Origin of the sequence: Halorubrum alkaliphilum, from assembly GCF_017873815.1 — an archaeon.
Classification (GTDB): domain Archaea; phylum Halobacteriota; class Halobacteria; order Halobacteriales; family Haloferacaceae; genus Halorubrum; species Halorubrum alkaliphilum.
This window is the reverse complement of the sequence record NZ_JAGGKQ010000006.1, coordinates 55887-113557: the sequence shown is the minus strand read 5'-3', so window position 1 is coordinate 113557 and position 57671 is coordinate 55887. Positions and strand designations below refer to the sequence as shown.

General features: G+C 66.3%; 50 protein-coding genes, 1 tRNA gene, 1 other RNA gene and 1 pseudogene (2 of these 53 cut by a window edge). 26 read left to right on the top strand and 27 right to left on the bottom strand.

Annotated features, from left to right (window positions below; genetic code table 11):
• The 3 genes from J2751_RS06220 to J2751_RS06210 form a co-directional block, all read right to left on the bottom strand.
• Window positions 1-29: the beginning of a phosphate ABC transporter permease gene (locus J2751_RS06220; RefSeq protein ID WP_209484226.1), read on the bottom strand. Its footprint begins 646 nt before the window's first position; only the first 29 of its 675 coding nucleotides appear in the window; it begins with the start codon at window positions 27-29; its stop codon lies beyond the left edge, outside the window.
• A 128-nt stretch (window positions 30-157) separates the two neighbouring features.
• On the bottom strand, window positions 158-436 hold the full coding sequence (locus J2751_RS06215) for a zinc ribbon domain-containing protein (RefSeq protein WP_209484224.1): 279 nt from the start codon (window positions 434-436) through the stop codon (window positions 158-160).
• Window positions 437-469: 33 nt separating this feature from the next.
• The gene (locus J2751_RS06210; RefSeq protein WP_209484223.1) at window positions 470-2320 is read right to left on the bottom strand and encodes a PAS domain-containing protein; all 1851 of its coding nucleotides are present in this window, start codon (window positions 2318-2320) and stop codon (window positions 470-472) included.
• An 865-nt stretch (window positions 2321-3185) separates the two neighbouring features.
• Here J2751_RS06210 and J2751_RS06205 point away from each other — a divergent pair.
• The 3 genes from J2751_RS06205 (at window position 3186) to J2751_RS06195 (ending at window position 6247) form a co-directional block, all read left to right on the top strand.
• Entirely contained in the window at window positions 3186-4613 is a 1428-nt protein-coding gene (locus tag J2751_RS06205) for a DNA polymerase Y family protein (RefSeq protein WP_209484221.1), read from the top strand.
• An 80-nt stretch (window positions 4614-4693) separates the two neighbouring features.
• Entirely contained in the window at window positions 4694-5251 is a 558-nt protein-coding gene (locus tag J2751_RS06200) for an NUDIX hydrolase (RefSeq protein ID WP_209484219.1), read from the top strand.
• Window positions 5252-5341: 90 nt separating this feature from the next.
• Window positions 5342-6247 carry a CPBP family intramembrane glutamic endopeptidase gene (locus J2751_RS06195; protein ID WP_209484217.1) on the top strand — a complete coding sequence of 302 codons (906 nt, stop codon included), beginning with the start codon at window positions 5342-5344 and terminating at the stop codon, window positions 6245-6247.
• A gap of 764 nt (window positions 6248-7011) precedes the next feature.
• Here the strand turns inward: J2751_RS06195 and rnpB are convergent.
• Window positions 7012-7326, bottom strand: an RNA gene (rnpB, locus tag J2751_RS06190) — RNase P RNA component.
• A 208-nt stretch (window positions 7327-7534) separates the two neighbouring features.
• On the opposite strand from rnpB, the gene J2751_RS06185 reads away from it, so the two are divergent.
• The gene (locus J2751_RS06185; protein ID WP_209484215.1) at window positions 7535-8137 is read left to right on the top strand and encodes a TIGR00296 family protein; all 603 of its coding nucleotides are present in this window, start codon (window positions 7535-7537) and stop codon (window positions 8135-8137) included.
• Window positions 8138-8187: 50 nt separating this feature from the next.
• Here J2751_RS06185 and J2751_RS06180 read toward each other — a convergent pair whose 3' ends face one another.
• Together J2751_RS06180 and J2751_RS06175 are read right to left on the bottom strand one after the other, a co-directional pair.
• A complete protein-coding gene (locus J2751_RS06180) occupies window positions 8188-9354 on the bottom strand; it encodes a nicotinate phosphoribosyltransferase (protein ID WP_209484213.1) in 1167 nt (388 codons plus the stop codon).
• Between the two features lie 79 nt (window positions 9355-9433).
• The gene (locus J2751_RS06175) at window positions 9434-11131 is read right to left on the bottom strand and encodes an Hvo_1808 family surface protein (RefSeq protein ID WP_209484212.1); all 1698 of its coding nucleotides are present in this window, start codon (window positions 11129-11131) and stop codon (window positions 9434-9436) included.
• Window positions 11132-11212: 81 nt separating this feature from the next.
• On the opposite strand from J2751_RS06175, the gene J2751_RS06170 reads away from it, so the two are divergent.
• Window positions 11213-11791, top strand: a complete 579-nt coding sequence (locus J2751_RS06170; protein ID WP_209484210.1) for a cysteine hydrolase family protein — start codon at window positions 11213-11215, stop codon at window positions 11789-11791.
• 133 nt (window positions 11792-11924) lie between these two features.
• Complete coding sequence (locus J2751_RS06165; protein WP_209484208.1) at window positions 11925-12506, top strand: hypothetical protein; 582 nt, start codon at window positions 11925-11927, stop codon at window positions 12504-12506.
• A 36-nt stretch (window positions 12507-12542) separates the two neighbouring features.
• Here the strand turns inward: J2751_RS06165 and J2751_RS06160 are convergent, their stop codons facing one another.
• Entirely contained in the window at window positions 12543-13646 is a 1104-nt protein-coding gene (locus J2751_RS06160) for a twin-arginine translocase subunit TatC (RefSeq protein ID WP_209484206.1), read from the bottom strand.
• Between the two features lie 147 nt (window positions 13647-13793).
• Here J2751_RS06160 and tatC point away from each other — a divergent pair, with 147 nt between their 5' ends.
• Both tatC and uvrA read left to right on the top strand, forming a co-directional pair.
• On the top strand, window positions 13794-16028 hold the full coding sequence (gene tatC / locus J2751_RS06155) for a twin-arginine translocase subunit TatC (protein WP_209484204.1): 2235 nt from the start codon (window positions 13794-13796) through the stop codon (window positions 16026-16028).
• Between the two features lie 141 nt (window positions 16029-16169).
• Window positions 16170-19121 carry an excinuclease ABC subunit UvrA gene (gene uvrA / locus J2751_RS06150; RefSeq protein WP_209484202.1) on the top strand — a complete coding sequence of 984 codons (2952 nt, stop codon included), beginning with the start codon at window positions 16170-16172 and terminating at the stop codon, window positions 19119-19121.
• Between the two features lie 52 nt (window positions 19122-19173).
• Here uvrA and J2751_RS06145 read toward each other — a convergent pair whose 3' ends face one another.
• The gene (locus tag J2751_RS06145; RefSeq protein ID WP_209484200.1) at window positions 19174-19557 is read right to left on the bottom strand and encodes a RidA family protein; all 384 of its coding nucleotides are present in this window, start codon (window positions 19555-19557) and stop codon (window positions 19174-19176) included.
• A 132-nt stretch (window positions 19558-19689) separates the two neighbouring features.
• Here J2751_RS06145 and J2751_RS06140 point away from each other — a divergent pair, with 132 nt between their 5' ends.
• Window positions 19690-20949, top strand: coding sequence for a magnesium transporter (locus J2751_RS06140; RefSeq protein ID WP_209484198.1), 1260 nt, complete (start codon window positions 19690-19692; stop codon window positions 20947-20949).
• Window positions 20950-20983: 34 nt separating this feature from the next.
• On the opposite strand, the gene J2751_RS06135 is transcribed toward J2751_RS06140, so the two are convergent.
• The gene (locus J2751_RS06135) at window positions 20984-22996 is read right to left on the bottom strand and encodes a MutS-related protein (protein WP_209484196.1); all 2013 of its coding nucleotides are present in this window, start codon (window positions 22994-22996) and stop codon (window positions 20984-20986) included.
• Between the two features lie 109 nt (window positions 22997-23105).
• Here J2751_RS06135 and larE point away from each other — a divergent pair, with 109 nt between their 5' ends.
• From larE to pyrE, 12 genes are all read left to right on the top strand, one after another.
• The gene (larE, locus tag J2751_RS06130; RefSeq protein WP_209484194.1) at window positions 23106-24116 is read left to right on the top strand and encodes an ATP-dependent sacrificial sulfur transferase LarE; all 1011 of its coding nucleotides are present in this window, start codon (window positions 23106-23108) and stop codon (window positions 24114-24116) included.
• Between the two features lie 96 nt (window positions 24117-24212).
• Window positions 24213-24416: a hypothetical protein gene (locus J2751_RS06125; protein ID WP_209484192.1), complete on the top strand. Its 204-nt coding sequence runs from the start codon at window positions 24213-24215 to the stop codon at window positions 24414-24416.
• 16 nt (window positions 24417-24432) lie between these two features.
• Entirely contained in the window at window positions 24433-24555 is a 123-nt protein-coding gene (locus J2751_RS15700) for a hypothetical protein (protein ID WP_280900826.1), read from the top strand.
• Window positions 24556-24620: 65 nt separating this feature from the next.
• The gene (locus J2751_RS15515; RefSeq protein ID WP_321168617.1) at window positions 24621-24866 is read left to right on the top strand and encodes a glutaredoxin family protein; all 246 of its coding nucleotides are present in this window, start codon (window positions 24621-24623) and stop codon (window positions 24864-24866) included.
• A gap of 82 nt (window positions 24867-24948) precedes the next feature.
• Entirely contained in the window at window positions 24949-26421 is a 1473-nt protein-coding gene (locus J2751_RS06115) for an ATPase domain-containing protein (protein WP_209484188.1), read from the top strand.
• Window positions 26422-26634: 213 nt separating this feature from the next.
• A complete protein-coding gene (locus J2751_RS06110; RefSeq protein WP_209484186.1) occupies window positions 26635-28482 on the top strand; it encodes a PAS domain-containing sensor histidine kinase in 1848 nt (615 codons plus the stop codon).
• 93 nt (window positions 28483-28575) lie between these two features.
• On the top strand, window positions 28576-29790 hold the full coding sequence (locus J2751_RS06105) for an alanyl-tRNA editing protein (RefSeq protein ID WP_209484184.1): 1215 nt from the start codon (window positions 28576-28578) through the stop codon (window positions 29788-29790).
• A 64-nt stretch (window positions 29791-29854) separates the two neighbouring features.
• Window positions 29855-31015, top strand: a complete 1161-nt coding sequence (locus J2751_RS06100) for an acyl-CoA dehydrogenase family protein (protein WP_209484183.1) — start codon at window positions 29855-29857, stop codon at window positions 31013-31015.
• Window positions 31012-31647, top strand: coding sequence for an HAD family hydrolase (locus J2751_RS06095; RefSeq protein ID WP_209484181.1), 636 nt, complete (start codon window positions 31012-31014; stop codon window positions 31645-31647). The genes J2751_RS06100 and J2751_RS06095 overlap by 4 nt, the downstream gene beginning before the upstream one ends.
• Window positions 31648-31782: 135 nt before the next feature.
• On the top strand, window positions 31783-32748 hold the full coding sequence (kdgK1, locus tag J2751_RS06090; protein WP_209484295.1) for a bifunctional 2-dehydro-3-deoxygluconokinase/2-dehydro-3-deoxygalactonokinase: 966 nt from the start codon (window positions 31783-31785) through the stop codon (window positions 32746-32748).
• Between the two features lie 233 nt (window positions 32749-32981).
• On the top strand, window positions 32982-36308 hold the full coding sequence (locus J2751_RS06085) for a PAS domain-containing protein (RefSeq protein WP_209484179.1): 3327 nt from the start codon (window positions 32982-32984) through the stop codon (window positions 36306-36308).
• An 89-nt stretch (window positions 36309-36397) separates the two neighbouring features.
• Window positions 36398-36949 carry an orotate phosphoribosyltransferase gene (gene pyrE / locus J2751_RS06080; RefSeq protein ID WP_209484177.1) on the top strand — a complete coding sequence of 184 codons (552 nt, stop codon included), beginning with the start codon at window positions 36398-36400 and terminating at the stop codon, window positions 36947-36949.
• A 2-nt stretch (window positions 36950-36951) separates the two neighbouring features.
• Here the strand turns inward: pyrE and J2751_RS06075 are convergent, their stop codons facing one another.
• Window positions 36952-37914 carry an AAA family ATPase gene (locus tag J2751_RS06075; protein ID WP_209484175.1) on the bottom strand — a complete coding sequence of 321 codons (963 nt, stop codon included), beginning with the start codon at window positions 37912-37914 and terminating at the stop codon, window positions 36952-36954.
• 109 nt (window positions 37915-38023) lie between these two features.
• On the opposite strand from J2751_RS06075, the gene J2751_RS06070 reads away from it, so the two are divergent.
• The 3 genes from J2751_RS06070 (at window position 38024) to J2751_RS06060 (ending at window position 38766) form a co-directional block, all read left to right on the top strand.
• Window positions 38024-38108 (top strand) — tRNA-Ser (locus tag J2751_RS06070).
• A gap of 11 nt (window positions 38109-38119) precedes the next feature.
• Window positions 38120-38341 (top strand): hypothetical protein, encoded by a 222-nt coding sequence (locus J2751_RS06065; protein WP_209484173.1) that lies wholly within the window; start codon window positions 38120-38122, stop codon window positions 38339-38341.
• Window positions 38342-38403: 62 nt separating this feature from the next.
• A complete protein-coding gene (locus J2751_RS06060) occupies window positions 38404-38766 on the top strand; it encodes a group I truncated hemoglobin (protein WP_209484171.1) in 363 nt (120 codons plus the stop codon).
• Between the two features lie 11 nt (window positions 38767-38777).
• Here J2751_RS06060 and J2751_RS06055 read toward each other — a convergent pair whose 3' ends face one another.
• From J2751_RS06055 to J2751_RS06000, 12 genes are all read right to left on the bottom strand, one after another.
• Window positions 38778-39089, bottom strand: coding sequence for a hypothetical protein (locus J2751_RS06055; RefSeq protein ID WP_209484169.1), 312 nt, complete (start codon window positions 39087-39089; stop codon window positions 38778-38780).
• A gap of 521 nt (window positions 39090-39610) precedes the next feature.
• The gene (gene htpX / locus J2751_RS06050) at window positions 39611-40480 is read right to left on the bottom strand and encodes a zinc metalloprotease HtpX (RefSeq protein WP_209484167.1); all 870 of its coding nucleotides are present in this window, start codon (window positions 40478-40480) and stop codon (window positions 39611-39613) included.
• Between the two features lie 64 nt (window positions 40481-40544).
• Complete coding sequence (gene flaJ / locus J2751_RS06045; RefSeq protein WP_209484165.1) at window positions 40545-42281, bottom strand: archaellar assembly protein FlaJ; 1737 nt, start codon at window positions 42279-42281, stop codon at window positions 40545-40547.
• Between the two features lie 5 nt (window positions 42282-42286).
• Window positions 42287-43960 carry a type II/IV secretion system ATPase subunit gene (locus J2751_RS06040; protein WP_209484163.1) on the bottom strand — a complete coding sequence of 558 codons (1674 nt, stop codon included), beginning with the start codon at window positions 43958-43960 and terminating at the stop codon, window positions 42287-42289.
• A gap of 76 nt (window positions 43961-44036) precedes the next feature.
• Complete coding sequence (locus tag J2751_RS06035) at window positions 44037-44789, bottom strand: ATPase domain-containing protein (RefSeq protein ID WP_209484161.1); 753 nt, start codon at window positions 44787-44789, stop codon at window positions 44037-44039.
• Between the two features lie 2 nt (window positions 44790-44791).
• Window positions 44792-45301, bottom strand: a complete 510-nt coding sequence (locus tag J2751_RS06030; protein ID WP_209484159.1) for a flagellar protein G — start codon at window positions 45299-45301, stop codon at window positions 44792-44794.
• A 1-nt stretch (window position 45302) separates the two neighbouring features.
• Window positions 45303-45791 carry a flagellin gene (locus J2751_RS06025; protein ID WP_209484157.1) on the bottom strand — a complete coding sequence of 163 codons (489 nt, stop codon included), beginning with the start codon at window positions 45789-45791 and terminating at the stop codon, window positions 45303-45305.
• On the bottom strand, window positions 45781-47646 hold the full coding sequence (locus tag J2751_RS06020) for a FlaD/FlaE family flagellar protein (RefSeq protein ID WP_209484155.1): 1866 nt from the start codon (window positions 47644-47646) through the stop codon (window positions 45781-45783). The genes J2751_RS06025 and J2751_RS06020 overlap by 11 nt, the downstream gene beginning before the upstream one ends.
• Before the next feature lie 103 nt (window positions 47647-47749).
• Window positions 47750-48268, bottom strand: coding sequence for a chemotaxis protein CheD (locus tag J2751_RS06015; protein WP_209484153.1), 519 nt, complete (start codon window positions 48266-48268; stop codon window positions 47750-47752).
• Complete coding sequence (locus tag J2751_RS06010; protein ID WP_209484151.1) at window positions 48265-49467, bottom strand: chemotaxis protein CheC; 1203 nt, start codon at window positions 49465-49467, stop codon at window positions 48265-48267. The genes J2751_RS06015 and J2751_RS06010 overlap by 4 nt, the downstream gene beginning before the upstream one ends.
• On the bottom strand, window positions 49467-49823 hold the full coding sequence (gene cheY, locus J2751_RS06005; RefSeq protein ID WP_209484149.1) for a chemotaxis protein CheY: 357 nt from the start codon (window positions 49821-49823) through the stop codon (window positions 49467-49469). The genes J2751_RS06010 and cheY overlap by 1 nt, the downstream gene beginning before the upstream one ends.
• Before the next feature lie 117 nt (window positions 49824-49940).
• Window positions 49941-52217, bottom strand: coding sequence for a BGTF surface domain-containing protein (locus J2751_RS06000; protein ID WP_209484147.1), 2277 nt, complete (start codon window positions 52215-52217; stop codon window positions 49941-49943).
• Window positions 52218-52519: 302 nt separating this feature from the next.
• Between J2751_RS06000 and J2751_RS05995 the strand changes: the two genes are divergently transcribed.
• The gene (locus J2751_RS05995; RefSeq protein ID WP_209484145.1) at window positions 52520-52990 is read left to right on the top strand and encodes a zinc ribbon domain-containing protein; all 471 of its coding nucleotides are present in this window, start codon (window positions 52520-52522) and stop codon (window positions 52988-52990) included.
• Window positions 52991-53075: 85 nt separating this feature from the next.
• Here J2751_RS05995 and J2751_RS05990 read toward each other — a convergent pair whose 3' ends face one another.
• From J2751_RS05990 to J2751_RS05970, 5 genes and pseudogenes are all read right to left on the bottom strand, one after another.
• On the bottom strand, window positions 53076-53807 hold the full coding sequence (locus tag J2751_RS05990) for a DUF7500 family protein (RefSeq protein ID WP_209484143.1): 732 nt from the start codon (window positions 53805-53807) through the stop codon (window positions 53076-53078).
• 901 nt (window positions 53808-54708) lie between these two features.
• Window positions 54709-55161 (bottom strand): annotated as a pseudogene (locus J2751_RS15865) (archaellin/type IV pilin N-terminal domain-containing protein); the annotation flags it as partial.
• Between the two features lie 2 nt (window positions 55162-55163).
• Window positions 55164-55772: an archaellin/type IV pilin N-terminal domain-containing protein gene (locus J2751_RS05980; protein ID WP_209484141.1), complete on the bottom strand. Its 609-nt coding sequence runs from the start codon at window positions 55770-55772 to the stop codon at window positions 55164-55166.
• Window positions 55773-56036: 264 nt separating this feature from the next.
• A complete protein-coding gene (locus tag J2751_RS05975) occupies window positions 56037-56735 on the bottom strand; it encodes an SHOCT domain-containing protein (protein ID WP_209484139.1) in 699 nt (232 codons plus the stop codon).
• A gap of 112 nt (window positions 56736-56847) precedes the next feature.
• Entirely contained in the window at window positions 56848-57186 is a 339-nt protein-coding gene (locus tag J2751_RS05970; protein ID WP_209484137.1) for a hypothetical protein, read from the bottom strand.
• A 181-nt stretch (window positions 57187-57367) separates the two neighbouring features.
• Between J2751_RS05970 and J2751_RS05965 the strand changes: the two genes are divergently transcribed.
• Window positions 57368-57671 carry the 5' portion of a helix-turn-helix domain-containing protein gene (locus J2751_RS05965; protein WP_209484136.1) on the top strand. Its footprint extends 32 nt past the window's final position, so 304 of the gene's 336 nt are visible here — the first part of the coding sequence; its start codon is at window positions 57368-57370; the stop codon falls past the right edge of the window.

The following is a 57671-nucleotide window of genomic DNA, read 5'->3' as shown; positions in this document are numbered from 1 at the left end:
ACGACTCCGGCGTCGAGTGGTGTTACCATACGGTCACGTGTGAGGTGGTCCGTCTTAAAAGGTCACGACGCGGGTCGGGCGGGCGGATCCGGGAGTCCCGGATACCCCGCCACGAAACTCTCGGATCTCCGGCCGCTGGACCTCCGGAGCCGTCGATTCATCGGCCCCGACGGCCGGCCCGTCGGTCGATATGGCGCGTGTAACCGCCGACCCCGAGCCCGAACCCGACGACGAGAAGCATGAAGCCGGCAAGCCGGGTGGTTCCGAGCGTCATCAACGCGAGGATAGCGCCGAAGACGAACGCGAACACGCCGGCGACGACGGTGGCGACGTCCAAGAGCGGGGAGGGCTGTACCGCATCACAGTGGGGGCAGACGCGGGTGTCGTCGGGGATCGGTTCCCGGCACTCGACACAGCGGACGCGATCACGGGGCACGGCGGTCGTTCGTTCCTCGGAGACTTATATACTTCAGTCGATGGCGAGCCGAGGTCTGTCGACGCCGCGGATCTCGAATCGCGCACCACCCGTTTCGGAGTCGGTCGCGTGAACCGTCCAGCCGTGCGCGTTGGCAATCTCCTTGACGATCGCCAGTCCGAAACCGGTTCCCGATTCCGCCCCGCTCTCTCCGGGCTCGAACAGCCCGTCGCGTATCCCGTCCGGGATCCCGGGGCCGTCGTCGGCGAGGTAGAACCCGTCCTCGAGGTCGCCGATCCGGACGGTGACGCTGGGGGCGGACTCCGTCGAAACGGTCGAACCGTCGAGCGAGCCGGCGGCTGTTTCGGGGGCGGTCTCGGTCGACCCGTGTTCGATGCTGTTGTGTATCAGGTTCTCGAAGAGGTTCCGAAGTCTCGATGGATCCGCGGAGACGGATCGTTCGGCGGTGATATCGAGAGCGGCGTCACCCGTGTCGACCGCCTCCCAGCTCTCGGTCGCGACCTCGGCGACGGACACCGGTTCGGTCTCTCCGACGCTCCGTCCCTCGCGCGCAAGCGCCAGCGTGTGCTCGACGATAGTCTCCATTCGACCGAGCGCGTCGCTTGCGGCGTCGAGGTGGTCGTTTCCGGTCTCCGTGCGAGCGAGGTCGACGCGCCCCTGAGCGACGTTGAGCGGGTTCCGGAGGTCGTGAGAGACGATCCCCGCGAACTCGTCGAGGCGTTCGTTCTGCCGTCGAAGTGCCTCCTCGCGCTCTTTAAATTCCGTGACATCCTCCTGGAACCCGACCCAGCCGGTGGCAGGACCGTCATCGTCCTCGCGGATCGGGGCGACGCTGACACGGTTCCAGAACGGGGTCCCGTCTTTCCGATAGTTCAGCAGTTCGACGCTGGTCGACTCCTCGGCTTCAATCGCGTCCCGAAGCTCGCTGATCGCCGCTTCGTCGGTCTCGGGTCCTTGGAGGAACCGACAGTTGACTCCGACAGCCTCCTCGCGGTCGTAGCCGGTCATCTCAACGAACCGGTCGTTGACGTACGTCATCGGGTTGTCCGGCTGTTCCGGATCGGTGATCGTGATTCCTACCGGTGCCTCGTCCAGGGCCCGCTGTTTCGTTTCCAACTCGTCACGTCGGGCCGCCTCCTCGGAGACATCACGGAGGATCCCGACGCTGCCCTCGAACTCCTCGCCCTCGTAGGGCAACACGGCCATGTGGTCGCGACACGGGATCGGATCGCCCTCCTTCGGGTGGATATCGACAGGGAACCGCTGGACGTCCGGGCCGTCACTCGAGAGTATCGTGCCGAGTCGGTTTTCCGCCTCGATGACCGCGTCCCGGTCTTTCATCAGTCCCGGCTTGCTACCGATGATCTCCTCGCGGTCGTAGCCGGTCAGCTCCGCGAACGCCTCGTTGACGTACTCGAAGGTCCCAGTTTCGTCGACGACGTAGATGGGATAGCCGAGCGCCGTAAGCACCGTCGAATAGCGGTTCGCCGCCTGCTTGGTCTGGTACTCGTCGGCCGCCTGCTCGACTCGGTTGGCAAGCCGTTGGAGCTGTTCAGGACCCCCTTTCTGGAAGTAGCCGGTGACACCCGCGTTGAGCGCCCTGCTCGCGATCTCCTCGCTTCCCTTCCCGGTGTACAGCACGAACGGGACGTGTTGATGATCCTCGCGGACCGCCTCGAAGAACTCGAGTCCGTTCATGCCCGGCATATCGTAGTCGCTAACGAGACAGTCGAAGGACGATTCCGCAAGCCGGTCCAGCGCCGCGCTTGGCTCCGTCACGGTCGTCACCGAGACGGACTCCAACTCGCGATCGAAGTACGCCTCGGCCAGATCCAGTACCGAGGGGTCGTCGTCGACGTGTAACACGTCGATCCGTTCGCTCATGGTCGATGTACGACATCAGGCGGTAAACCGGTATCGTCCCGAGTATCAGACGTGGATCCGCCGTCACCGAACACGGGACGTCTCGGCACCGACGTGGCCCGTCGTCACGCGCGAGTTGCGTCCTGACGGCTGTTTATACGTCGTTGCTGGCGGGTCGGTGGCGAATACCTCCAACGCCCCAGCCGATCGCTTATAAGGGGTTGACTACGGATCGACGGTGACGACCTCCAACGCCCCAGCCGTGAGGCGGGCGCACGTTCGCTGCGGTCCTCACTCGGTCACTTCGCTCCCTCGTTGCGGTCCTTGCGTCATCATCAGAACGCGCCGCGTCCTGACTGGCTCACGAGAGCTCCGCTCTCGTGAACATCTGTGACTGCCTCACGGCAGCGAGGCGGTCCGCGCCTCGGGCAGCCGGACGTAGTCCCGCGACTGCCCCTTTGAGTCCCGCCCCGACCCACGGCCGCACCGCACCTCACGCCTCCCCAACCTCGCCGGAACGGCGCTTACAAGCGCCGTTCCGGGCTCCAGCGAGAATCGAAGATTCTCTGGCAGCCGGCGCGGAGCGCCGGCGACCTCGCGCCGGCGGTGAGCGCCGCGCCGCGGCGCTCACCGGGGCGCGCCGACCGCACCGGCCGTGTATAAACGTACACTGCCGCCGCTCGTTCCGTTTTTAATTACGATCTCGTCGCCGCCGATCTGAGCGATTCACTCTCGATATCCGTCGCCACCACGTTCGTACGGATCGGATCGGGACGTATCACCTATAAGCATTCGACGGAGTCGACGACACCGGAACCGCGTTGGCAGGTCCACTTCCACCGCGCGTGGCGCGCTCTTAAGGGCGCGGAGCGCGGATCGGCGACCGATGGACGGCGGGACGCTCCCCGGAACCGACACGGAGGGGGTTGACGAGCCCGATCGGGTCGTGTTCCACGTGGACATGGACTGCTTTTACGCGTCCTGTGAGCGGCTGCGCGACCCCGAACTCCGTGGAGAGCCACTGGTCGTCGGGATGGGCTACGAGCCCGGAGACACCGTCGGCGCGGTCGCGACCGCGAGCTACGAGGCCCGCGAGTTCGGCGTCGAGAGCGCGATGCCCATCTCCGAGGCGCTCGAACGACTCCCGAGACGCGGGACCGCCGACGCGACTGCCGGGGAGGAGGTCGGCGAGACCGGCTACTACCGTCCCGTCGACCTCGATTTTTATAAGGAGGTTGCGGGCGATGTCAAGGATGTTCTCCACGACTGCGCGGACGTCGTCCGCGAGGTGAGCATCGACGAGGCGTACCTCGATGTCACCGACCGAACCGCGTGGGACGCCGCGGGTACGGGTTCCGGACCGGAGGCGACGACCGAGGCGGTCGACGGGCTCCCGCCGAGCACCGCGGCCGGCCCCGCCGCGGCGCGAACGCTCGCCGAGGGGTACGCCAGACACGTCAAAGAACGGATCGAGCGGGAGGCCGGCGTGCCCGCCAGCGTCGGCGTCGCGCCGAACATGTCGGCCGCGAAGGTCGCGAGCGACGCCGATAAACCCGACGGGCTGGTTGTTGTGCCGCCCGGAACGGTGGCGTCGTTCCTCGCGCCGTTGCCGACGGCGGCGCTTCACGGCGTCGGGCCAGTGACGGAGCGCGCGCTCGCGGATCTTGGGATCGAAACCGCGGGCGACGTGGCGGCGGCAGACCCGGAGACGCTGGCGGCGGAACTCGGCGACCGCGGGCGTGAGCTCTCGCGACGCGCCCGCGGCGAGGACGACCGCGAGGTCACGCCGCGGGGACTCCCCAAGAGCCTCTCACGGGAGTCGTCGCTGCCGGCGACCGCGGACGAGGCGGAGAAGCGAGAGACCGTCGCGGCATTGGCCGCGGACGTGGCACGCCGGGCCCGCGAGCGGGGCTGTCTCTACCGCACCATCGGGATCAAGGCGGTCGAGCCCCCGTTCGACGTCAACACCCGGGCGCGGAGCCTCCCCGGCCCGGTCGACGATCCCGATCTGGTCGAATCCGTCGCACTCGACCTGCTCGATGAGTTCGACGACGACCGCGTCCGGAAGCTCGGTGTCCGCGTCTCGAAGCTCGATTTCGCCGAGAGCGACCAGGCGACGCTGGCCGGGTTTGAGGCCGGTGAGGACGGTGATAGAGGCGGTACGCGGAGGGAACACCCCGCGAGCCGCAACGACGTGGGAGCGCAGATCACCGACTGGATCGGCGGGGAGCCGCGGACCGACGACGATGAGCCCGCCCCGGATCCGGCGGAACAGGACGACGAGGGACAGGCCTCGCTCGGCGACTGGTCGTAGTCGCGTCGGGGCGCGGCACCGCCGGACAGGACTGTTCGAACGAGACAGCGCTTTTAGGTCGCTGCCCACGGAGAGGAAGTATGGACGATCTGGCGTGGGAGACGCTCGGTACCGAAATTGATTACCGCTGTCCCGGCTTCGACGTGCGCCGTGACGAGGTCCGCTTCCCGGACGGCGACACCGACGGCTTCCACTACGTCGACGAGCCGCCCGCGGTCGTGGTGCTGCCGTTGACGCCCGACGGCGACGTCGTCGTCATCGACGAGTGGCGACAGGCGATCGGCCGGACCAATCGCGGAATCCCGGCCGGAACGATCGAGCCGGAGGACGGGGACGGAAACGGAGTCGACCTCGAACGGGCGGCCGCCCGCGAACTCGCCGAGGAAACCGGCTATGAGGCCGAGTCCTTCGAGCGCCTGACGACCGTCGAGCCGACGAACGGAATGGCGAACGCCGTCCACCACCACGTGCTCGCGACGGGCTGTAAGCCGACCGCCGAGCGCGACCTCGATCACAACGAATCGATCTCCGTCGACGTCGTTCCGTACGACGACCTGCTCGAAGCCGTCGTCGACGACGGGCTCCGGGACGGACGGGCGGTGACCGCCGTGTTGTGGTACGAGCTAACGCGTCGATGAGGGCGGCTGGCGACGGTGCGCTCGACAGGGGAACCGGCAAACCGCCAACCGACGAACAGACCTTTGAGTGAACGGCACCTACACTGAACAATGAGCGATCCCTCCGAGGACGGCGGACGTGAGTCGGACGACGTCGGGTGGGGTGGGACCGAGGACGCCCGAGACGCTGGGGCGGACGGATCCGGATCGGCCGGCGTGGATCCGTCGAGCCCGTGGACCGTCTCGGACTCGCCGCTTCGTGCGGTCGGCGTCGCGGTCGGGCTCGGGACGCTCGGGATCGTGTTCGTCCTCCTGTTCAGTCTCGTCGTCTCCGGAGTAGGAATGGCGATCGGCGGCCTCTCCCTCGCGGTGAGTCTGGGGCTCTCGCTGCTGTTGGGCCAGTACGTCGCGTTCGGTGGGGTCGCGTTCGGGTACCTGCGGCACCGCGGGTTCGACCGCTCTGGGATCGTCTCGTATCTCGGAGTCCGGCGGCCGAGCCTCAAGGAGATCGGGCTCGTCGTCGGCGGCTGGGTGTTGATACTGGTGATGGTGGTCGTCATCTCCACGATCCTCCAGCTGCTCGGGCCGGAGCCGGCGGCGAACCAGAGCGCGGAGATCGCCATGCAGAACCCGGCGATCATCCCGCTTCTGATCGCCGCCTCGTTCCTCGTGATCGGCCCGGCCGAGGAGGTGCTGTACCGTGGGATCGTCCAGAGTCGGCTTCGGGAGTCGATCTCGGCGGTCCCCGCGATCGCCATCGCCTCCGCGATCTTCGCCGCCGTCCACGTGATCGCGCTGACGGGCGGGCTGGAAGGTCGGCTGACGACCATCGCTGTCCTCTTCTTCCCCAGTCTCGTGTTCGGTGCGGTGTACGAGTACACCGACAACATCGTCGTCCCCGCGCTGTTACACGGCCTCCACAACGCCGTGATCTTCACGCTCCTATACGTCGCCGTGGCGTACGCCGACGAGTTCGAGGAACTGGCGGAGGGCGCGGCGATGATCTTCGGCATATAAATAGCGATCCGGATGGTCGACCGATGCGGACCAGTTTTGACTGATGTCGGGAGTAAATCTCCCAAATCGGTGACGACGAGATCGTGTTTAAAAGAGACTTGAGCGGTAGCGACTATTGCTTATAACTGAACGAGGCGGTGGCGCGCGCGAGAAACGCGCGCGAGGTCGCCGGCGGCGGCGCCGCCGACGAGGCTGGGGAGGCGTGAGGTGCGGTTGCTGTGCCGGGTGGGACTCAAAGGGGCAGTCGCCGGACTACGTCCGGCTGCCAGAGGCGCGGAGCGCCTCGCTGCCGTGTGAGCGGCGTACGCTCGCTGCGCTCCTCACTCGGTCGCAAGTTCCCTCGTTGCGGTGTCGCCGGCGGCGGCGCCGCCGGCTGCCCGTGGCGCTCCGCGCCACGCTGCTTGCGTCATCATCAGAACGCGCAGCGTTCTGATTGGCTCACGAGAGCGGAGCTCTCGTGAACGCCTACGCCGCTCACACGGCTGGGGCTTTGGAGATCGTCACCATCGATCCGCAGTCGCAGACTTATACACGAGTGGGTGGAACGTGTGAGTTGTTTCTCGCGGAGTCATTCACTTATAAACCGCCGCCAGCAACATCACTCTCTCGCTTATAAACACCACCGTCTCAGTATGCTCGATATACTCCCGACATCGCTCACCGATGAACGGATCCCGACTACGGGGTGAGACGATCGTCTCATGTTCGAACGGGATCCACGACGACGATCCGACGCGTGGACTCGCCAGTCGCCCTTATAAGCGGACTGAGGGGAGTAAGCCCCCTTCGGTTCGTCCCGACATTCGGCTCAGCGTCTGCGGCCGTGGCCGGACTACCTAATGGCCGCGGACTTGCACCGGCGAGGATTCGCCGTTCCATCCGTTCCCACCCGTCGAACCTCATCGGGTTAGCTCCCTTCCCTTACGGGTCGGTTCGCACGAATCACGGGTCGAGGTGGGGGGTGTCGTTGCTGTTCCAGAGCCAGCCGTCTCCGACTCCGAGCGTGTGCCCGGTCGCCCGTCCGGCCGGTGGGGGGACTTTCCTCATGCCAACGGCACGGGAGTCGGGCTCCCTCTGTCCGCTCGACCGTAGCCGACGCCGGAAAATAAGGGGTTCGGTGGCGGGTCGATTTCGGGACCGAACCCACACGCGACGCCGTGAACGCTCTCTCACGTCCTGAAACCGCCGGACACCCGAATAGACGGCGGAATTCGAGGATACTCGGTCGATCACGGATCTTCACGTCCAAGGGAAGCGTTCAAGTCGTCAGCACCGTTAGAAATGTGTATGTCCGAGGCACAGACCGTTCAGCTGTCGTATGACGACGGTGCACGAGCGGTCGAACTCGCACGCGAGGCGGTCGTGTCGTTCGTTCGAAACGGGCAACGCGAACAGCCCGGAAGCATGCGTGAGGCGTTTTACGCAAGAACCGGCGCGTTCGTCCGGCTCGAATCAACCCGAGGACGCGGGCGACTGCGCGGCTGTGCCGGCGCGTGGGAGACCTCCGATCAGCTCGGCCACGCCATCGTCGAGGCCGCGATCAAGGCGGCCTCCGACGACTCGTGTGGCTCCGAGGTCGAGCCTAAGGAGCTCGACAACATCACCGTCTCCGTGTTCGTCGTCTCCAACACCGTTCTGACGAACGATCCGCTCGAAGACCTTCGGATCGGCACCCACGGCGTCGCGGTGGACGGCGGCAACGACCACGGCTGGCTCTACCCGACGGTCCCCGTCGAGAACGGCTGGTCCGGCGCGGAGTTCCTCTCGCGAGCCTGCCGAAAGGCGAGGATATCGCCGACCGCCTGGCAGGAGGACGACACCATGGTGACGCTCATCGAGGGGCAGGTGTTCCGGGAGCGCCCCGACGGCGGCGCAGTTGAGGAGCTGTAGCGGCCCAAAAGAACGGTCTCAGTAGCTTTTTCTCGGCTCGATCCCGCCGCTCAGTTCCTTCCCCCGTATCCGACCCGCTCCGCGTCCGCGAGCGCCCGCTCCGCCGCCGCCGTGAGCGAGAACGCGCCCCCGTCGATGACCTCGCCGTCGCGGATCACGGGCTCCAACAGGGGTTCGGATCCCTCGGGAGCGTCCCGGTCGACCAGCCCGACCGCGTGCGCGCCGTCGGCCGTGCGGTACGCCTGCTTCGTTCCGGAGAGTTTGCCGCGTTTAGCCGCCGGCTCACCGTCGACCTCGACGATGTCGAGCGCGAAGTCGACGGGGTCGGCGTTCGAGACGTGGCCGCCGACGCCGAACCCGTCGACGTGATCGCGGAGCGTACGGAGGTCGGCAGGACCGAGTCCGCCGGAGACGTACACGTCGAGGTCGTCGTGCCCCCGAGCGTCGAGCTCCCACCGGACCTCGCGAACGATGTGCTCGAAATCGCCCCGGCGCGATCCGGTCGTGTCGAGACGGATCCCGTCGAGCCGGTCGCCGAGCGTCTCGACCGCCCTGAGCGTCTCGTCCACCTCGTCGGTGTAGGTGTCACACAGCGCGATCCGGGGCGTGTCGGGGCCGGCCGCCTCGTCGAAGGCGTGCCACGCCGCCTCTTGGTTCCCCCGACCGAAACAGATGGCGAGCGCGTGCGGCATCGTCCCCGACGCCTCACGGTCGATCAGGTCGCCGGCGGCGACGTGGGAGAAGCCGTCGAATCCCGCGACGAGCGCCGACCGCTCCACCGCGGCGGCCATCGACGGATGGACGTGACGCGCGCCGAAGGAGAGCAGCTGCGAGTCGGGTGCCGTGACTCGACAGTCGAGCGCGGCGGTCGCGATCGCGGAGGCATGTGAGAGAAAGCCCAGAAGCGAGGTCTCCAGCCGAGCGAACGTCCGATACGACCCTTCGATCCGCATCACCGGGCCGCCGTCGAACAACCGTCCCTCGGGGATCGCGTGGACGTCGAGGCCACGCCCGGCGAGCAGCGCGACCGCGTCGTTCAGTCCCGCGAACAGCTCGAACTCGCCGTTCGGGAACTGGTCGGCGGTCACCTCGGCAACGACCTCGGGGTTGCGTCCGGCGTGCTCCAAGGCAGCCGTCGTCCGGTCGAAGTACGCGTCCGTCGCCCGGCCGCCGCGGATCGCCTCGTCGTCGACGATGTCGAACTCGAAGTCGGTCATATCGATCGGTTCGACCGGCAGCCACGAAAAGTCATCCGTGTCGACGACGAGCCGAGCGATCGTTCCCGCGCCCTTTCCGCTACGATCGGGAGCGGCGAGCGAGGAGCGCGGCCCCGACGAGCGAGACGAGGCCGACGACGACCCCGAGACCCGGAACGGCCCCGTCGAACGGTTCACCGTCGGCGAACTCGTCGTCCCCCTCGCCGTCCCCCTCGTTGCCGTCGCCGAGGTTCGGATCGGAGCTCCCAAGCCCGTCACCGGCGTTCTCACCGTTTACGTCGTCGACACCGTCGGGATCGAGTTCGGGACGGAGGTCGAACACGCCGTCAGCGGTGGGCGCGTGAGCGATCGTCACGGTCGTGTCGTCGCGCTCGATGCCGTACGCGCCCCGGAAGTCGCCGTCAGCGACGTCGAGAACGCCGTCGTCGAGGCGTTCGGCACCGTGATGATCGACCATCCGGAGGTACGTCTCGTGGAACTCCTCCGCGTCCGCCTCGGTCTGCCACTCCGTCACCCAGACGTAGCCGTCGCGCTCTTCGTCGCCGGCGTCGTTGCGGTAGGGGTACAGCTCGTCGCCCGCCCAGCCGTCGGTCGAGGAGTGAGCGTAGTTGTACGCGTTTCGGGTCGCGAGAGTCTCATCCGTCGCCAAGTGGGTGTTGGCATCGAACGTCGGGGAGGGCTCACCCGCCTGAACCGCTTGATACGCTTGATACCAGAACATCACGAACATCGACGCCTCGCCCGTCGTCTCCGCACCGTCGACGCCCTGGTTCGAGTACGTCTCCCAGTCGCCCTCCGCGGTGTCCTCGAACTCGACGTCGGTCGTCTCGTAGTCGGGGTCGCGGTGGATCACTTCCGAAGTGCTCTCGGGCGGCTCGTTCATCGTGTCGTTGACCGCCTCCCAGCCCCGCTCCTCTACCAGTTCCGCCGCGTAGAACGGGCCGTCGGAGTAGGGCTGGAGGACGGTCTGTAGGATACCGAAGTTCAGGTCGCCCGCACCTCCACCGGCCTCCTCGTCGGGCTCGCCGAGACACGTCCAGTTCTCCTCACATCGCTCGTCGTACAGCTCCTCAAGGTGGACGACCTCCCCCTCGACGATCCCGTCGACGGCGAGGTCGGCGTCCTGGGTGTCACCGACGTATCGCCGGTCGCCGAGGTCGTGATACTGGTCCTGCATCGCGTGGGCGAGCTCGTGAACCAACGTCGACCCGTCGATCTGGAGGGCCTCACCCTCGTCGACGACGATGACGACCCGTTCCTCGGCCGGCGAGTAGAACCCACCGACCGCGCCGCCGAACACGGCGTCGATCGCCTCGGCCGAGGAGTCGTCCTCGCCGACGACGAACAGCGCCTTCCACACCTGATCGTTCCAGCGGTTGAACTCGCGGTCGGCGTCCGTCGGCTCGCCGTCGTCGGCTCGGTCGGCCTGGAACTCCTCGCGGGTTATGGTGTCGACCGTCACCTCCTCCTTGAAGGGACGTTCACGGAGGTGTTCGACTCGGGCCATCTTCCGGTGTGTCAGCGCTTCGAGCTCCGGCTCGGTCAGCCCGTCGCCCTGATCGATATCGAAGTCGTCGCCGTAGTGGGTCCCGTTCCAACAGCCGATCAGATCGTTGTCGTCGGTCGTCTCGCATTCGGCCGCGGTCTCCGCGACCGAGTTCGTCGACGCGGAGCCCTCGCCGCCGACGGCGGCCCCTCCGACGGCGGCGGCACCGGTGCCGATCGCGAGGAGGGCGACCGTGACGACCACCACCGAAAGGGTGAGAACCCGTCGCATATGACCGCTTACGAGCCGTCGGGTAAGTAGTTTGTCCGTGCTCCCTGTACGTTTTATTTATCGGCGGACGAACCACGGGACATGCCGTACGATCCGCACGCCACCGCGGTGGTCGTCGTGGACATGCAAAACGGGTTCTGTCACCCCGACGGGAGCCTCTACGCCGAGCCGAGCGAGGCCGCGATCGATCCGGTCGCCGACCTCGTCGACCGCGCCCGCGACGCCGGTGCGCGCGTTGTATATACCCGCGACGTTCATCCGCCCGAGCAGTTCGACGACACCCACTACTACGACGAGTTCGACCGCTGGGGCGAACACGTCGTCGAGGGGTCGTGGGACGCGGAGCTGGTCGACGCGCTCGACGTGCGTGGCGAGGATCACGTCGTCGAGAAACACACCTACGACGCCTTCTACCGGACCGATCTCGAAGGATACCTCGACGCTCGCGGGATCGACGATCTCCTGATCTGTGGGACGCTCGCGAACGTTTGTGTGCTCCACACCGCCGGTAGCGCCGGGCTCCGGGACTACCGACCCGTCGTCGTTGAGGACGCGCTCGGGTACATCACCGAGGAGCACCGCGAGTACGCGGTCGAGCACGCCGACTGGCTGTTCGGCGAGACCGCGACTCGCGACTCGCTCACGTTCGGCGGCGAGTGACGCTCACGTTCGGCGGCGAGTGACGCTCACGTTCGGCGGCGAGTGACGCGCGGACGCTCCCGCGCCGCGCGACGATTATCAGCCGCGAGTATCGGCGTGTAACGTTTTAGTTGTCCGACACAGGACCGTGGGTATGGAACTCTCTCGACGCGGCATGCTCGCCGGACTCGGAGTGGCCGGCGGCCTCGGTGTCGTCGGGTTCGTCGGCGCGGCGGCCGTGACCGACGACGCGGACGACGCGGACGGCGAAGCCGGCGGAGCCACCCCCGTCGACCCCGACGCGCCCTTCGAAGCAGTGCTCGTCGCCAGTGACGAACGCGACCGTGGTGGCGCAAATGAGGACGGAAACGATGAGGACGACCCGTTTCTCTTCGATGCTGCGGACCTCGATCACGTCCAGACTCCCGACGACGGTGACGGCGCTGACGACCGCGACGGGAGCGATGAGGCCGACGACGAGCACCTCGTGTACGTGGCGCTGTCGCCGGACGGTCACGGGGCGTTCCGTGAGCGGCTCGAAGCCACGGCCGCCGCGGACGATCCGGCGTCGTTCGCCGTGTCGATGACGCTCGACGGCGAGGAGGTCCGCCGCGTCGACCTCGACGGGCAGACGGTGGCCGCGCTGACCGACGCGGAGTGGAACGGCCTGTTGGAGCTGGCGTTCGAGTCCGCGACCGTCGCGGCGAACGTGTACGAGTCGCTCGCAGCCGAGTAGTGGACGTACCGGACCCGCATTCCGGCGCTTCGACCGTCAGTTTCCGGTCCAGCGGAGGATAGCCAGCGTCCCCTCGAAGAGGACGATCATCGTGAGCGTGACGATGATCGGGGCCATCCCGGTCGGATCGGGGCTGAACAGGAACGCGATGCCGAGGAACGCGCCCCAGAAGATGAGGCGTTTGTCCTCCAGCCAGACTCGGGTGACGAGGTTCATCATGATCGCGAGCATGATGAACAGTGGGATCTGAAAGACGATCGCCATGAACGCGAGCATGATCACGATCAGGTTGAACGTCTCCGCGAGCCCGAAGGCGATCGTCGCCGCGTCGGAGGTGTACGTCGTGAAATACGAGAAGATCGCGGGCAACACGAGAAAGTGTGCGAACGCGACCCCGAGCCCCCCGAGCACGAGGCTCGTGGGGACGGCCGCGAGGTAGTAGCGGCGCTCGTTCTCGTAGAGCCCGGGTTTCATGAACCGGTACGTCTGGTAGACGAACGCCGGGAGGCCGACGACGACGCCGGCGATCCCCGCCACCTTCAATCGTGTGAGCGGGAGTTCGAGCGGGGCGTACAGCCGCGGCCGGTTCTCCAACGGTGCCGGGATGTGGTAGTCCCAGAAGTAGTTGATGAGCGCCGTCGACTCCGTCACGACGACGAGCGTCGCCAGCCCGCCGAGCAGGAAGACGACCGCGATCCGTCGCATCATCTCCTCGATGTGCGCCGCGAGCGGCATCTCCTCGTCCGTCTCGGGGCCCTCTATCCCCTCGAACGCCTCGTCGTCCGCGGTCGACCCGTCACCGGTGTCGCCGTCCTCGACCGTCGCCGCGCCGGCCGCGTCCTCGACCGTGGCGGGAGTACCACCGTCCCCGAGGCTCTCGGCGCTTCCCGGCTCGTGTGCGTCGAGGGTGTCGGTCGTCTCGTCGGCGTCGCCGGAACCGTCCTGCGCTGTAGACGTGGTTCCGGAATCGATCTCGGGAGCGACCTCCGGCGAACTCTCCGTCTCGACCGTGTCCGACTCGTTCGCGTCGTCGCTGTCGACCGTCCCGTCGGCGTCGTCGCTGTCGACCGTCCCGTCGGCGGTGTTCGGGTCACCCTCGGGATCTGAGGGCTCCCCACGCGACCGGTCCGAGTCGTCCATTCAGTTCATCTACGCGACCGGGTGATTATAGGCCTTTTCGGATGGCGACGAGCGTCCCCCTCACCTCGAACCCGAGAAACGCCGTGGGCGCACCGGACGCGGCGACGGTCGAAAAGGTTGATAACGACCACGGCCCTCGGTCGCCGTATGGCGAGTGCCCTCGACGAGGACACCCAACAGTCGCTCGCGGACGGTCGCGACTCGGCGAAGGCGTTCCTTCGATCGATACAGAAGGACCTTCAAAAGGTGTTCGTCGTCTTCTTCATCGGTTTCCTCCTCACGTTCTGGGCGCTCCGCGTGTACGTCTGGGAGTTCCTCTACGACATCACGGAGGCGAACATGTCCGCCGCCGTCGCCGAGGAGCTCGACGTCATCGCCACCACCCCCTTCGAGGTGATCCTCCTTCAGGCGAAGATCGGGCTGATCGTCGGTGCGCTCGTCACGATCCCGGCGCTCGTGTTCGTGACTCGCCACGAGCTCCGGAGTCGCGGGATGTGGCCCGACTCGCCCGTTCCACGCTGGAAACTCGCGGTCATCGGTCTCCTCGGAACGGTGTTGTTCGCCGTCGGCGTCGCCTACGGGATCTACGGATTCTTCCCGATCATGTTCTCCTTTTTGGCCAGTTTCGGTCTCGAAGCCGGGATCCAGCCGACCTACGGGATCGTGATGTGGACGGAGTTCATCGTCTTCCTCTCGCTTTCCTTCGGGCTCGCGGGACAGATGCCGCTGTTGGTCACCGGCCTCTCCTATGCCGAGATCGTCCAGTACGAGACGTTCCGCGACAACTGGAAGTACGCAGTCCTCGCGATCTTCGTCTTCGGCGCGTTCTTCTCGCCGCCGGACCCGTTCACCCAGCTGATGTGGGCGTTCCCGCTCACCGCGCTGTACGGCTTCAGCCTCTATCTCGCGAAGCTCGTCGTCACTACGAAGCGGAGCTCCGACCGGATCGACGTGCCCGCGGCGGTCAGGAACCACTGGAACGTCGTGCTCGCCGCGGCCGTGTTCGGCGGCGCAGTCGTGTACGCCTTTTACGAGTACGGCGGTCGAACCGCCGTTAACGACCTCCTCCGGTGGGCCGGCAGCGACTGGCGCTTTCTCGCGCCCGGTGAGGGGCTCGGCGTGGACCCCGTGACGGCCGCCGCGGTCTACGCGATCGGCTGGGCGCTCGCGTTCGGGCTCCTCGCGGTCCTGTGGGCCGTCTACACCGACCTCGACGCCACGAGCGCGGGATACCAGTACGGCGAGCCGACCGCGATCGACCTCGACGAACTCGACGCCGCCGGGATCCGTGCGGCTCCCGTCGAACCGTTCGAGGAGATGGGCGAGGAGGAGTCGCTCTCCCGGGCGCAGGCCGCGATCGACGACGACGATCCCGAGAAGGCACAGGCGATCCTCGACCGGTTCGACGAGGCGAACGAGGGCGACGACGGAGCCGACGACGCGGACGGGGACGCGGAGGGTACAGCTGACGGAAGCGGCGGCTCCGGCGGTTCCGGCGACGACACCGACGACGCCGGCCTCCTCGGGACGATCGGAAACCGGTCCTCGCGGGCCTCTTCGACGTTCCTCTCGGAGTTCGCGGAGGACGACGACGCCGAGGAGGACATCGGCGGGTACTACACCGATATCAAGTTCATCCTCGGCTCGTTGCGGTCGCGGTCGTTCCGCCTCGTCGCCGTGTTCGGCGGCGTGATGACGCTGGCGTTCACGTGGCTCTACCTCGGCGGGCTCGCAGCGGTCCGGGCGGACCTCGAATCTCGCGTCCCGGAGTCGGTCGACGGGGGGATAGAGATCATCACGCTTCACCCGGTCGAGGCGCTGATCTTCATGGTGAAGTTCTCCATTCTCCTCGGCATCGTCGCCGTATTCCCCGTGATACTCTACTACGCGTGGCCGGCGCTGCGGGACCGCGGGTTCGTCGCCGGACGAGCGCGACAGGTGTACGTCTGGACCGGCGCGCTGTTTGCCGGCTTGGTCGGCGGATTCGCGCTCGGCTACAGCTACATCGCCCCCGCGATAATCGGGTGGCTGATCACCGACGCCGCGAGCGCGAACATGCTCATCACGTATCAGGTGAGCGATTTCATGTGGCTCGTCATCTTCACCACCGTCGGAATCGGCTTCCTCGCGGACATCCCCGTTGCGATGGTGCTCCTGAACAAGGCGGGCGTTCCCTACGACGCTTTCCGTGGTCGCTGGCGCGAGGTCACCGTCGGGATCCTGCTGGTCGCGGCGGTGTTCACTCCCGCGGACGTGATCACCATGTTCCTCGCGACGATCCCGCTGATGATAGCGTACGGCGTCGGCATCGGCGTCCTGTTCCTGATCACCTTCGGCGGCCGGCGGAACCTCTCGCCGCCCGCCGAAGTCATCGGTCGGTAGCCGCCGCCCTCGGCGGCTCCGGACGACGCTCGTTGGTTCGCCGGACCGTCGATATCCACGCCGTCGGATCGCCGAGAGTCGCGCCGTCGGATCGCCGAGACCGACGAGTATTCCCGCGCGCGGGCGTAACACGCGACCAGAATGAGCAAGGACTACATCGAGGTCCGCGGTGCGGAGGAGCACAACCTCAAGGACCTCGACGTCCGGATCCCGCGCGAGGAGTTCACGGTCGTCACCGGCCTCTCAGGGTCGGGTAAGTCGTCGCTCGCGTTCGACACGGTGTACGCCGAGGGGCAGCGACGGTACATCGAGTCGCTGTCGGCGTACGCGCGCAACTTCCTCGGGCAGATGGACAAACCGCAGGTGGAGGCCGTCGAGGGACTCTCGCCCGCCATCTCCATCGACCAAAAGAACGCCGCCAACAACCCCCGGTCGACGGTGGGGACGGTCACCGAGCTACACGACTACCTCCGACTCCTGTACGCGCGAGTCGGCACGCAGTACGATCCCGTCACCGGCGAGCCGGTCGGCGAGCAGTCGGCACAGGACATGGTCGCACAGATCCTCGAACTGCCCGAGGGGACCCGCGCGAAGATCGCCGCACCGGTCGTCCGCGACCAGAAGGGCGCGTTTGAGGAGCTGTTCGAGGAGCTGGTGAGCGACGGGTACGCCCGCGTCGAGGTCGACGGCGAGCCCACGGATCTCACGCTTGACGACCCCGACCTCGACCAGAACTACGACCACACGATCGACGTGGTCGTCGACCGGGTCCGAGTGTCGCCGGACGCCCGCTCGCGGATCACGGACTCGGTTGAGACCGCCCTAGAGGAGGCCGACGGTGCGCTCAAGCTGATCGTTCCCGATCCGCCCGAGGACGTGCCCTTCGCCTCCAACACCCGGTCGACCGGGTCGCTCGCGGCGGATGCCGACGGCGACGATAGGCTCGAAGTCGAGTTCTCCGAGGAACTCGGCAACCCCAACTCCGACTTCCAGTTCTCGGCGATCGAGACCCGGTCGTTCTCGTTTAACAGTCCGTACGGCGCGTGTCCCGAGTGTGAGGGGATCGGCTCGACGAAGGAAGTCGACGAGGACCTCGTGATCGAGGACCCGGAGAAACCTCTCAAAAACGTTTTCGAGGCGTGGTCGTACAACCGGTCGTACTACCGGACCCGGATCGACAACGTCGCGGACCACTTCGGCGTCTCGACCGACACGCCGTGGAACGAGCTGGACGAGGACGTTCGCCGGCAGTTCCTCTACGGGACGGACCGACAGGTCGTGTTCACCCGCCAGACGAAGAACGGGACGCGCCGGAAGGAGAAGCGCTTCGAGGGCGTCATCCCCAACCTCGAACGCCGCCACGTCGAGACGGACTCCCAGTCGACCCGCGAGCACATCGAGGAGTACATGGCGGTGACGACCTGTCCCGAGTGTGATGGGACCCGTTTAAAAGAGCAGTCGCGACACGTCCTTGTCGACGGTACACCGATCACCGAAGTGAACCGGTTGTCGATCGGCGACGCACGGCGACACTTCGAGGGGATGGAGGAGCACCTGAGCGAGCGCGACACCAAGATCGCCGAGGAGATATTAAAAGAGATCCGCGCGCGGCTCGGCTTCATGGAGGAGGTCGGGCTCGAATACCTCACGCTCGACCGCGAGGCGTCGACGCTCTCCGGTGGCGAGAGCCAGCGAATCCGACTCGCGACGCAGGTCGGTTCTGGCCTCGTCGGCGTGCTCTACGTGCTCGATGAGCCGTCGATCGGGCTCCACCAGCGCGACAACGACCGCCTGCTCGACACGCTCACCGGGCTCCGGGATCTCGGAAACACCCTCGTCGTCGTCGAACACGACGAGGAGACGATGCGGCGCGCCGACCACGTGATAGACATGGGGCCCGGCCCCGGCAAGCGCGGCGGCGAGGTCGTCGCGCAGGGCGAGTTCGACGACATCGTCGACGCCGACGAGTCGATCACCGCGGACTACCTCTCGGGACGAAAGGCGATCCCCGTCCCCGACGAGCGGCGCGACCCCGATGGCGAGCTGGTCGTGCGAGGGGCGCGCCAGCACAACTTAACAGATCTCGACGCCCCGATTCCACTCGGGACGCTCACGGCCGTCACCGGCGTCTCCGGCTCCGGGAAGTCGACGCTGGTCCACGACATACTATATAAGGGGCTCGTCCGCGAGATGAACGACAACACCTCGGTCGACCCCGGCGAGCACGACACGATCGAGGGGATCGAGGGGATCGAGACGGTGCGGCTCATCGACCAGTCGCCGATCGGCCGGACGCCCCGGTCGAACCCGGCGACGTACACGGACGTGTTCGACTACGTCCGGGAGCTGTTCGCGGAGACCAAACTCGCCCAGCGGCGGGGGTATAAGAAGGGGCGCTTCTCCTTCAACGTGAAGGGCGGCCGCTGTGAGGAGTGTGGCGGACAGGGTACCGTCAAGATCGAGATGAACTTCCTCTCGGACGTGTACGTCCCCTGCGAGCAGTGTGGCGGCGCGCGGTACAACGACGAGACGCTCGACGTCACCTATAAGGGCGCGACCATCGCCGACGTGCTCGACATGAGCGTCGAGGAGGCGTACGACTTCTTCGAGAGCCACCAGGGGCTCCAGCGCCGACTCAAACTCTTAAAAGACGTCGGGCTCGGCTACATGGAGCTCGGCCAACCCTCTACTACGCTCTCGGGCGGCGAGGCGCAACGCGTCAAGCTCGCCGAGGAGCTCGGGAAGAAGGCGACCGGCGACACTCTCTACCTGCTCGACGAGCCGACGACGGGCCTTCATAAGGAGGACGAACGCAAGCTGATCGACGTGCTCCACCGGCTCGTCGACGGCGGCAACACGGTCGTCGTCATCGAACACGAGCTGGACCTCGTTAAGAACGCCGACCGCGTGATCGATCTGGGTCCCGAGGGCGGCGAGGGCGGCGGTGAACTCGTCGCGAGCGGCACGCCCGAATCGATCGCTCACGACGACGACTCACACACCGGTCGATACCTCCGCGACCTCCTCCCCGATGTCGACCTCGAAGGCCCCCGGAACGACCGACGAAAGCCGGCGGTCGCGGACGACGACTGAGCAGTCGGTCGCCGGAATCGACCGCTACTTTTCGTCGCCGGAGCCACTCCGCCTACCTTCCGTCGTCGAGCTCAGCGGTGACCGTGATCTCGACCGAGATCGGCGCGGGCAGCCGGGACACCTCAACACAGGTCCGGGCCGGATACGGCTCGCTCAGGTACGAACGGTACCCCCGGTTCACCTCGTCGTAGTCGTCCATGTCCGTGAGATAGACGGTCGCGCTCACGATCGAGTCGGCGGTCGTCCCGGCGGCTTCGAGAACCGTCTCCACGTTTCGCAGGGTTGCCTTCGTCTCCTCGGCGACCGTGTCGGGAAGCTCGCCGGTTTCGGGGTCCTCGCCGGACTTCCCCGATACGTGGACGGTGTCGCCGCTGATGATCCCCTGTGAGTACGGCCCGAGCGCCGCCGGAACGTCGTCGCTGGTGATCTCTTTCATCGTCCCCTTCGACTCAATGTCGATATTTTAACCCTCGGGTGTGAGCCGTCGTCGGACCCACGACTCGACCGCCGACCGTGATGGCTCTGTCGGAGACGGCATCGTTTAGTGTGCGGCTATTGGGGACGGTGTATGGACAGCGATCGGACGGACAGACTGGAGGCCATATCGATGTCTTCGGAGCCGGCGACGGCGTTTACCGGCCTTCCGGAGTCGGAGTGGCGAGACGTGTTCTTCGCACTGGCCGAAAGTGTTCGAGACACGGTCGCAAACGGGCTCAGTCCCGCGCAGTTGGAGGCGTTCGTCGATCGCCTCGACCCCGACGAGATCACGGACGTCCTCGGATACGTCGACGAGTCGACCCGCGAAACGCTGCTGGCGACGCTCGATAGCAGCCGACGCGAGAAGGTCGACTTTTTGCTGTCGTTCGACCCGGAGAGCGCGGCGGGCGTGATGAATCTCGATTACGTCACCGTCGACGCCGACCGATCGTTCGGGAAGGTGACGGAGCGAGTGCGCCAGTTCGAGGACCGGACCGGCCGCGTGCCGACGATCTTCGTCACCGATGACGGGGAGCTGCTCGGCGAGCTACCGGGCGCGGCGCTCTCGGTTGCGGATTCGGACTCGGAGCCGGTCACCGACTACATCCAGGAGACGCCGTCGGTGAGGTACGACCGCGAGGACGAGGAGGTGTTGGAGGTGTTCCGTCAGAACAGCGAGCGGACGGTCGCCGTACTCGACGAGGAGAACGATATCCTCGGCGTGATCCACGCCAGCGACCTCCTCAGACTGATCGACGAGGCGGCCGGCGAAACCCTGTACGACCTCACCGGCGTCTCCGAGGAGGAGGGCGTCCTTGACGGGCCCGCAGAGAAGGTCCGACGGCGGTACAAGTGGCTGATTCTCAACCTCGGTACGGCGTTCATGGCCGCAGCAGTCGTCGGCCTCTTCGAATCGACGATCGCCGCCGTCGCGATCCTCGCCGCCTACATGCCGGTCGTCGCCGGAATGGGTGGCAACGCCGGGACGCAGGCGATGGCGGTCACCGTCCGCGGCATCTCGCTCGGCCAAGTCTCGCTCTCGACCGGTAAACGCGTCATCGTGAACGAGGTTGCTGCCGGGGCGGTCAACGGGTTCATTACTGGCGCGCTGGTCGCGGTGATCGCCATCGCGTTCTCGTTCGGGGAGTTCGGGCTCCTGCTCGGCGCGGTCATCGGGGTCTCGATGGTCGCAAACCTCGTCATCGCGGGGTTCTTCGGTGCCCTCACCCCGCTGATACTCGACAGACTCGGCTATGACCCGGCGACGTCCGCGACGATCTTCATCACCACCGCCACCGATGTGTTGGGCTTCTTCGTCTTCCTCGGACTGGCGCAGGCGGTGCTGCTGTAGCTCGGTTGCGGCCCTCTCGTACCTGACTCCGGTCTCAGAACTTCTCAAGGAGCGTCCCGTAAAAATCGCTCTCGCGGTCCCCGGCGAGCTTCTCGACGATGAGCTCCGGCGTCGACCGCGCGAGGTGTCCCTTCTTCGGCGAGCGGTTCACCCGCAACTCGCCGTCGACGAGCCCTTCGGCCTCTATCCCGTCGACCGCGATATCGAAGTCGGCCGCCTCGCGGATCTCGCGGGCCAAATGCGAGACGAACACCGCGGTCGCGTCCTGCCCGTCGAGTGCCTCCAGGATGCCGGCGATGATCTTCGCGGACGCGCCCGGCTCCGTGATCGACTCCAGTTCGTCGACCAAGACGAGCCGACCGTCCGCTCCCTCGACGAGGTCGCCGAAGTCCCGGAGCGTCGCCTCGAACGCGCCCGCGTCGAGGGTGCCCTGCGATTTCGCGTAGTAGTGGATCTCCTCGAAGCGCTCGACCGTCGCCGACTCGGCCGGAACCGGCATCCCCATCTGTGCGAGCACGACGACCAGGGCGACCAGATCCAGCGTCGAGGTCTTGCCGCCGGAGTTCACCCCCGAGAGCAGCGTTGTCCCTGACACCGCGTAGTCGACGGGGTCGACCTCGGCGAACTCGACGTCGAGCAGCGGCGAGCGACCGCCCTCGATCCGGAACCCCGCGGTCTCACCACCCTCCGCCGTCCCGTCCTCGTCCGGACCGACCACTTCCGGCAGCACGCAGTCGAAGTCGCGGGCGAACCGGGCGACCGCCAGCTCGACATCGAGTTCAAGAGCGTCTCGCACCAGCGCTTCGACCGGCTCCCGGAGATCGCCGAGGTCGTCCGCGAGCTCGGCCTTTAGGCGCGCAGCCCGGCGGTCGCGGGCGGCGGCGAGTTCGGTTTCGAGCCGGGAGACGGCGGTCTCGTCGTGATCGACGGGGAACGAAGGGTCGCCGCCGAAGACGCGGCCGGCGAGTTCGGCCTCGTCCGGTTCCAGCTCCAGCGCGTCGACGAGGTGGTCGCGGGCGCTCGCCATCGCCGCGTCGTACTCGTCGGCGAGCTCCCGATCCAGAAGCGAGTCGACGCGTGCGCCCTGCTCGACGAGGGAGAGGAAGTCGGTCCCCTCGATGGTCACGTCGCGCTCGCGGATCGCCTCCCGGAGGCGATCGTCGGCGACGGACTCCGCCGTCGAGACCGCGGCGTCGAGGTCGTCGACCGCGTCGGTCAGCCGCGTCAGCTCCGCGTCGCCGACGATCGTCCCGTCGTCGTCCAGTCTGGCGAGTGCGTCCCGCAGTCGGTCGAGGTCGGCCGGCGCGTCCGCCGCGATACCGGCCGCCTCGTGGACTCCGATCGCGGCCTCCAGTCGGTCACGGTTCTCGGCGAAGAAGGCGAGCAGGCGTTCGGGTACCGTCTCGGCGGGCGTCTCCAGCGCGTCCGGCCGGACGTGGACGTCGCCCTCGACGTCCATCCCCGCAAAGCTCTCGTCGAGGACGATCACGGTCGCGTACGACCGCGCGAGCTCGGCGATGTCGCGGGCGTCCTCGACCGTCTCGACGGAGAGCTCGGGGACCGCGGCCTCCGCTTCCGCGTATCGCTCGGCGTCGGCGGTCGCGAGACACCGGTCCCGGACGCGGACGGTCGCGGGGTCGGTCAGGGGCTCGACGCCCGCGAGCGCGTCGAGAACGGTCGGATCCGGATCGTAGTCCATCGCGTCCGCGGCGAACGCCTGTGCCTCGGCGATCCGCGAGCCCGAACCGCTCGGGTAGAACGTCTCCAGCCGCTTTTCGGCGTAGTCGGTGACCGCGCGCTCAGTGAGCAGACCGAGGGCGTCGCGGTACACCTCCCGGGAGCGGTCGGTCGCCAGGACGCGGCCGGCGTCGTCGTGCCGTTTCCGGATCGCGCCGCGGGCGACGCGGGCCGCTCGCGCCTCGTTGACACCGGGCGCGCGGGCGATGGCGGCGACGTCGCCGGACTCCACGGTCGCCTCGGGATCGTCGAGCGCGCGCAGCGCCCGCGCCGTCTTCTCGCCGACGCCGGGGATCGCCTCCAGCTCCATTCATACGTCGGTATCGCGGCAACGCGCAAAAGGATAGGGGTCGCGGACGTGATATCGCCTCCCGATCCGACGCCGACGCGTTTTTTTCCGCCGCCGCCGAACGCGACCCATGAACCAGGACGCTCCTACGGTCGGGGACCGGCTCGCCGTCGGCGGGAACGGGACGGACGACGAGGGAGTCGGGACCGGCGAGTCCCTCGATCCCGACACTGCCGCGAAGGCGCGCGCGGCTCGCGACGCGCTGGCCGACCGCGAGGGAGTGCTGGTCGCCTTCTCGGGCGGCGTGGACTCGTCGGTGGTCGCCGCCTTGGCACACGACGCGCTCGGCGACGACGCGGTTGCGTGTACGGCCCGCAGCGAGACGCTCCCGGCTGCGGAGCTCGACGATGCCCGGACGGTCGCCGAGGAGATCGGGATCCGCCACGACACGGTGACGTTCTCGGAGCTCGACGACCCCGACTTTGTCGCCAACGACGGCGACCGGTGTTACCACTGCCGGACGATGCGGCTCGGACGGATGTACGACCGGGCCCACGAACTCGGGATCGGGACCGTCTGTGACGGGACGAACGCGGACGACCCGGGTGAGGGACACCGGCCGGGACTCCGCGCGGTCGAGGAGCTGAACGTCGCCTCCCCGCTGCTGGACGCCGGGATCACGAAGGCGGAGGTGCGAGCGATAGCCGAGGCATACGAGCTGTCGGTCGCGGACAAGCCGTCGATGGCGTGTCTCTCCTCGCGGATCCCCACCGGTCTCGAAGTGACCGAGGAGCGTCTCTCGCGGGTGGAGAAGGCCGAGCGACTGCTTCGGGAGTGGGGGTTCGAAGGGTTCCGCGTCCGCGACCACGACGGGCTGGCGCGCGTCGAGATCGCGCCCGACGAGTTGGAACGCGCGCTCGACCCGGCCTTCGCGGACGCGGTCCACGAGCACCTGACGGATCTCGGCTTCGAGTACGTCACGCTCGACATGGCCGGCTACCGAACCGGTAGCGTGAGTCCGGGCGACGAGTCGGCGAGTCCGGAGTCGGCAGGCGGAACTCCGGACGACGGATCGAACGACGAGGGATCCGACACGGAACCGACCGACGGCATCGAGTTGGGCCGACAATATCCGCGTTGATCCCGGACGCCTCGCGTCCGCGGGGCCGAGACGTCCGTTATCAACTGAGAGAACCCGGCACGAACGCTTATATGTCAGTTGAGGTAACACCGGCGCATGAGCGAGGGGAAGACGCTCGCGGTGATCGCTGGCGGCGTCGGCGGGACCGTCGGGGCGTTCGTCGGCGTTGCCATCGGCGGGGACGCGCTGACGGTGACGCTGACCACGCTGGTCGTCGCGCTACTCGTCGGTGTCGCGGTCATCGCGAGCGCGGTGATCGCGGGCGACGTTGAGTTCACGGCGGAGCCGGACGGCGAGTGAGCGGTCCGACCGTCGAATGGGCGGTCTGACCGTCGAATGGGCGGTCCGACCGGGGGAGGTGTCGGGGCGGTCGGTGACCTCGCGGGCGGTCGCCCGAACCGAAACCCTCTCGCCGCTCGCGACCCGCCTTCGAGCGTGAACGATACGGACACTGCGGGAGCCGGCGAGGGCGGTACCGGCGCGGACGCCGACGATCAGTCCCCGGTGTCGGTCACGATCTACACGCGCGAGAACTGTTCGTTGTGTGTCGTCGCCCGCGAGACGATCGAGCGCGTCGCCGACGACCTCGGCGTCGCGGTCGAGCTCGATCTCGTCGACGTCGACGCCGATCCCGAACTCGCCGAGGAGTACGGCGAGCGCGTCCCGTACGTGTTGATCGACGACCACCCGGCATTTAAATACGAGATCGACGAGCGCGAGCTTCGACTGAAGCTGCTGGCAGCATCGTGACTCCAGCCCCACGCCCGGGGAAGGGATCGATCCATTACTGGTTCGAAGAAAGAACTTAACCGGCGTAGGTAGTAGCCCGTTTATGTCGATCGAACGGACGTCCACCGGCGTTCCCGGCTTGGACGAGGTTCTCAACGGCGGGCTCATTCGCGGCCGGAACGTGCTCGTTCGAGGCTCGCCCGGTTCGGGGAAGACCATCTTTGGCCTCCATTTCCTTTCGGCTGGGATCGACGCCGGAGAGTCGGCGCTGTACGTCAACATGGGTGAGCCACAGTCGTACGTCGAGGAGACGGCCGACGCGTTCGGACTGAACGCCGACCGGATACGGTTTCACAACCTTTCACCGACCCAAGAGCAGTTCTCGGAGCGAAACTCCTACAGCGTCTTCGAGTCGTCCGAGGTCGAACAGCCGAGTTTCATCGCGACGCTACGCGAAACGGTCGACGAACTCGAACCGGACCGTGTGCTGCTCGATCCGATCACGGAGTTCCGGTATCTTACCGCCGACGAACGACAGTTTCGCTCAGGGATACTCGGGCTTCTCGACTACCTCAAGGACCTGGACGCGACGGTGATGCTCACCTCACAGGCCGGCGGCTCGGTCACTGACGACGACCTTCAGTTTCTCGTCGACGCCGTGGTTTCGCTCGACGTGACACCGGAGAGCAGAGCGGTCTCCGTCTCGAAGTTCCGCGGGTCGTCGTTCCGACGCGGAACGCATTTCTACGACATCACCGACGAGGGGCTGACAGTCTGGCCGACGCTCGTCCCCGATGAACAGGAGCGGGAGATAGAGCCGGGGACACTCTCTTCGGGAGTCACGGAGCTCGACGAGCTGCTTCACGGTGGGTTAGACCACGGAACAGTGACGATACTCAGCGGTCCGACAGGCGTTGGCAAAACCACGACCGGCCTCCAGTTTCTCACACAGGCGGCGGTCAACGGCAAACAGGCCACGTTGTTCCAGTTCGAAGAGGCGGAGCGAACTATCCGCAAGCGGGCAGATGCCATCGGCCTGCCGCTACAGGACGCGCTGGACAGCGGCGCGATGTCGATAGTAGAGATCCCTCCCGAGGCGTACACCATCGGAGAGTTCGAGCAGTTCGTCCGCGAGACCGTTGAATCGGGAACCGAGGTTGTGATGATCGACGGGTCACAGGGGTTCCAAGAGAACCTCCGAGGGCTTGACGACACGACTGGGGCCCTATTACGGGTCGGCCGGTACCTGCGCGCAGCCGGCGTTTCCACGATACTCGTGAATGAGGTCCACAACATCACCGGAGAGTTCCACGCGACCGAAGAGCGGACGAGCAATCTCGCGGACAACATCGTGTTCCTGCGTCACGTTGAGTACCGTGGCGAGCTACGGAAGGTTATCGGGACGCTCAAGATGCGGACGAGTGACTTCGAACGCGGCCTTCGCGAACTCGAAATCACGGGAGACGGAATCCGTGTTGGAGAGCCGCTTTCACAGCTTCGTGGCATCCTCACCGGAACGCCGGACTGGACCGACGGCGGCACCGGTAGCGGAGACGCCGAGCAGGACCGGTCGTAATCTCACGTCAAAGTACTCGAACAATGGTCACGACAATACAACTGAACCCTGACCCCATACCCGTCGAACGCGTGGCGCGAGACGGCCGTCCGGACGTGCGTCGTTCGGGGAGAACACCGGCCAGCGCTTCCGTCGAAGTGGACAGGAGTAGCATACTACTTGATGTCGGACGGATAGAGATCCAGTATCCGAAGAGCGTGAGGTGACCGAGCGATGATTGACCTGTCCCTCATGGACGAACCGGAGGATATCGGGATCGAAGCGCCGTCGCTGCGCCCGCTGCTCTCCGATGAGGGGAACCAGCGCCTCGTGAGAGAGTGGGTCGAAGGACACGACCGGTACACACTGGCTGACCCGAACCAGCCGATTGAAACGGCAACGTTCGACTGCTGTATCCTCGACGGGGAGATGCTACGAACCCATGCTGAAACGCTTCGTACCCGAAAACGCGAGGCAGACCCGGTTCTGCTGCCGTGTCTCTTGCTCGTGCCCGAGGCGGATCTGTCGCTTATCGAAACCGACCGTGGAGAGATAGCCGACAGTGTGGTGTTCAAAACCGCCGACGAGGTGGTCTCGATGCCGATCAAAAAAGCCGAGTTGGAATGGCGAATCGGAGCGCTCGTTCGCCTCCGTGCCCAATCGCTGTGTCTCAAGGAGCGAACTGAGGCGCTGGAACTGTTCAAACGAGCCGTGGAGGCCTCGGGTCACGCGATCACGATGAACGACATGGACGGGACCATACGGTACGCAAATCCCGCGTTTGAATCCGTCACGGGCTACGACCGAGACAACGTTATCGGCGAATCCGCCGACCTGCTTACCCCCGGTGAGTCGAGTACTGGCTACGGTGAGGAGCTTTGGGACACGCTCGCCGCCGGTAACACGTGGCGTCAAGAGATCACCAACGAACGCCGCGACGGTTCACAGTACGTCGCCGATCAAACGATCGCGCCTATCATCGAGGACGGCGAGCCGAAAGCGTTCGTCGCCGTCCAGAACGATATCACCGAGCGAAAACAGCTCGAAGGCCGGCTCTCGGTGTACCGCGACATCATCGAACGGCTCGATGACCCGATCATGGTCCAAACCCGAGACGGGGAATTTCAGCTCGTCAACGACGCACTCTGTTCGTTTGCCGGCCTGTCTAGAGACGAGCTGCTCGATGCCAACGAGTACGCGTTCATGGACCCGGAGACGGCGACGACGATCGCCAAACGGAAACAAGAGGTGATGGAGACGGAGGAACCGGTGAAGTACAGCGTCGAACCGACCTTCGAGCACAGCGACAAGGAAGCGATCTTCTATACGACTCGGTACCCGTACTACGAGGACGGTGAGCTCGCCGGTACGTTTGCGATCTGTCGGGACGTAACGGATCTTGAGGAGCGAACCCGTCAACTCAACGTGCTCGATAACGTTCTCCGGCACAACATCCGGAACGATCTGAACGTGATTCATGGTCGGGCAACACAGCTTAGTGAGGATCTTGAGGCTGAACACGGTGAACTCGCCGACGTTATCGTCAACCGGGCGGAAGCACTGGTGACGACGAGCGAAAAGTCACGAGATATTACCAGTGTTCTCAACAAACGATACACGCCGAGTTCGATAGATCTCGGACAGATCGTCCGGCGTCTCACGACGGAGTTGCGCGAGGAGTGGCCCACTGCGCAGATCGACGTTACGGGTCCAGACCACCTCGTCGTGTCCGCGATTGACCCGATTGACGTTGCGATCGAGGAGCTGTTGACCAACGCCGTGATCCACAACGACAGCGACGATCCTCGTGTCCACGTCGAGCTCGCCGTCGACGGGTCGTGGGGTACCCTCACCGTCCGAGACAACGGACCTGGTATCTCGGAGTTCGACAGAGACGTTCTCGAATCCGGAACCGCCATCGAGACGCTCTCACATGGCAGTGGACTGGGTCTATGGGTTGTCTACTGGATGACCAAACGCTCCAGAGGCGACATCACCGTCACTACCCGAGAGCCGCGTGGTACCGAGATTACGATCCGACTCCCACTGGCACCTGACGAGCGACTCGCTCCATCTGAGTAGGCCCGCTCCATCTGAGTAGGCTCCCGCTCTATCTGCCGATGATGCGCCACCGGCGGCGCGTACTATATGTTCGATCGGGATGTGTACCGGTATATGACCGTATCACGCGCACCGGCGAATCCCGAGGTCCGCGAGTTTGAGGCGACCGTCAAACGCGTCGATGGTCAGGAAATAGTCCTCGAAGAGACGTACTTTTACCCCGCATCAGGCGGTCAACCGTCCGATCGGGGAACCATCGGAGGAACACTCCTCGAAGATGTTCGCGAGGCAGATGGCGAGGTCGTCCACGTGCTCACAGATCCCGTCGATATCGACGTGGGGGAGACGGTCGCGTGTGTCGTTGACGACACATTCCGGACGTACTGCGCTCGCGCACACACCGCCTCACATGTCCTCTACGGCGCGGCGAGACGCATCTGTGAGGATCTTGGATACGCCGGATTCGACATTTCGCCGGAGAAGGTCCGTGTTGACCTGACGACTGCCGAACCGCTCGACGACGACGACCTCGTCGAGCTCGAACGCCTCTCGAACCGGGCAGTGTGGGAGTCCCGGGCGGTCTCGTGGGAAACACTCTCCGAGAGCGAGGCTCGGAACGTCGAGGGGATCGCGTTTAATACCAAGACCGAGGAGGGCGCAATGAGCGGGAGCGAGGCGGTCCGGGTCGTCACCGTCGAGGACTGGGATGTCGCCGCTTGCGGGGGAACACACGTCGCGAACACCGCGGAGATCGGCCCGATTGCGACTCTCGACCGATCGAACCCCGGCGAGGGCGTGACTCGCGTGGAGTTCGCGGTCGGCCCGACCGCCATCGACCGGACCGCCGCGGTTCATGCGGCCGCACTGGAGTCGGCAGCAGCGCTCGATACCAACGTCGACGACCTCCCGGATACGGCGACGCGGCTCCGCGAGGAGGTCGATCGGCTGGAGTCCGATCTCCGCGAGGCGGAGCGGGAACTCCTCCGCACGCGACTTCGGGAGTTTTCGGCGACCGAGGTCGACGGGACGAGGTGGGCGATCGGGACCGTCGACGACGCCGAGCCGAACGACCTCCGGGAGCCGGCCGAGGCGACTCTGTCCAGCGGTCTGGATGACGATGGCCGTGCTGCCATCGCAGCGGTTGGAACCGGTGACGCGCCGTTCGTCGTCGTCGCTACAACTCCCGAATCAGGCGTTGACGCCGGGGAAACAGTCGACGCGGTGACCGAAGCGTTCGGCGGTGGCGGGGGTGGCGGTCCGACGTTCGCGCAGGGTGGTGGTCTCACCGCTGACCCCGATACTGTCGTCGAGTGGTTCCGCGGGAGGTGAGGGACGCGTCAGCCAGGCACGACTGATCGCTCACCTTTTTCCATGTGAGACCGAACGCCGGTACATGACTGGCGCACGCGTCGGGTCGGCGCTCACCGACGAACAGGCGGCGATACGCGACCTCGTCCACGAGTTCGCCACTGAGGAGATCCGACCGATCGCTCGGGAGGCGGACGCCGAGGCGTCGTTCCCCGAGGACGTCTGGGACGGACTGGCGGAGCTGGGACTGACCGGCCTCACGGTTCCCGAAGAGTACGGCGGCTTCGACGCCGATGAGACGACCTACGCCGTCGTCAACGAGGAACTCGCCTACGGGACGCTCGCGGTCGCCACCGCGCTGTCGGTCCACTGTCTCGCCACCTCCTGTATCGCGGCGTTCGGCACGGAGAGCCAGCAGGAGCGATGGCTTCCGGAGATGGTCGACGGTCGCCCGGTCGGGACCTTCTGTCTGTCCGAGCCTCACGCCGGCTCGAACCCGGCGGCAATGTCGACGACCGCCGAGTACGACCCGGAAACCGAGGAGTACGTCCTGAACGGCGAGAAACAGTGGATCACGAACGGGGCTCGCGGCGGGGTCGCCATCGTCTTTGCGAAGACCGACGCCGACGACCCCGGCTCGATAACGCAGTTCCTCGTCCCGATGGACGCTGGGGGGTTCTCCGTCGGTCCCAAAGAGGAGAAACTGGGACTGCGAGCCTCAGATACGACCTCCGTTTCCTTCGACGACTGTCGGATCCCGGCCGAGAACCGACTCACTGAGGAGGGGAAGGGGCTCTCAGCGGCGTTCCGAATCCTCACCGGTGGGCGGATCGGCATCGCCGCACAGGCGGTGGGGCTCGCGCAGGCGGCGTTCGACGAGGCGAAAGCGTACGCCTTCGAGCGCGAGCAGTTCGACCGACCGATCGGCGAGATACAGGCGATTCGTCACAAGTTCGCGGAGATGGCGACCGACATCTCCGCCTCCCGGCTGCTCGTTCGCGAGGCGTGTCGGCAGGCGGAGGCGGGCGAGGACAACCGAGTAATGGCCTCGAAGGCGAAGTACACGGCGAGCGAGACGGCGATGAGTGTCACCAACGAGGCGATCCAGATCCACGGCGGCTACGGCTACGTTAGCGAGTTCGATGTCGAGCGGCTCTACCGCGACGCGAAGATCACGGAGATCTACGAGGGGACGACGGAGATCCAAAAGAAGATCATCGCCCGGGGCGTCCTCGATACCGAATGACCGACTCGCTTCCCGACGCTGACCCGTATTCCGAAGCCGACACCCTCACCGGAGCTGACGGTCGCGTCGGCTCGGACGCCTTCGCCGCGGCCGACGCGGTCGTGTACGATCTGGACGGAACCCTTCTCGAACTCGCCGTCGACTGGGATCGCGTCGCCGAGGACGTCACCGCGGCGTACGCCCAACAGGCACTGATACCGCCCACGGAGGATCTCTGGAAGCTGTTGGATGCGGCCGAGGAGTACGGGATCGCTGCGGCAGTGGAGGAGGCGATCGCGGCTCACGAGCGGGAGGGCGCGGCCGACTCCCGCCCGTTCCCGCTCGGGGAGCGGCTTCTGTCGAGGGAAGACACCCGCCCCGCCGCGGTCTGTTCGCTCAACTGCGAGGCGGCCTGTCGGATCGCACTCGAAACGCACGGGCTTGACGACGCGGTCGATGCGGTGGTCGGCCGCGACTCCGTCGGGACGCACAAACCCGACCCGGAACCCCTGCTTGCGGCGATCGATGCCATCGACGCCGACCCGGATCGAACCGTCTTCGTCGGCGACTCCGCCAGCGACGGCGTCACCGCGGAGCGTGCGGGCGTCGCGTTCGTCTCGGTCGCCGACGCGCTCGCCGACAACGATATATAAGTGGTCGTGGCTCCCGCGGGATCCGCGAGCGATGACCGGGCGGCCGTTTCGGGAGTGGGTCGCTCGGATCGGGGCTCCTTTGATACTCCGGTGTGGATCGCCGGGTATGGACACGGGAACGACCGCGTCGGCCGGGTGGTCGGCGTGACGGATCTGGTGACGTTCGGCGAGACGATGCTCCGGCTCTCGCCCCCGCGCGGCGACCGTCTGGAGACCGCCCGCGAGTTCGACGTACAGGCCGGCGGCGCGGAGAGCAACGTCGCGGTCGGCGCTGCCCGCTTGGCTGCCGACGCCGCGTGGCTCTCGAAGCTTCCCGACTCCCCGCTCGGTCGGCGGGTCGTCGGCGAGCTCCGAAGTCACGGCGTCCGGACCGGGGTTGCGTGGGCGGACCCCGCCGGGAGTCGCGTCGGGACCTACTACCTCGAACACGGCGGGGAGCCGCGCGGGACCGACGTGATCTACGACCGGGCCGACGCCGCGATCACGACCGTCGAGCCCGCGGAGCTGCCGACCGGCGTCTTCGAGTCGGCGACCCACTTCCACACGACCGGGATCACTCCAGCGCTCTCCGAGACGACCCGGGAGACGACGACCGCGCTGCTGCGGGCGGCGGGCGAGGCGGACGTAACCCGTTCGTTCGACCTGAACTACCGGTCGAAGCTGTGGGACCGAGCCGCCGCGCGGGAGGCCTACGAATCACTGTTCGAGCACGTCGACGTGCTGTTCGTCCCGCGGCGTGACGCGCGAAACGTCCTCGATCGCGAGGGCGACGCCGTCGAGATCGCCCACGGCCTCGCCTCCGAACACGGCTTCGACTGCGTGGTCGTCACCCGAGGTGCCGAGGGAGCGGTCGCGCTCCGGGACGGATCGGTCGAGAAGCAGGGCGTGTTCGACGCCGACACCCACGACGCGATCGGGACGGGCGACGCGTTCGTCGCCGGCTTCCTCGCGAAGCGGATCGCGGGCGGGGACGTCGCCGCGGCGCTCGAATGGGCGGCCGCGACCGCGGCCCTGAAACGCACCGTCGACGGCGATCTCGCGGTCGTGACGCCCGACGAGGTCGAACGCGTCGCCGACGGCGAGAGCGGTATCGACCGGTAACACGGGACGTATCGATCCCACCGGACGGACGAATCGATCGACTGTCGAAGAGCTCCCCGAACGACCGGATCCGAATATCGGATCTGACTATTCGCGGGAAACGGTTATTATCTCGGTGACGGAACTACGGGTCGTGCTCGAAACGACCGATCGACCCTCCTGTGGATCCGTGGACGGGTCGCTTCCGCGCCACGGATCGACCGGTCTCGGACGGGATCGTCGGGGGGTGAGGGATGGACACTGAGGGTCGACCGGTACACGTCGGAACCCCGGTCGACGAGCCGTGGGGCGAGCTCCCCGACGGGACGCGAACGATCGCCGACGTCTCCGAGGCCCCGGGGAGCCCGGAGGACGCGGGTGGCGAGCGCGACCTCGTCGTGGTCCGCTTGGACGACGGCGGTGTGACGGACGAGACCGCACGAACGGCCCGGCTCCGGCGGGTTCGCGAGCGGTTCCCGGACGCGTCGGTGCTCACGTACACCGTCGACGACGACGTCGACGCCGCGAACGACGCCGGACGACACGACGCCACGTACGTCTCCGGACGGCGGTTGGCAGCCGACGGCGAGACGCTTGCCGATCGAGTCGGGCGGGTCGACCCCCCTACGGGTGACGAGCGGACCACGGGCCGGAACACCAACGACGAGTTCCTCGAACGGTTTCTCCGCGCCACCGCGGACCGGTCGACCGACATCGAGACGAAGATCGATCGGCTCCTCGAGATCGGCCGCGAGCGCCTCGATCTGACGATCGGATTTACCTCGCGGATCGAGGCGGACCGGTTCGAGGTCACCCAACAGCTCGGTGCCGACGAGCTGTTTCAGTCGTTCATCGACGCGGACATGGTCAGTCCCGACGGCACCGTCGGGCTGGAGACGACGTACTGCCGCCGGACGATCGAGGACGGCGGAACGACGGCGTTCACGAACCCGGAAGAGGACGGCTGGAGCGACGACCCGGCCTACGAGCTATTCGGGCTGGAGACGTACATCGGCGGGCGAGTCGTGGCCGAGGGTGAAATTCTCGGAACGCTGTGTTTCGCCGACGAGGAGACGCGTGACCGCTCGTTCACGGACGACGAGCGGCTGTTCGTCGAGCTGCTCGCCGAGTGGCTCGGTCAGGAGTTCGAGCGCCAACAGGCACGGGACAGACGGGAGGCAGCGACGACGCGGTTGGAGAACACGCTCGAACGGATCGACGACGCGTTTTTTGCGCTCAATGACGACTGGAAGTTCACTTACGTGAACGAGAAGGCGGCCGCGCTGCTGGATCGCGACGCGGACGCCCTCGTGGGGACACACGTCTGGAGCGAGTTCCCCGACGCCCTCGGGCAGCAGTACGAGTCCGCCTATCGGAAGGCGATGACGACACAGGAGCCGGTCAGCTTCGAGGATCACTACGAGCCGCTCGACCTCTGGACCAACGTCCGGGCGTACCCCTCCGAAGACGGTCTCTCCGTCTTCTTCACCGACGTTACGGACCGAAAACGTCGTGAGGAGCGGTTGGAGCAGCTGCTCGGGACGGCCGAGCGACTCCAGCGCGCCGAGGACGCCGAGGAGGTCGCAACGCAACTGGTCGGTGCCGCGAGGGACGTGCTCGGGTATCAGACCAACGGCGTCGAGCTGTACGACGAGGACGCGGGGACGCTGGAGGTCGTGACGTGGAGCGACGAGGCGGCGGATCAGCTCGGAGAGTGGGGGCCGCGGCCGATCGGGGCTGACACCTCGGGTGAAGCGCTCGAAACCGGCGAGCACGTCGTCAGCCCGGACGTCACCGAGCGGGACGACGGCCGGGACTACGGAGAGGTCCGATCCGTGATCGCGGTCCCGCTCGGGACCCACGGCGTGTTCTCGGTCGGGTCACCGGAGACGGACGCGTTCGACGAGGACGACCTCTCGGTCGTGAAGCTGCTGGCGACGACCGCGACCGCCGCGTTCGACCGGGTCGACAGACAGCGTCGGCTTCACACCTACGAGTCGGCACTGGAGAACGTCGACGACATGGTGTGCGTGCTCGACTCGGACGGGATCGTGACGTACGCCACGGCCCCGTTCGCGGCGTGGCTCGGCGTCGACCGCGAAACGCTCATCGGGCAGTCGCTCGGGGGCCAGCTGTCGGACCCGGACACACACGACGCCCTCTCGACCGGGGAGGGCGGGACACACACGGTCGACGAGGCGATCACGTCGCTCGGGCGTAACGGGGAGCACGGAGGTGCCGAGACGCTCGCGATCGACGTGACTGTCGAGAGACGAGCCGTCGGAAACGGGGGACTCAGCGATGAACACCCCGTAAACGGGACGGTTCGAGACCACGGGGAAGGCGACGGGCGACGGCGAGGGGAACTCCGGCTATCGCTGCTGGACGACGGATCCGGCGAGGTCGTCGGATCGCTCGTCGACACGACCGACCTGTACCGAACCCGGACCGAGCTCACCCGCGAGCGCGGTCGGTTCAACCGATTGTTCGAACGACTCCCCGATCCGGTCATCGAGGTCGTTCACGGGGCGGACGATACGACGATCCAGTCCGTCAACCCCGCGTTCGAGTCGCAGTTCGGCTACGACGAAGCCGCGCTTCGGGGACGACCGATCGGCGATCTTGACCTCCGATACGACAGTCTCGACCCCGATAAGTCAACGACTGACGGTTCACCGACTGACGGTTCACCGACTGACGGCTCACCGACTGACGGCTCAACCACGGGCGAGGCCTCGATCGATCGGCGCGTCCGTGAGGAGGGGTACGTCACCGACGAGATCCGGCGGCGAACGGTCGACGGTCCCCGCGAGTTCCTCTTCCGTGGGTTCACCTATGAGGCGCCCGACGAGACGTACGCGTTCGGTATCTACACCGACATCACGGACCGGAAACACCGCGAGCGCTACCTGAGCGTCGTCAACCGGATCCTCAGGCACAACCTCCGAAACGAATTAAACGTCGTGTTCGGGTTTGCGAGCGAGATCGCCGACCGGACCGACGACGAGACGATCGCCGACTACGCCGATCGGATCGAGACGACGGCAAAGCGACTCTCCGGACTGGGGGATGGCGCACGAGAGATCAAGGAGATCGTCGAGCAGGGATCGAACGAGCGACCCGGACCGGTCCCCGTTCGACCGGCTGTGGAGTCCGTTGCGGCACGGTACGCCGAGGACCACCCCGACGCGCGGATCGACGTGTCCGTCCCCGAATCGGTCACGGTCCGTGTGGACGACCGGTTCGACCGGGTGCTCGATCACCTCGTCGAGAACGCGATCGTTCACGCGAGGGGGGACGCCCCCCGAGTGTCGATCACCGCGGAACACGACCCGGTCCGCGGGGCGGTAACGGTGCGCGTCGCCGACGACGGGCCGGGGATCCCGACGGAGATCCGCGAGGTGGTCTCGGGCGACGCGGAGATCTCCCAGCTCAAACACAACTCCGGGATCGGCCTGTGGATCGTCGCGTGGGTCGTCGAGGCGTACGGCGGGACGGTCGGGTTCGAGCCCGGGATCGACGGCGAGGGGACGACCGTCCGGCTCCGGCTCCCGGCCGCGGATCCCCCGACCCGGGACTGACGGGAACGACACCGGTTCCGCCTCGGCTCCCGCCGCTCCGTCGCGACCGTTCCGACCGGTTTATTACCGCGCCACGACCCCGTTCGGACATGATAGACGACGAGCGACGGGCCGACCTGATCGCCGCGTTGCGGGCGGCGGACGCGGTGCGGTTCGGCGAGTTCGAACTCTCACACGGCGGCACGAGCGACTACTACGTCGACAAATACCGCTTCGAGACCGACCCCGACTGTCTCGGACTGGTCGCCGACGCGTTCGCCGACCGGCTGGCGGAACCGGACGCGAAACTCGCGGGCGTTGCGCTCGGCGCGGTCCCGTTAGTCGCGGTGACCGCCGACCGGCTCGGCCGACCGTACGTGATCGCGCGAAAGCAGGCCAAGGAGTACGGCACCGGCAACCGGATCGAGGGGCGACTGGCGGACGGCGAGCAGGTCGTCGTGTTGGAGGACATCGCCACGACCGGCCAGTCCGCCGTCGACGCAGTCGACGCGCTCCGAGAGGCGGGTGCGGTCGTCGACCGCGTCCTCGTCGTCGTCGACCGCGAGGAGGGGGCAACCGAGCTGTTAGCCGATCACGACGTCGAGTTGGAGTCGCTGCTCACGGCGTCGGAGCTGCTCGCCGATCGAGACAGAGAGTCGTAACGTCAGGCCTCGGGCGGGTCCACCGTCGGCACCGCGATCCGATCGAGCACGTCGCGGATCACGTCGCGTTCGTCCACGTCGTTGACGGTCGCGTCCGGCGTCATCACCAGCCGATGAGCCAGCGTCGGCTCCGCGACGCGTTTCACGTCGTCGGGCGTAACGAACGACCGACCGGCGAGCGTCGCGGCGGCGCGAGCGGCCTCGAACAGCCGCTGTGTGCCGCGGGGAGAGACCCCGGCCTCGACCCGGCGGTCCTCGCGGGTCGCCCGCGCGAGCGACGCCATGTAGCCGAGCAGGTCGTCGTCGACGCGGACCGTCTCCGGAACGCTACGAAGCTCGGCCACCGCCTCGGCGTCGAGCACGCGCTCGACGGCCGGGCTCCGGTCGGTCCGGCCGGCTCGGCGACGGAGGATCTCGATCTCTCCCGCCTCGTCGGGATACCCGAGCGACGTCTTCACCATGAACCGGTCGAGTTGGGCCTCGGGAAGCGGGAACGCTCCCTCGCTCTCGACTGGGTTCTGCGTCGCGATGACGTAGAAGGGGTCCGGGAGGTCGTGTGTCTCGCCGTCGACGGTGACCTGTCCCTCCTCCATCGCTTCGAGCAGGGCGGCCTGCGTCTTCGGCGGCGCGCGGTTGATCTCGTCGGCGAGCACGACGTTCGCGAAGATCGGTCCCGGCGAAAACGAAAAGGAGCCGTCGCCCTCGTCGAACACGTTCGTGCCGGTGACGTCGCTCGGGAGGAGGTCCGGCGTGAACTGGATCCGGGAGAACTCCAGTCCCAGCGCGGTCGCGAACGAGCGCGCGGAGAGGGTCTTTCCGGTGCCGGGCACGTCCTCTAAGAGCACGTGGCCGCGAGCGAGGATCCCGAGCGTGACGCGTTCGAGGAACTCCCGGTCGGCGACGACCGCGGATCCGACCTCATCGATGGCGCGGCGACAGGTGTCCGCAGCGTCGGGGACGTCCATACACGGCCCACGACGGCCGGACCGAAAAGCGTTGCCGGCGGTGCCGTCGTACCGCCACCCGATCGACGATCGAAACCCATAACATCCGAACCCGCCAATCCGGAGACGAGCCGAGGTAGCCTAGCCTGGCCAAGGCGGTAGATTCGAAATCTACTGTCCATTCGGACACCGGAGTTCAAATCTCCGCCTCGGCGCTCCACTCTTCATGCCCGATAGCGACACGATTCGGGGGATTCTCGTTCGGTTGGGATTCGCCGTCGCCGCGACCGTTCTCCTCGTCGGTGCCGAACGGGTCGGCCTCCTCGCGGAGGCCCCCGGCCGTGGCAGAGTCGTCCCGCTCGTCGCCGTGGTCATCGTCGGCTCGTGGCTTCTACTCGCGGTCATCGGCCTCGTCGCGCTGGCGCGTCGGATCCGGTCAGGGACGTGAGACGACCCGCGACCGCACTCGTGTGGGGAAAGAACCATACCGCGCCCTGATGAGCATACGGTATGTCAGAGGCGACGCTGTACGAACGACTCGGCGGCGAGCCCGCGGTCGGTGCGGTGGTCAACGAGTTCTACGATCGCGTCCTCGCGGACGAGCGCGTCGCGGAGTTCTTCGACGATGTCGACATGGCCGAACAGCGCTCCCACCAGACGAAGTTCCTGAGCGCCGTGACCGGGGGACCGATGCAGTACGAGGGCGAGGAGATGGGGGAAGCTCACGAGGGACTCGGCATCTCCGACGAGGAGTTCGACGTCGTTGCGGGCCACCTCGACGACGCACTCCGCGAGTTCGAGGTGGACGAGGCGGACCGGGAGGCGGTGATGGAGGCGGTCGAGGGGTTCCGCGACGAGATCGTCGAGGCGTGAGTGTGTCGTCCTCAGAGCCGGCCGCCGAGCGACTCCTGTTCGGATTCGGGATTCCCGCGGAGGCGACGCCGACGCTTGTCGTAGGCCGCTTCCAACTTGGCGTTCGTCGCGCGGGAGACTAAATAGAGGTCGGCCTCGTCGTCGTCGCGGGGGTGTGCGCTGGCGACCCACACGTGACCGTCACCGGTCGAGAGGTCGTCGGCCCAGCGCTCGGCGGCCGCACGGCTCTCGAAGGGATGGCGGGAGCCGTCCTCGAAGACGAGCCGCCCCACCTTCGCGTTGCGCTTCCGCGCGGAGGGTTTCACTGCGACGACGACGCTCACACGACGACCGTGGGCCCCCATCGAATTAAAAACCACGTCAGACGGACGGATCCGGCGAGGCGGGAACCGGCGAACCGCCGGCAGCGACGTTCATTTATAAAGGAACGATGCGGTTGGCGCGTCCCGGTTTGCGCCCTTTTAAGGGCGCAAACCGACGGCGCGAGGGAGTCAGGGGCGGTCGCCGAGCGGTTCCGGCGACCGCCCCTGACGAGGTTGGGGAGGCGTGAGGTGCGGTTGCTGTGCGGGGTGGGACTCAAAGGGGCAGTCGTGAGGGCGGCGCAGGTGACGCAAGGACCGCAACGAGGGAGCCTGCGACCGAGTGAGGACCGCAGCGAACGTGCGCCGCCCTCACGACTGGGGCTTTGGGAGGTGTTCACCGAAGAGCCTCTATCAGCGATTTATAAATGAGCGGCTGGGACTTGGGAAGCATCCTGCCCTCCGATTTATAAGGGAACCGTGCGGCTCAGCGGAAAAAACGTTCAAATCAGGACTGACCGCGATCGTTTATAACCCGATCCGACTTAGGCCGTCTCCATCTCGCGTTCCATCTCGCGGAGGCGCTCGATCCGCTTCTCCGAGGGCGGGTGCGTCGAGGCGATCCGGCCGATGAATCCCTTCGAGATGGGGAAGATGAAGAACGCGTTCATCTCGGCGCTCTCGCGCATGTCCTCCTCCGGAACGCGCTCCATCCCGCTGTTGATGCTCATCAGCGCGGATGCGAGCGCCCCGGGTTTCCCGGTGATCTGCGCCGCACCGCGGTCCGCGGAGTACTCGCGGTACCGCGAGAGCGCGCGGATCAGCAGGAACGAGACGATCCACACCAGCAACGACACCAGAATGGCGACGATGACGGGCGCACCCTGCCGGTTGTTGCCGCCGAGCAGCCAGCCCCACCGCACGATGAAGAAGGCGATGGTCGAGAGGAACGACGCGATGGTCATCACCATCACGTCCCGGTTCTTGACGTGCGCGAGCTCGTGGGCGACGACGCCCTCAAGCTCGTCGTCATCGAGCGTACGCAGGAGTCCGGTGGTCACCGCGACCGTGGCGTTCTTTTTGTTCCGGCCGGTCGCGAACGCGTTTGGGACCTGCGTGTCGGCGACGGCGACCGCCGGCTTCGGCAGGTCGGCCTGCTGGCTGAGACGTTCGACCATTCTGTGTAACTCGGGGTACTCATCGGGGTCGACCTCCCGGGCACCCATGCTTCGGAGCGCGAGCTTATCGCTGAAGAAGTACTGGGCGATCGCGAACCCGCCGAGCATGATCAGCGGGAAGAGACTGTTGCTGAAATAAAGGGTGATGAACCCGACGAACACGAGGTAGAGGGCGAACAGGAGGAACATCGTGAACGCCATCCGCCCACGAAGCCCCCAATCCGTGTCCCATTGCATACTCAACGATAGCGGTTCTGCGCGTTAAAATCTGCCGGACGCGGGTGGCGCGTCCGATCCGACCTCAAATCGAGAGGATCGCGTTCACCAGCGTCCGAGTCGCGATGGCGGTCACGGCCCCCAGCCACGTCAGGAGGACGAAGTGGATGTAGCCGTTCGCCGGGTTGCCGCCGTCGATCTTCCGGATCATCTGTGAGGAGAGCGCGGCGTTGAACAACACGACCGTCAACAGGAGGTACTCGATGAGCGGGATGTCGTACGCGCCGGGGTAGACGATCTGGCCGATGTCCATCTGGTCGAGCTCGAAGTCGGCCGTCAGCTCCGCGAGAATGGCGACGATCTCCAGTCCGATGAAGAAGGCGAACGTCGCCGCCGCCGTGATCCCGTACAGCAGCCCGATGAACGTGACGGCCGCCTGCCGGCGTTGCTCGCGCAGCTGGTTCGCGGCGTTCATGTTCTCCGATATCAGCTCGCCGAGCATCTGTGGGTCGCCACCCATCCGCCGGCCGACGAGGTACATCTCGGAGAACTTCTGGATGAGATACGACCGAGTGTCACGGCTGAACGACCGCCACGCCCCCTCGGTGCTGATCCGCATGTTGAGTCGGCGGTACAGTCGCGTGATCGCCGGAGAGAGCGCCCCGAAGTCCTTGTCACGGAGCGTCGTCAACACGTCCGTCGTCGTCGACTGCTTCGCGCTCTCGGTCGCGCCGAGCGCGCGAACGAACGAGGGAAACTCCCGGTCCCGAGCGGAGATGGCCTGCTCCTCCTGTCGAAGGACCACACCCGTGATGAAAAGCGGGGTGATGGGTACCGCGAGGTACAGCGGGAGCCTGACGTCGTCGATGAACCAGAGGAGTCCCGGCAGCCCCGGGCCGTACCCGAACATGCCGGCGGCCGTGAACCCGATGAGGAGAAAGGAGAGTCCCGCTCCGATCCCGAGCGACGCCCACAGTTTCAGGTCGCCGGGGGCACGCTCGTCGGGGTGATACCAGACCGGGTCGTACGGTGATGTCGCGCGGATCATCGCGTAAAAGCCGAGCTGGACGAAGACGAACAACACGATGACGGCCGCGACCGTCGCCGTCGGATCGTTTCCGGTTAAGATCGGGAGCACGATCGCGAACACCAGCGCGAACGTCATCGAGAGGATCATCGACATGTACAGGTCCTTCATCACCTCCAAGTTCGACAGCGAGGACTCGTACAGCGTCTCGTACTTGGCGAGCATTACGTCCTGCTCGGAAACGAGGAAGTCCTCCAGCGACTGGCCCGCCCCGAGCGTGTAGCCGAGCCGGTCGAAGAAGTCGGCCATCGCGTCCGACGGGACCTCCTTCGCTCGGCGACGGCAGGCGTCGTCGAGGCTCTGGTTCCACGTGTCGACGAGGCTGACGACGCGGCCGATCTCCTCGGCGGCGAGGCCGTACTCCTCCTCCTTTGCCAGCGTCCGGAACACCTCCATTCGGTCGATGTTCGTCGTCGACAACACGGTCATATGTGTCATCACCAGGTGGAGCTGGTTGTCGATGCGGTTCTCGACGCTGCTGAGGTAGATCTTGGGGTATATGATCGCCGAGACCAGCGTGAGCACGCCGAACATCGGGATCGGGATCCGCGCCTCCAAGGGAAGCGGGAGCACGAACAGGCCGGCAACGGTGAGCAGGAACACGACGATAGCCGGGGCGAGGACGTAGCCGACGTACTGGCGCTTCGAGATGTCGAGCTTCTCGTAGGAGTCGAGTATCTCCTCCGAGAGCCGCATCGCGGTCGCGAGTCCGTCGCCGGCCTGTTTCACCCCCATCGCGATCACCGAACGTTCCGGTGCATGTCGAAGGGCAGCCCCTCGACGCCGTCACGCTGGAACGCATCGATCGCCTCGTTGACCTCGTGGTACTCCATGATCCCCTCCTGGATCATCCGTTCTATCAGCTCCGCGCGGAAATCGAGGTCGTCGTAGATGTCGCGGGTGTCGGCGTACCCGAGCAGGGTCGCGATCTGCTCTTCGAGGACGTAGGAGTTGTTCATTCCTTGGAAGACGATGTCGTCCTCGACGGGGTCCCAGCTGAACACCTCACGGGTGACGACGCCGTCCATCTCCTTCGAGTACCCCTCGATCTCCTGGACGCTCGTCACCCGGCGCAACACCTCGTCGCCCTGCTTCACCCGGTTCTGGAACAGTGCCACGTCGGCGTTGTCCATGAACGTCTCGGGGACGTTGATCGGCTCGGAGGTGAACCGCTGGATCATCGAGACGATGTCGGACGCGTGGAACGTCAGCATCACGGGGTGACCGGTCTGGGCCGCCTGGAACGCCATCCGACCCTCCGCGCCACGCACCTCACCCACGATGATGTAGTCGGGACGCGACCGGAGCGCGGCGGCGACCAGATCGAACATGTCCACGTCGGAGGAGCCCTCACCGCCGCCCTCACGCGTCAACAGCTGCTGCCACGTGTTGTGGGGCGGGATGACCTCGGCGGTGTCCTCCGCGGTGTAGATCTTCGAGTCGCTCGGGATGTACGAGAGGATCGCGTTCAGCGTCGTCGTCTTCCCGGACGCCGTCTCCCCGACGACGAACACCGTCTGTTCGTTCTCGAGACAGAGCCAGAGGTACGCCGACAGCTCCGGCGACAGCGTCCCCCAGTGTGTGATCTGGTTGATCGACAGCGGCACGTCGTCGCCCTGCCGGATCGTGAGCGAGGAGCCTTTCAGCGAGACGTCGTCGGAGTAGATGATGTTGATACGAGACCCGTCGGGGAGCGTGGAGTCGACGATGGGGTCGGAGTCGGACAACGGGTCGCCGATCCGTTCGCCCATATTGCGCAGCCAGTTGTCGAACTCCTGTGGCGTCCCGAAGTCGACGGTCGTCTCCAACATGCCGAACGTGCCGTGATCGACGTGACACTCGTGGGGGCCGATGACGTGAATGTCCTCGTTCGCCGGGTCGCGCATCACCGGTTCCAGCGGACCGAGCCCGACGATGTCACGGTTGAGTCGGTAGCGGATGTTCTCGTAGGTCTCCTCCGTGACGGAGAGTTTCCCCATGTTGAACAGCTCCGAGACTGTCTGCTTCCAGCCGGTCTGTGCGCTCTGGATGTGCGTGACGTCGGCCAGCAGCTCCTCGATCAGATCGTCGTACTCGGCCTCGGAGTCGGGCGCGGCGTGGCCGCCGCTGGCCGTGAGCAGCTTGTTTTTCACCTCGTTGAGCACCGTCGCCTGCGGACCGGACATCTCCGGCTCGATGGCGTAGTACTTCGTGTCCTGTCCGAGGTCGCCGTACACGTGACAGTAGATCGGTCCCCCGACCGGATACAACACGTTGGGGCGGTTCGACTCGTACTCGTCTTTCGGCTCCTCGATGAACTGGGGAAACTCGCCGGTGATCTGTTTGAACTCCTTGAGGTGCTCGCGGAGGTGTGGTCGACGCATCGCTGCTTTCCGGAGTTCGTCCGACGGTTTCGCGGTTCCGTGTTCGGTCATGTCCCGTTCTCAGTTTCCGTCGTGGGTGGTCGCGTCCCGACCGCCGGGACGGCCGTACGCCGACTCGCGCGTCGGGTCACGCGACGCTGCGGCTCTCGATCACGATCCCGGTCCCCGAGCGGACCGAGAACCCGATGGTGTCACCGACCTGTTCGCCCATGCCGGCGAAGCGTTTCACGTTGATCTGCCGGCGGATGTCGTTGCCGACCTCGATCATCTCCAACTGGAGGAACACGTCGGCGATCGACCGGAACGGACCGATCGCGTCGTCGTCGACCGCCGAGGGGTCGACGGTGAGCACGACGACCTTCCCCTGGGAGATGATCTCCCGGAAGAAGGAGATGATCTCCAGGGCCGCCTGTCGCTCCTCGTTCTTCCGGACGAGCGACTCGAAGGTTGGGTCGTTCCGGAAGATGGCGTCGAACGTGTCGAGGAAGATCACGTCCGAGTTCCACATCGCGTCCGCGTTCATCAACCGTTTGAGCAGCTCCTTGCGCTCCCCGTCGCCGTCGGAGAAGGCTCCCCCGGAGTCGAAGTCCGCGTGTAAAAAGAGGAGCTCCTCCTGTAAGAGGGGTTTCACCATGTCGTACTCCAGCGAGTGCATCTGGTCGATGAACCCGCGGACCGTGAGTTCGGTCGACATCAACGTCACCGACGCGCCCTCCTCGACGAGCCCGTAGGCGAACCGCTGGGAGATGGCGCTTTTGCCCGCGCCGTAATCACCCTCCATGAGCACGATGCTCCCGCGCGGGATACCGCCACCCAGCTCCTTGTTCAGTCGGTCGCGCTCGCCCAAGCCGATCGACAGTAGGTTGTCTGCGCGTGGCATGGTTAGGTACCCCCCTCCGGCACGCGGAACTGGAACAGCTCCTCGTCGCCGTTAACCGTGAGGTACACCCGGTGGTCGCTGGTTTCGTCTTCGAGGCTTCCGACGCCGTCCACCTCGTCCAGATCGATAGTGAGTTCGAGGACATCGCCGCGGCTCCACGCCGTCGCGCCGTCGGCGGGGACGAGTTCCCCGCTCGTCGCGTCCGGCCGGACGAAGCGACCGTCGAACACGACGTCGAGGTCGGACCCGTCCGGCGCGAGCCGATAGGTGCCGGTGTTCTTTATCAATAGGGTCACGCTACCGTCGGTGCCCGCGTCCGAGTCGTACACCCCTGCGTTCGGATCGGAGATGACGGTCACGTCGGTCCGGAGCTGCTCCGTCGCGTCGAGTCCGGCGTCGTCGACGGCGGAGCTCACGCGGTCGACGCCAGTCGTGACCGTACCGACCACGCCCGCAGCGATCACGAGACTGGCGATGAACAGGATCAGGTGTGAGACGGGAACGCTCGCCATCTCAGCTGCCCTCCGCCTCCGTCACGACGGCCGTGTCGCGGACGCCGGATTCGGTGACGATGACGACGCGGTCCGCCTCCGAGACGTCGACATCGTCGTCGTCGATCCTGACGCTGAGACGCTCGCCGCCGAGCCAGAGGTCGGTGTCCTCGACGCCGTCTACGCTCGTCGTTACCGCCGGATCCGAACCCACATCGAGGTACGCGTTGTCGACGAGCAGCGTCGTGTCGCTCACGACGAGCCCGACCGAGCCGTCGTTGGTGGCGGTCACGACGAGTTCGTCGGCCTCACCGTCGTCGGTCGTATCCCGAAGTTCGGCCGATTCGACCGTCAGCGCCGTGTTCTGCTGTTCGAGCGCGCGTTCGTTCACGTCGTGTTGGGCGTCCGTGACGCGGTCGAACCCGTTGGCCGCGACGGGGTAGAACGCGGTGAACGCGAAGAACAGCCCGGCGACGATGATCGCCGTGGACGCGGAGACGCTAACGCCCATCTCCCCATCCTCCGTCGGCCGGGTCGCCGTGGTCGGGGCGCGGGTCCGGATCGGTCATCGGCCGGGAGGAACCGCCGTCGGTGTCGTGGGCCGCATTCCGTTCCCGGTGCCCGTCCCGGTTGCGGTGGCCGTTGCTTCCCTCGTGGCGCGACGTGCCGTTCGAGTGACCGTTCCGTTCTCGCTCGCGAGCCCGGCGGCCTCCGCGTGGCGGGGCCGGCGGGCCGCCGCGAACGAGGGAGCCGCCGGCAAGGTCCTCCCACCGGTCGAGAAGCACGGTCTGGGAGCTGGTCCCGTTGAGTTGCGTGATGTACCGCAGGCTCCGGGTGTGGTGCTCCCGCACCAGTTCGGCCGTCCCGGGCCGGTCGATCAGGTTCCGGTCGACCGTACCGAACCCGGAGAGGAAATCGCGGAGTCGCGCCGCGGCGTCGGGACCGACCCACTCGATCCGCTCGTAGTAGTGGATCGCTCGAACCGCGTCGGTCACGTCGCTCTCGCTCACGAGGAACTCCAGCCACTCCATCACGAGCAGGTCTCCGACGTAGTCCGCGGGGAGTTCGGTGAGGTACGGCTTCCGACCGCTTCCGGAGAGGTCGTCGTCGCCGACGTACTCGAAGCCGTCGTCGACCGTGTCCGCGGGGTCGCCCCCCGGAACCGGTCCCCGTCCGCCCGCGGACGAGCGTTGACCGGTATCGTCGTCCGCGTTTCGGCCCGCGTCGTCCGCGTGGCCGTCGACCCCGGTCGAGTCCTCGAATTCCGGCGTGTCAGCCGGGCTCTCGCCGAACTCGTCGTCGAGAGCGTCTTCTCCCTCCGGGGTGTCCTCGAGTTCGTCGAGGCCATCGCCGTCCTCGAACGGATCGTCGTCGTCCGCCGCCGTTTCGCCGCCGGCCTCGTCGGCCCAGTCGGCCTCCCCGGCGTCGTACTCTTCTTTCAACTCGCTGAAACTCTTTGCGTCGTCGTTCATGTCGTCTCCCTCGTCCGCCGATTCGGTCTCGGACGCGGCGTCGGCGGGGTCGCCGGCGTCCGGTTCGCCATCGAGGTCGTCGAACTCGTCACCCAGTTCGTCATCGAACTCGTCATCTAGTTCGTCGTCGAACTCGTCACCCAGTTCGTCGTCGGCGTCCTCCCCCGAGTCGTCCACGTCGTCGTCCAGATCGTCGAAGCCGCCGTCGTCGGGTTCGACCAGTTCCTCGTCGAAGAACCCGTCCGCGTCGGCGCTGGCGACGTCGTCGTCGAGTTCCTCGTCCGCCGGCTCGTCATCCTCGTCGTCATCGAAGAGTCCGAAGGAGTCCTCACCGCCGCCGACACCCTCGAACCCGCTGGATTCGTCGACGAACGGGTTGATGCCGCGGGTGACCATCTCGTAGATGTCGAGCAGGTTTCGCACGTCCTCCTCGATGTCGTCGACCGCCTCGGAGATCTCCTCGTTCTCGGAACGGACCGTCGACACGGTCGAGGAAAGGGTCGCGACCTCCGCTTCGAGGTCGTCGAGACGGTTCTCCAGCTCGTCGGTGTCGGAGCCGCCGCCGCCACCGTCGTCGAAGTCGTCGTCCCACTCGTCCATTCCGTCGAAGTCGTCGAAGCCGTCACCACCGTCCCCGCCGCCGCCGAGTCCGCCACCCCCCATTCCACCGCCCATGTCGCCGCCACCGCCACCGCCGCCACCCATACCGCCGCCACCGCCACCGCCGCCACCCATACCGCCGCCGAAGACGTCGTCGTCACCGCCCATCCCACCGTCGTCGTCGGATCCGTCGTCGTCGAGGAACCGATCGAGAACGCTCGCGCCGACGAGCCCCAACGTGGCGACTGCCAGTCCGACCGTCGAGACGTCCCACACGGGTAGTTCGAGGCCCATTATCGTGATACACCCGCACGGGACACTTCAAGCCACCCCTCAAAATATCAGACATGAAAAGCACAGCTGGCATCGAGGCGGGAAGCTACGTCCCGAAACCCCCTCACAGCGTCCGCTCAAACCCGTCCGCGGCCCGAACCGCGAGCTCCCCGTTCGGACGGTATCGTACCGTTCGACCCACGCCGTCCCCGACGTCACGGGCGACTATCGGGATCCCCGCGTCGGCGAGGGCGCGCTCGGCTCGCTCGACGTTCCGGGGGCCGACGGCGGCCGTGAGATCGAGCATCTCCGCGCCGCCGACGAGCCGCGCCTCCAACCGGTTCGGCGACGCGCCGGCCGCGCCGAGCTCGTCGATGAGCGCGTCGACGCCGCTGTCGACGTATTTTGCCGGGCGGGCGGACGGCCGAGAGCTCTGTGAGTCGTCGGCCGAGGGCAACATCGCGTGGAGGAGTCCGCGTGCGCCCGTGGTCGGATCCACGAGCGCGACCGCGACGCACGACCCGAGCCCGCTCGTCGTGAGCGCGGCGTCGCCGTCCACGACGGCGAGATCACCGACGCCGACCGCGACCCGCCGCGCCGACCCGGACGCATCCCGGCCGCCCGCCGACGATGGATGGCTCATGTCTCGGAGAGTCGGGAGAGCGCGGCCGCCAGCTCCCGCTCGTCGGGGAGCGCGTAGACGTCACACTGTGCCTGGACGCCCTCCGTCTGGATGGCCGCGTCGATGACGAACCCGTAGTCCTGTCGACGACCGAGCTCCGCGACGATCGGGCTGATCGTCGCCGACCCGATGTCGTGGACGAACTCCGGCGGCGAGTGGGCGATCGACGTGCCGAGTACGTTCGCCCAGCCGTCGATGAACCCGCTCGTCATGACGTTGCCGAGCTCACACAGCGCGTTCTCGGCCATGTCGCCGAGCGGGTCGTCGGGCTCGGTCGGGAGCATCGAGGCGGCGACCGCGGCCGCCGACTCCTCCTCGAACAGGATCGCGAGGTAGCCGCTGGGCTCGCCCTGTAGCTCGAAGACGGTTCCAGCGTGCGGCTCCACGCCGACCTCCGCGGGAACGTCCGCGAGGGGGACGAACCGGAGTCGACTCACCTCGACGGTCGTGTCGAGCCCGGTCATCATCCCGATGTTGTCGGCGGCGTTCGTCGACCCCCGTTTCGCCAGCGACGCGAACGTCGACAGCGACTCGTAGGGGACCACGGTGCTGCCGGCGTCTCCCGTCCCTTCGGCGGCCCCCTCCGCGCCGGGCGTGGCCGCGGTCGCGGTCTTCCCGACCACGAGATCGCGGAACGGACCCGAGTCCGGGAGCATGTAGATCGAGAAGTCGAGGTCCGTCGTCGTCGCGTCCAGCCGGCTCTCGAAGAGGAAGACGCCGTCGCCGGCGAGCGCGCCATCGGGGAGGACCGCCGCCCCGTCCGCCTCGAAGTAGCGCGGCGGGGTCATGTCGATCGCCTGTCCGAGGTAGTTCGCCCAGCCGTCGAGGAACCCGCCGAGCGCGATGTTCCCGACCTCCGTCACGGCGCTCCGCCCCATCGACGCGCCGCCGGGGAGCAGCGAGAGGAGGGCGTCCGCCTGTTGGGAGTCGAACGCGAGCACCGCCTCCCCGTCCAGTCCGCCGTCGAGTCCGACGCTCACGCCGATGGACTCGCGGCCGGCGAACGCCTCCGCGAGGTCCTCGCCGCTGGCGACGCTCGCGCCGGTCACCTCGACCGCGAGGTCGGTCCCGGTGAGATCGGCGAGCGCGTCCGCGGCACGCTCTGCCCCGCGCTCGGCGAGGCGATTACAGGCCCCGAGCGCCCGAACATCGACGCGCATTATACCGCCGACCCGATGGCGTCGAGCACGTTCGGTTTCTGGAACGGCTTCGTGATGTACCCCTCCGCGCCCGCCTTGATGGCCGCCTTCATCTTCTCCTCCTGGCCGACGCTGGTACACATGATCACCGTCGCACCCGGATCCTCCTCCATGATCTCCGTGGTGGCCTCGATCCCGTCCCGGATCGGCATCACGATGTCCATCATCACCAGGTCTGGGCCGTGTTCCTCGTACATGTTCACGGCCTCGACCCCGTTTTCCGCCTCGCCGACGATCTGGAACTCACCCTCGAGGATCTCCCGGAGGAGGTTCCGCATGAACTCCGAGTCGTCCGCGATGAGCACTCGCGTCACCATATATACTCGATGTCGGGTCCAGCGATCACTTAACCGCTCGCCCGCGGTTCTCAGGGTTGAGAACTGTCGGCGAACCGGCCGTCGGGAACCGAACGCCGCGTCGCGCGTCGGCTCCGATCACACCCAGTGACCGAGCAGATACGTGGCTCCGACGAGGACGGTCCCGCCGAACGCCTCCCGCGTGCCGATCCCGAACGGGAGGAGCGTCGCCGGCGTGTCGTCGGGAGGGGCGTCCTCCTCGTCCGCGGACGCGTCGTCGGTGTCGCCGGCCCCGTCGTCCTCCTCTGCGTCCTCTGTGGACTCGTCGCCCTCGGAGCTATCCGAATCACCATCTCCCTCCGCGTCTTCGGCGGACTCGTCGTTCTCGGAGTCATCCGAGTCACCATCCCCTTCCTCGGAGCTATCCGAGTCACCATCCCCTTCCTCAGAGTCCGCGGAGATGGTAGTTTTGGCGGGATCTTCCTCCACGATCAGCGTACCGTTCCGTTCGTCGTCGTGGAGTGCAAGTGTGAACGGATACTCCCCAGGTCCGAGGTGGGTACTTACGGACGAGAACCCGACGCGGATCGACTCGTTCGGAGCCACGGTCAGATCGTGGGTTCCCGTGACGTTCCCGTCATCGACGTCAAGTGTGAGGGTACCATCTCCCTCGAGCCCGCCGGCGTTACGAACGTCGACCTCGAGTGCGGACAGGTTCCCGTCCTCGGCGACGGTGACGTTCGCGGGAGCGTCCACGATCGTCAGCCGGTCCGGATCGTCCGTGTCGTCTACGACGACGACGTTGCGCGCGTCCTTTAGCGAGGAACCGTCGTAGAGTTCATAGTTCAGCTGCGTTCCGGGCGACGCTCCGTCAAAACCGCCAGCGATGGAGAACTCGCCGTCGTCGATTTCTAGCGGCGACAGCGTCCGGATCGGCTCGCCGGTGTCGTCCACGAAGTCCGCGGACAGTTCCGTCACCGGGAGAATCGACGTCGTCCCCGTGAGAGTTCCCTCGCCCGCTTCGACGAGGACATCCCCGTCGTTGGTGACGTGGTCGTACCGGAGGAACCGCTCCTGAATGGTGAACGACGTGTCTGCGCTCACACGACTGTCCGACGACTCCCAGTACGGGAACTGCTCGGGAACACCGTTGTCGTCCGCTGACACCGGATCAAACGCCGGGGGCGTGCCGTTGCCGTCGGTGTCGAACCGGTACCGCTCGCCCTCCGCGCCCTCCAGCGCGAACTCGACGGCGAACTCGTCGCCGGGTTCGGGCGTCTCGGTGAACGGACCGTCCGGTCCCGTCTCCAACACTAGATAGAAGCGGCCGGCGGTCGAACCGCTGTCTCCCGTTTCCACCTCGGTCGCGTCGGCCAAAACCAGGCTGATACCGTCCGCGTTGGCGTCCGTCAGGTCGACCTCGGAGCGTCGTTCATTCTGGCCTGGATTAGTCTGTCGAACCCGTAAGGAGACGCCCTCATCGACGTCGAGGAGGTCGCTCAGAACGGCGTGGTCGATCTCCTCGCCGGACTGTACGGGCCCCGCATCGCGCTCCTCGGCGAAGTGGGAGAGCGCGCCCCAGATGCCGCTCGCTTCGAAGCCCAGCACGACGCGGTCGCCCTCCGTCACGACGCTTCGATCGAGTCCGTTCGATTCGAGCGCGCCGAGCGACTCCGCACCGTCACCGTCGATGTCATCGTAATCGTCGGGGTCAGCCGTGGTGAACACCTCGATCTCGTCGTGGAATGTCGGCTTCTCCAACAGGAGTTCCGACCGCTCGACCGTCTCGGCCGGGGTGATGTGTCCGGAGTCCTGTTCGATGAACGTGCCGTTGGAGATCGCGAGCCGGTACCGCTGCGGCACTATCGGGCGAGCAAGCCCGCCAGCGCCAGTCGCGCCTGGGAAATTGCCCAGACTCTCTGCGATGATCTCACCGTCCTCGTCGAGCAGTTCGATGTCACAGGAGACGTCCGGATCACCGCAGCTCTCGACGTTGCTCTCCTCGGTGCCGAGCGTCCGGGTGTTGATCGGCTCGCCGGAGTCACTCTTGAGTACGTCGACGAACCCGACCGACTTCCCGGAGTCAGTAAGGCGGTTCCCGCCGATCAATAGGTACGTGTCCTCGCCGGAAGCGCTGAAGCTGATGTCGACCGGGTCACCCGCGATTCCGGTGTATTCCGGTTGAGCGATCCCACCGCTTAGTTCCAGTCGCGCCGTCTCCGTCGCTTGCCCTGCCGCGATCGTCTCCTCCATCGTGGTCGTCTCCTCCGTCTCGTCCATAGTGGTGGCATTGCTAGCGCCTGTGTCGCCCGTCGAGGCGTCCGCCGGGAGTGCTACTACGCCGGAGCCAGTAAGTGCGATCCCGACGATCGCGAGGAGGCCCACGAGAGCGAACAGTCCGACGCGGAGCGTCAAACGCGGCGAGCAGAGGGCTGACCGAAGGCGATTCGTGGCGGGGGGAGCCGTGTCGTCCGGGGAGCGGTTGGATGTCATCCTGGTGTCCATCGAGTGATCGGCGGCGGGCCGCGGGGCCGGCAACCGCGAGTTGGACGAGAGTCCACCACTCACCGACTAAAGCGTACCCTCCCGATTATCACGCTGGAAAATTGAATCTGCGGTTCGGAGGGGATAAACAGGAGATCGGCCGACAGCAACGGGATCGAACGGTAGACCGTTCCCGAAGAATTAACTCCGATGGGAGCGCGGTTCGAACCAGCATGGCATCGTGTCCGCGCTGTGAGGCGTCGATCGACGAGGGCGACCGGTACTGTCGGGAGTGCGGTGCCCCGCAGACGGAGGACGCGGCCGAGGAGCTCGACGAGTACGTGAAGCGGCAGGCCAAACAGGTCGCGGGCAGCGGGGGCGGTGGCGGCGGCAGCGGCGGCGGCGGAGGTGGCTCGGGCGGCAGCAGCGGGTCGGACGGGTTCGCAGACATGGCGGAGCTCACCGACCGCGAGCGGCTCTGGCGACGCGGCTGTTACGTCCTCGGCTACGGGACGATCGTGATCGCGCTCACGCTCGTCCCGGCGATCGGGTCCTTCTTCCTGATACTGGGCGGGATCGCGATCCTCCCGCCGATCCGACGGCTGACCGCGGAGCCGCTCGGCAGCCCGCTGAAACGTGAGGTGATGGTCGGGCTGTACGCGATGTTCGCGGTGATCGGAGTGATGCTGTTCGTACTCCTATAAACCACCGGTACGGCGAAGCGGCCCCACCCGACGGCCCTCATAAACCGCCGGCACACTCGCCCACGTACCACTTATAAAGACGCAGTCAGTCGATCCGGAACCCGCCTTCCTCCTCGGCCGCTCGGATCAGGTCGCCGATGGAGTCGTTCGCCGAGAGTCCTTGACTCGCCGCGAAGCGTTTGATCGCGACGGGTGGCACGTCGACCGGGGTGTCGGCGGCGACGAGGAGTAATCCGAGTGCCTCCGAGGGGGGTGACTCGGGGCCGGCGTTCGAGACGAACCAGGAGACCAGCGTGTCGAAGGTGGCGACCACGTCGTTGGACACCATTCGGTTTCTGGCGGTGGTGCCGTTCGCGTGGAGCGTGACGTCGAAGCCGTAGTCGAAGCCGTCGTTCTCGAAGGAGGTCGCCAGCCACCGACTCACGGCCTGCCGGTCCACGCCGCCGCCACCACCGCCCGGGGCGGCACCGCCGCCGCCACCGCCGGCTCCGCCCGCGGCAGCCCCACCACCCGCACCGCCCGCGGCAGCACCGCCAGCGCCACCGCCCGCGGCAGCACCGCCCCGCGGGTCGTCGTCGACCGGCGCGCGCTCGGCGGCCGGCCGGGGGTCGTCGGGCGACTGGAACCCCGCGTCGGGGTCGTTCCGTCCGGCGTCCTGCGGGGCGCGGCCGGGTCGGACGTTCGGCCGGCCGTTCGTCCCGACGACGTACCGACCCTCCCCGATCTCGACGACGCTCTCGTCGTCGGTGAAATCGAGGTCCTCTGGGTCGGCCGGCGTCGAGTCCGGGTCCGCGGCCGGTGTATCGCGGTCGCTCATGGCGTAGTCGTTATCGCGCGAGAAAATAGGTGTTCCGGGCGGAGGGATCCGCCACGAAGGTGGTTCGGGGGCTATTCGAGGCTCGTTAGAGCCGGACCGCTTCGCCGTCCTCACTGAACAGGTCGGGGGCGTTCAGCTCGACCTGGGTCGTCGCGCCCGCGGGCGAAACGATGTCGAGCGTCGCCTCGTTGCTCTCGCCGAACGCGGCACCGTCGTCGACGAACGCGCCCGATCCGGGGTTCAGCAGCACGGTGTACTGGTTCTGCCCGTCGAGGACGGCCTCCGAACCCGAACGGAACGCGCCGTCGGAGCCGACCGCGAACTCACCGGGGTTGAGCTTCTCGATCTGGTTGAGACCGAGTGCTTCGGAGATCGTCGTAGTGTCATCACCGGACCCACTGGCGGTGTCGTCGTCTGAAGTTTCAACGGACAACTGAAGACCCTCCTCAAGATCTAAGTCCTCTTCGACCACGTTAACCACTTCTACACCATCTCCGTTATCATCAACATCAAGCACCGTCAGGGGATCCGTCTCTCCGTCCTCGAACAGGAGAACCCGGTCATCATTCCCCTCGGTGTTGAATGCCACATCGAACTCAGTCGTGTCCTCACGGATCTCGTTCTGGATTGCTGCCGTATCATCAGTATCAGGAACGTCGTCCGGATCCTCAAGCCCTTCCAGTTCGACTGCGACCACGTCGCTACTGTCGGTATCTTCCAATTGGTCCCCTTGATCATCAATGAATTTGGCCGTGATCGTGTCACCATCACCGATCACGAGCTCGGAAATGTCGATATCGTTGATATCGTTCTCATTGACGTTGGAGATATCAACCGTTATCGATCCGGCTTGACCATCCCCATTTCCATCGTTGCTGACTTCAATCTCTTCTATATCGTCGTTGGTGATCGTACTGACGCCGACTTGCACGCTCTCGGCATCATCTGGGACTTGCTCCTGAAGATCCAGTTCGTCGTCATTATTGGGAACATCAACCACGAACGCCCTATCAGTGAACACGAGGTTCTCCTGTCCACCGGGACCGACCGCCTGGATCGTCGTGTCGGTCAGGTCGATGTCGTCCGCGCCGGGCGCGCCAGTCACGGTAATGCGCATCTCATCGAGCGTTTCCGTATCACCGCTGACGATCCCGACCGAACTCATCACTTCGATCCGCTCGGACACCAGATCCGTACTCTCTTCGCCCGTTGCCTCCGCCTGCGACTGCAGGAATCCTGCCGTGTTGATCAGGACGCCCGCGGCGATGGCGGCGACCAGCACCATCGCGATGAACACGATGAGGGTACCGATACCCACCTGACCGCGGTCGTCGTTAGTTATGAACTCGAACATTGTTATAGCCTCACTGAGTCGCCGTCGTCACCGACGAGCGTCGTCGGGACGCGGATCTCGGTCGTCGTCGATGCGCTGGCCGCGGTCGTGAACGTCACGGTGAGGTCCTCGCCCTCGTTGAGCTCGTAGCCGGCGTCGTCGAACACACCGGCGTCCTCGAGATCGACCGTCACTTCCGCGCGGTCGCTGTTGTCGGTGAGGACGTTGTCGTTCCCGTTCGTGAAGATGTTCACGTCGGCCGGGTCGTCGTCGCCGAGCTCGAACGTCTCTTGGCCGTCAGCGCCGATCAACTCGACGGTTACCTCGTCGAGGTCGACGTTGTTCGCGCCGGCCGCGGACGCCACGACGAACTCGAGCGTGCCGATGCCCTTCTCGCCGGAGCCGGCAGCGTCATCCGAGATGACGCCCGACTGGCTCACCACGTCCAGCCGCTCTGACACCTGTGCTGTACTCTCTTCGCCCGTTGCCTCCGCCTGCGTCTGGAGGAACCCGGCGGTGTTAATCAGGACGCCGGCGGCGATCGCCGCCACCAGCACCATCGCGATGAACACGATGAGTGTCCCGATTCCAACCTGACCGCGCTCTTCCTCATCCAGTATGGATTCGAACATTGTTTGTTGTGTGGGCCCCCGGCCTCCCCGGCGGGCGTTATCGAGAGGTAGGTGAATTCATACTTAATCGCTTCCACCGAATTATCCGACCTGATAACACGCTGTGGTCATGCGGTTTTTGGGTTATTTGTGACTGTTTAGTTACAGAATACAACAACGACTTCGCAGCGTGGTTATTAGATATGGATCTGGGAGCTTCGACCGGAAACCGTGGCGCTTCAGCCGCTGGACAACGCTGCGGGACCGCTCCGGCGTTCGCCAGCCTCAGCGACCGCGGCGAGAGGACTCGCGCTCCCGACGCACCGGGTCCTGCTCGGCTCGCCGATCACGCTCACGGCGGGGCGCGGGCTCGCGACGTGATTCGCGTTCCTGACGTGACTCGCGTTCCTGACGTGACTCGCGTTCCTGACGTGACTCGCGTTCCTGACGTGACTCGCGTTCCTGCGTCGACTCCGCACGCGTGCGCTCGGCGTCGACCAACCGCTCCAGCCGGCGCTCGAACTCCGCGTCGTCGATCTCGCCGTCGACGTACCGTCGCTTCAGTCGCTCGATCGGCGTTTCCACGGTCGCTTCCGACGCCTCCCGCTTCTTCATCGCCTCGTCGACGAGGTGCCCGCCGAGCGCGGCGCTACCGATCACGTACATCGCGCCGAGAAGCGTCAGCGCGAGCACCCCGACGGTCGCGGCCGGCGAGACGGTCGCCGCGACCCCGACTGCGACGAACGTCAACGGCAGCGACAACAGCGCCACCAGCGCGCCCGCCGCGGCCCCGACGCGACCCCCACGATCGACCCCGTCGGCGTTGTCCGTCCAACTCGCCACGCCACCGCCGATCGCCGGAGCGACCAGCCCGACCACGGGTAGGACCCCCACGAGCACCGTGACGCCGGCACCGACCCCGGCGCGACCCAGAAGGCCGGAAACCCATCGGTCGAGCCGCGCGCTCCGCGCGCGTTTCTCCATATCACGGATACGGGAGACGGCGGGAAAACACCCTCGCCGGCCCGTCAGTCCCGACCCGAGCACCCATCGAGGACGCTCGGCGCGGTCCACCCATCGAGGACGCTCGGCGCGGTCACTCCTCGCGCAGTCGCGACAGCTCCGTCTCGGGGATCACGAGCTCCTGCGTGCCCGGCTCGTAGACGGCGAGGCTCCCGGCGACGAGCGCCATCGACCCCGCGATCAGCCCGGTATTAATAAGCAGCAGCGCCTGCGCGTCCGCGAACGCCGTCCGAAACGCGGCGACCGGCGTCACAACCGCGGCGACGACGACCAGTCCGAACCCGACCGCGAGATACGCCATCGCCGTCCGACCCGACGACCGATACGCGGACAGCGCGAACGCCAACAGCGTCGCGCTCGCGCCGGCGAGCACGGTGGTCGTCACGAGATACAGTCCCTCGATCAGTTCCATACACACCCTGCTCGGAGTCGACGTATAAACCCACGGCGGCGGCTATCACCTCCGATAACACGCGCTTCAACGTCAACGAAATGACCGATACGAGCCGCTCACACTCCCGAGGGATGGCGTTTCGTGAGGAGACGCGTCACCGGTATCCTTTTAAGCCAAAGAATCAATGCCGATAACGTGAATGGTGGGAGACGATCTGATCACCGTCCTCGGTAATAAGTACAACACGGACATCCTGACGGCGACGGGCGACGCGATGTCCGCACAGGACCTGAGCGACGAGCTGGACGTACCCATCGCGACGTGCTACCGCCGGATCAACGAGTTGGAGGAGGCGGATCTGCTCGAACTCCACGACCGGCCCCTCTCGGATGAACACCGACGGGTGAAGGTGTACCGCCGGAAGGTCGACGGGGTCGAGGTCGACTTCCGCGACGGGCTAACGATCGAAGTCGAGGAACGCTCGGCGGTGAAGAACCGCCTCG

Coding starts and splice junctions, on each gene's coding strand:
- J2751_RS06105 (WP_209484184.1), top strand. CDS start 28,576: ATGACCGTATCACGCGCACCGGCGAATCCCGAGGTCCGCGAGTTTGAG.
- uvrA (WP_209484202.1), top strand. CDS start 16,170: ATGAGCAAGGACTACATCGAGGTCCGCGGTGCGGAGGAGCACAACCTC.
- J2751_RS06205 (WP_209484221.1), top strand. CDS start 3,186: ATGGACGGCGGGACGCTCCCCGGAACCGACACGGAGGGGGTTGACGAG.
- J2751_RS06165 (WP_209484208.1), top strand. CDS start 11,925: ATGGAACTCTCTCGACGCGGCATGCTCGCCGGACTCGGAGTGGCCGGC.
- J2751_RS06040 (WP_209484163.1), bottom strand. CDS start 43,960: ATGACCGAACACGGAACCGCGAAACCGTCGGACGAACTCCGGAAAGCA.
- J2751_RS06085 (WP_209484179.1), top strand. CDS start 32,982: ATGGACACTGAGGGTCGACCGGTACACGTCGGAACCCCGGTCGACGAG.
- J2751_RS05990 (WP_209484143.1), bottom strand. CDS start 53,807: ATGAGCGACCGCGATACACCGGCCGCGGACCCGGACTCGACGCCGGCC.
- J2751_RS06035 (WP_209484161.1), bottom strand. CDS start 44,789: ATGCCACGCGCAGACAACCTACTGTCGATCGGCTTGGGCGAGCGCGAC.
- J2751_RS06160 (WP_209484206.1), bottom strand. CDS start 13,646: ATGGACGACTCGGACCGGTCGCGTGGGGAGCCCTCAGATCCCGAGGGT.
- J2751_RS06135 (WP_209484196.1), bottom strand. CDS start 22,996: ATGGAGCTGGAGGCGATCCCCGGCGTCGGCGAGAAGACGGCGCGGGCG.
- J2751_RS06175 (WP_209484212.1), bottom strand. CDS start 11,131: ATGCGACGGGTTCTCACCCTTTCGGTGGTGGTCGTCACGGTCGCCCTC.
- J2751_RS05980 (WP_209484141.1), bottom strand. CDS start 55,772: ATGTTCGAATCCATACTGGATGAGGAAGAGCGCGGTCAGGTTGGAATC.
- J2751_RS06125 (WP_209484192.1), top strand. CDS start 24,213: ATGAGCGAGGGGAAGACGCTCGCGGTGATCGCTGGCGGCGTCGGCGGG.
- tatC (WP_209484204.1), top strand. CDS start 13,794: ATGGCGAGTGCCCTCGACGAGGACACCCAACAGTCGCTCGCGGACGGT.
- J2751_RS06025 (WP_209484157.1), bottom strand. CDS start 45,791: ATGGGCGTTAGCGTCTCCGCGTCCACGGCGATCATCGTCGCCGGGCTG.
- larE (WP_209484194.1), top strand. CDS start 23,106: ATGAACCAGGACGCTCCTACGGTCGGGGACCGGCTCGCCGTCGGCGGG.
- J2751_RS05970 (WP_209484137.1), bottom strand. CDS start 57,186: ATGGAACTGATCGAGGGACTGTATCTCGTGACGACCACCGTGCTCGCC.
- J2751_RS05975 (WP_209484139.1), bottom strand. CDS start 56,735: ATGGAGAAACGCGCGCGGAGCGCGCGGCTCGACCGATGGGTTTCCGGC.
- pyrE (WP_209484177.1), top strand. CDS start 36,398: ATGATAGACGACGAGCGACGGGCCGACCTGATCGCCGCGTTGCGGGCG.
- J2751_RS06180 (WP_209484213.1), bottom strand. CDS start 9,354: ATGACCGACTTCGAGTTCGACATCGTCGACGACGAGGCGATCCGCGGC.
- J2751_RS06145 (WP_209484200.1), bottom strand. CDS start 19,557: ATGAAAGAGATCACCAGCGACGACGTTCCGGCGGCGCTCGGGCCGTAC.
- J2751_RS06210 (WP_209484223.1), bottom strand. CDS start 2,320: ATGAGCGAACGGATCGACGTGTTACACGTCGACGACGACCCCTCGGTA.
- J2751_RS06140 (WP_209484198.1), top strand. CDS start 19,690: ATGGACAGCGATCGGACGGACAGACTGGAGGCCATATCGATGTCTTCG.
- flaJ (WP_209484165.1), bottom strand. CDS start 42,281: ATGGGGGTGAAACAGGCCGGCGACGGACTCGCGACCGCGATGCGGCTC.
- htpX (WP_209484167.1), bottom strand. CDS start 40,480: ATGCAATGGGACACGGATTGGGGGCTTCGTGGGCGGATGGCGTTCACG.
- J2751_RS06010 (WP_209484151.1), bottom strand. CDS start 49,467: ATGCGCGTCGATGTTCGGGCGCTCGGGGCCTGTAATCGCCTCGCCGAG.
- J2751_RS06170 (WP_209484210.1), top strand. CDS start 11,213: ATGCCGTACGATCCGCACGCCACCGCGGTGGTCGTCGTGGACATGCAA.
- J2751_RS06195 (WP_209484217.1), top strand. CDS start 5,342: ATGAGCGATCCCTCCGAGGACGGCGGACGTGAGTCGGACGACGTCGGG.
- J2751_RS06200 (WP_209484219.1), top strand. CDS start 4,694: ATGGACGATCTGGCGTGGGAGACGCTCGGTACCGAAATTGATTACCGC.
- J2751_RS06015 (WP_209484153.1), bottom strand. CDS start 48,268: ATGAGCCATCCATCGTCGGCGGGCGGCCGGGATGCGTCCGGGTCGGCG.
- J2751_RS06075 (WP_209484175.1), bottom strand. CDS start 37,914: ATGGACGTCCCCGACGCTGCGGACACCTGTCGCCGCGCCATCGATGAG.
- J2751_RS06065 (WP_209484173.1), top strand. CDS start 38,120: ATGCCCGATAGCGACACGATTCGGGGGATTCTCGTTCGGTTGGGATTC.
- J2751_RS06060 (WP_209484171.1), top strand. CDS start 38,404: ATGTCAGAGGCGACGCTGTACGAACGACTCGGCGGCGAGCCCGCGGTC.
- J2751_RS06030 (WP_209484159.1), bottom strand. CDS start 45,301: ATGGCGAGCGTTCCCGTCTCACACCTGATCCTGTTCATCGCCAGTCTC.
- J2751_RS05995 (WP_209484145.1), top strand. CDS start 52,520: ATGGCATCGTGTCCGCGCTGTGAGGCGTCGATCGACGAGGGCGACCGG.
- cheY (WP_209484149.1), bottom strand. CDS start 49,823: ATGGTGACGCGAGTGCTCATCGCGGACGACTCGGAGTTCATGCGGAAC.
- J2751_RS06020 (WP_209484155.1), bottom strand. CDS start 47,646: ATGGGCCTCGAACTACCCGTGTGGGACGTCTCGACGGTCGGACTGGCA.
- J2751_RS15700 (WP_280900826.1), top strand. CDS start 24,433: ATGGGCGGTCTGACCGTCGAATGGGCGGTCCGACCGGGGGAGGTGTCG.
- J2751_RS06100 (WP_209484183.1), top strand. CDS start 29,855: ATGACTGGCGCACGCGTCGGGTCGGCGCTCACCGACGAACAGGCGGCG.
- J2751_RS06115 (WP_209484188.1), top strand. CDS start 24,949: ATGTCGATCGAACGGACGTCCACCGGCGTTCCCGGCTTGGACGAGGTT.
- J2751_RS06095 (WP_209484181.1), top strand. CDS start 31,012: ATGACCGACTCGCTTCCCGACGCTGACCCGTATTCCGAAGCCGACACC.
- J2751_RS06185 (WP_209484215.1), top strand. CDS start 7,535: ATGTCCGAGGCACAGACCGTTCAGCTGTCGTATGACGACGGTGCACGA.
- J2751_RS06110 (WP_209484186.1), top strand. CDS start 26,635: ATGATTGACCTGTCCCTCATGGACGAACCGGAGGATATCGGGATCGAA.